Source organism: Streptomyces sp. NPDC089919, from assembly GCF_040684615.1.
Taxonomy (GTDB): Bacteria; Actinomycetota; Actinomycetes; order Streptomycetales; family Streptomycetaceae; genus Streptomyces.
Genome location: NZ_JBFBGK010000081.1, coordinates 1 through 41,903 on the forward strand (window position 1 = coordinate 1; position 41,903 = coordinate 41,903).

General features: G+C 72.4%; 32 protein-coding genes and 1 riboswitch. Of the genes, 18 read left to right on the forward strand and 14 right to left on the reverse strand.

Annotated elements, in window-relative coordinates; genetic code table 11:
• From AB0O40_RS27165 to AB0O40_RS27185, 5 genes are all read right to left on the reverse strand, one after another.
• A partial coding sequence (locus AB0O40_RS27165) for a CDP-glycerol glycerophosphotransferase family protein (protein ID WP_365047003.1) occupies window positions 1–3,210 on the reverse strand: 3,210 nt, incomplete at its 3' end.
• 144 nt (window positions 3,211–3,354) lie between these two features.
• Complete coding sequence (locus AB0O40_RS27170) at window positions 3,355–5,616, reverse strand: bifunctional glycosyltransferase family 2 protein/CDP-glycerol:glycerophosphate glycerophosphotransferase (protein ID WP_365047006.1); 2,262 nt, start codon at window positions 5,614–5,616, stop codon at window positions 3,355–3,357.
• A gap of 147 nt (window positions 5,617–5,763) precedes the next feature.
• On the reverse strand, window positions 5,764–6,675 hold the full coding sequence (locus tag AB0O40_RS27175) for a carbohydrate ABC transporter permease (protein WP_365047009.1): 912 nt from the start codon (window positions 6,673–6,675) through the stop codon (window positions 5,764–5,766).
• Window positions 6,672–7,982: a sugar ABC transporter permease gene (locus AB0O40_RS27180; RefSeq protein ID WP_365047012.1), complete on the reverse strand. Its 1,311-nt coding sequence runs from the start codon at window positions 7,980–7,982 to the stop codon at window positions 6,672–6,674. Before AB0O40_RS27180 ends, AB0O40_RS27175 begins: the two co-directional genes overlap by 4 nt.
• Window positions 7,982–9,400 carry an ABC transporter substrate-binding protein gene (locus AB0O40_RS27185; RefSeq protein ID WP_365047015.1) on the reverse strand — a complete coding sequence of 473 codons (1,419 nt, stop codon included), beginning with the start codon at window positions 9,398–9,400 and terminating at the stop codon, window positions 7,982–7,984. Before AB0O40_RS27185 ends, AB0O40_RS27180 begins: the two co-directional genes overlap by 1 nt.
• A 596-nt stretch (window positions 9,401–9,996) precedes the next feature.
• On the opposite strand from AB0O40_RS27185, the gene AB0O40_RS27190 reads away from it, so the two are divergent.
• Complete coding sequence (locus tag AB0O40_RS27190; protein WP_365047018.1) at window positions 9,997–13,131, forward strand: efflux RND transporter permease subunit; 3,135 nt, start codon at window positions 9,997–9,999, stop codon at window positions 13,129–13,131.
• A 73-nt stretch (window positions 13,132–13,204) separates the two neighbouring features.
• On the opposite strand, the gene AB0O40_RS27195 is transcribed toward AB0O40_RS27190, so the two are convergent.
• The 3 genes from AB0O40_RS27195 to nadA form a co-directional block, all read right to left on the reverse strand.
• Window positions 13,205–15,493 carry a hypothetical protein gene (locus AB0O40_RS27195; protein ID WP_365047021.1) on the reverse strand — a complete coding sequence of 763 codons (2,289 nt, stop codon included), beginning with the start codon at window positions 15,491–15,493 and terminating at the stop codon, window positions 13,205–13,207.
• A complete protein-coding gene (locus AB0O40_RS27200) occupies window positions 15,480–15,866 on the reverse strand; it encodes a hypothetical protein (RefSeq protein ID WP_365047022.1) in 387 nt (128 codons plus the stop codon). The genes AB0O40_RS27195 and AB0O40_RS27200 overlap by 14 nt, the downstream gene beginning before the upstream one ends.
• A 105-nt stretch (window positions 15,867–15,971) precedes the next feature.
• Window positions 15,972–17,159, reverse strand: a complete 1,188-nt coding sequence (gene nadA / locus AB0O40_RS27205) for a quinolinate synthase NadA (protein ID WP_365047025.1) — start codon at window positions 17,157–17,159, stop codon at window positions 15,972–15,974.
• 301 nt (window positions 17,160–17,460) lie between these two features.
• Between nadA and AB0O40_RS27210 the strand changes: the two genes are divergently transcribed.
• Entirely contained in the window at window positions 17,461–17,817 is a 357-nt protein-coding gene (locus AB0O40_RS27210) for an iron-sulfur cluster assembly accessory protein (protein WP_365047028.1), read from the forward strand.
• Window positions 17,818–17,914: 97 nt separating this feature from the next.
• On the opposite strand, the gene AB0O40_RS27215 is transcribed toward AB0O40_RS27210, so the two are convergent.
• Both AB0O40_RS27215 and AB0O40_RS27220 read right to left on the reverse strand, forming a co-directional pair.
• Window positions 17,915–19,426, reverse strand: coding sequence for a hypothetical protein (locus tag AB0O40_RS27215; RefSeq protein ID WP_365047031.1), 1,512 nt, complete (start codon window positions 19,424–19,426; stop codon window positions 17,915–17,917).
• Window positions 19,427–19,506: 80 nt separating this feature from the next.
• Window positions 19,507–19,716, reverse strand: a complete 210-nt coding sequence (locus AB0O40_RS27220; RefSeq protein WP_365047034.1) for a hypothetical protein — start codon at window positions 19,714–19,716, stop codon at window positions 19,507–19,509.
• A 179-nt stretch (window positions 19,717–19,895) separates the two neighbouring features.
• On the opposite strand from AB0O40_RS27220, the gene AB0O40_RS27225 reads away from it, so the two are divergent.
• The gene (locus AB0O40_RS27225; RefSeq protein WP_365047037.1) at window positions 19,896–20,870 is read left to right on the forward strand and encodes a carbohydrate kinase family protein; all 975 of its coding nucleotides are present in this window, start codon (window positions 19,896–19,898) and stop codon (window positions 20,868–20,870) included.
• A 48-nt stretch (window positions 20,871–20,918) separates the two neighbouring features.
• On the opposite strand, the gene AB0O40_RS27230 is transcribed toward AB0O40_RS27225, so the two are convergent.
• Window positions 20,919–22,298, reverse strand: coding sequence for an aminotransferase class V-fold PLP-dependent enzyme (locus AB0O40_RS27230; RefSeq protein WP_365047040.1), 1,380 nt, complete (start codon window positions 22,296–22,298; stop codon window positions 20,919–20,921).
• 310 nt (window positions 22,299–22,608) lie between these two features.
• On the opposite strand from AB0O40_RS27230, the gene coxB reads away from it, so the two are divergent.
• The 4 genes from coxB (at window position 22,609) to AB0O40_RS27250 (ending at window position 27,079) form a co-directional block, all read left to right on the forward strand.
• The gene (gene coxB, locus AB0O40_RS27235) at window positions 22,609–23,583 is read left to right on the forward strand and encodes a cytochrome c oxidase subunit II (RefSeq protein ID WP_365047043.1); all 975 of its coding nucleotides are present in this window, start codon (window positions 22,609–22,611) and stop codon (window positions 23,581–23,583) included.
• Window positions 23,580–25,313, forward strand: a complete 1,734-nt coding sequence (gene ctaD / locus AB0O40_RS27240; RefSeq protein WP_365047045.1) for a cytochrome c oxidase subunit I — start codon at window positions 23,580–23,582, stop codon at window positions 25,311–25,313. The genes coxB and ctaD overlap by 4 nt, the downstream gene beginning before the upstream one ends.
• Window positions 25,310–25,708 carry a cytochrome c oxidase subunit 4 gene (locus tag AB0O40_RS27245; protein WP_365047048.1) on the forward strand — a complete coding sequence of 133 codons (399 nt, stop codon included), beginning with the start codon at window positions 25,310–25,312 and terminating at the stop codon, window positions 25,706–25,708. The genes ctaD and AB0O40_RS27245 overlap by 4 nt, the downstream gene beginning before the upstream one ends.
• Before the next feature lie 120 nt (window positions 25,709–25,828).
• On the forward strand, window positions 25,829–27,079 hold the full coding sequence (locus AB0O40_RS27250) for an Ig-like domain-containing protein (RefSeq protein WP_365047051.1): 1,251 nt from the start codon (window positions 25,829–25,831) through the stop codon (window positions 27,077–27,079).
• 134 nt (window positions 27,080–27,213) lie between these two features.
• On the opposite strand, the gene AB0O40_RS27255 is transcribed toward AB0O40_RS27250, so the two are convergent.
• Window positions 27,214–27,615 (reverse strand): hypothetical protein, encoded by a 402-nt coding sequence (locus AB0O40_RS27255; RefSeq protein WP_365047054.1) that lies wholly within the window; start codon window positions 27,613–27,615, stop codon window positions 27,214–27,216.
• A gap of 174 nt (window positions 27,616–27,789) precedes the next feature.
• On the opposite strand from AB0O40_RS27255, the gene AB0O40_RS27260 reads away from it, so the two are divergent.
• From AB0O40_RS27260 to AB0O40_RS27285, 6 genes are all read left to right on the forward strand, one after another.
• Window positions 27,790–28,410, forward strand: coding sequence for a heme-copper oxidase subunit III (locus AB0O40_RS27260; protein ID WP_365047057.1), 621 nt, complete (start codon window positions 27,790–27,792; stop codon window positions 28,408–28,410).
• A 65-nt stretch (window positions 28,411–28,475) separates the two neighbouring features.
• Window positions 28,476–29,285 (forward strand): c-type cytochrome, encoded by an 810-nt coding sequence (locus AB0O40_RS27265; protein ID WP_365047060.1) that lies wholly within the window; start codon window positions 28,476–28,478, stop codon window positions 29,283–29,285.
• The gene (locus AB0O40_RS27270; RefSeq protein WP_365047062.1) at window positions 29,282–30,334 is read left to right on the forward strand and encodes a Rieske 2Fe-2S domain-containing protein; all 1,053 of its coding nucleotides are present in this window, start codon (window positions 29,282–29,284) and stop codon (window positions 30,332–30,334) included. Before AB0O40_RS27265 ends, AB0O40_RS27270 begins: the two co-directional genes overlap by 4 nt.
• Window positions 30,331–31,956 carry a cytochrome bc complex cytochrome b subunit gene (locus AB0O40_RS27275; RefSeq protein ID WP_365047065.1) on the forward strand — a complete coding sequence of 542 codons (1,626 nt, stop codon included), beginning with the start codon at window positions 30,331–30,333 and terminating at the stop codon, window positions 31,954–31,956. The genes AB0O40_RS27270 and AB0O40_RS27275 overlap by 4 nt, the downstream gene beginning before the upstream one ends.
• 146 nt (window positions 31,957–32,102) lie before the next feature.
• A complete protein-coding gene (gene trpD / locus AB0O40_RS27280; RefSeq protein WP_365047067.1) occupies window positions 32,103–33,167 on the forward strand; it encodes an anthranilate phosphoribosyltransferase in 1,065 nt (354 codons plus the stop codon).
• Window positions 33,168–33,256: 89 nt separating this feature from the next.
• A riboswitch (SAM riboswitch) is annotated at window positions 33,257–33,373 on the forward strand.
• A gap of 221 nt (window positions 33,374–33,594) precedes the next feature.
• On the forward strand, window positions 33,595–35,001 hold the full coding sequence (locus AB0O40_RS27285; protein ID WP_365047070.1) for an aminotransferase class V-fold PLP-dependent enzyme: 1,407 nt from the start codon (window positions 33,595–33,597) through the stop codon (window positions 34,999–35,001).
• 63 nt (window positions 35,002–35,064) lie between these two features.
• Here AB0O40_RS27285 and AB0O40_RS27290 read toward each other — a convergent pair whose 3' ends face one another.
• A complete protein-coding gene (locus AB0O40_RS27290) occupies window positions 35,065–35,346 on the reverse strand; it encodes an Lrp/AsnC ligand binding domain-containing protein (RefSeq protein ID WP_365047073.1) in 282 nt (93 codons plus the stop codon).
• Window positions 35,343–36,065, reverse strand: coding sequence for a rhomboid family intramembrane serine protease (locus tag AB0O40_RS27295; RefSeq protein ID WP_365047075.1), 723 nt, complete (start codon window positions 36,063–36,065; stop codon window positions 35,343–35,345). Before AB0O40_RS27295 ends, AB0O40_RS27290 begins: the two co-directional genes overlap by 4 nt.
• 186 nt (window positions 36,066–36,251) lie before the next feature.
• Here AB0O40_RS27295 and AB0O40_RS27300 point away from each other — a divergent pair, with 186 nt between their 5' ends.
• The 5 genes from AB0O40_RS27300 (at window position 36,252) to AB0O40_RS27320 (ending at window position 41,774) form a co-directional block, all read left to right on the forward strand.
• Window positions 36,252–36,491, forward strand: a complete 240-nt coding sequence (locus tag AB0O40_RS27300) for a hypothetical protein (protein WP_114057246.1) — start codon at window positions 36,252–36,254, stop codon at window positions 36,489–36,491.
• A gap of 45 nt (window positions 36,492–36,536) precedes the next feature.
• The gene (locus AB0O40_RS27305; RefSeq protein ID WP_365047078.1) at window positions 36,537–37,895 is read left to right on the forward strand and encodes an NYN domain-containing protein; all 1,359 of its coding nucleotides are present in this window, start codon (window positions 36,537–36,539) and stop codon (window positions 37,893–37,895) included.
• A gap of 258 nt (window positions 37,896–38,153) precedes the next feature.
• Window positions 38,154–39,209, forward strand: coding sequence for an NlpC/P60 family protein (locus AB0O40_RS27310; RefSeq protein ID WP_365047081.1), 1,056 nt, complete (start codon window positions 38,154–38,156; stop codon window positions 39,207–39,209).
• A 325-nt stretch (window positions 39,210–39,534) separates the two neighbouring features.
• On the forward strand, window positions 39,535–40,581 hold the full coding sequence (locus AB0O40_RS27315) for an NlpC/P60 family protein (RefSeq protein WP_365047084.1): 1,047 nt from the start codon (window positions 39,535–39,537) through the stop codon (window positions 40,579–40,581).
• A 44-nt stretch (window positions 40,582–40,625) separates the two neighbouring features.
• Entirely contained in the window at window positions 40,626–41,774 is a 1,149-nt protein-coding gene (locus tag AB0O40_RS27320) for a hypothetical protein (RefSeq protein WP_365047087.1), read from the forward strand.
• The last annotated feature ends 129 nt before the right edge of the window (window positions 41,775–41,903 follow it).

The window sequence follows — 41,903 nt, forward strand, 5'->3', positions numbered from 1 at the left end:
GTAGTCCTCCAGGTCGGGGGCGTGCAGCAGCACCGGCCGGCCGGTCAGCGTCATGTCGCACATCAGCGAGGAGTAGTCGGTCACCAGCAGGTCCGCGACCAGCAGCAGCGCGGCCGGGTCCGGATGCGCCGAGACGTCCCGCAGGAACGGGGTGCGCGGCAGGGCCGGACCGGTGGCCAGCGGGTGCCGCCGCACCAGCAGGACGTGGTCCCGGCCCAGCTCCCGCTCGGCCAGCTCCAGGTCCAGGTGGCGGCCCGGATCGAAGCCGAACCGGCCCTCCGCGTGCGCCAGATGGTCCCGGAACGTCGGCGCGTACAGCACCGTCCGCACCCCGGCCGGCAGGTCCAGGGCCCGCCGCAGCTCGTCCGCGGCCTTCTCCCGGTCGGGCGCCAGCAGCAGGTCGTTGTGGGGCGAGCCGGCCTCCAGCACCTCGCCCGTGTGCCCCAGCGCCCGGCGCAGCAGCCCGGTGGCGAACCGGCCCGGCGAGACCAGCACCGACCACTGCCGGGCCAGCCGCGGCAGCGACTCCAGCCGGCGGTGGTCGGCGTACAGGCCGCCGGTCAGGTCGGCGCCCACCCGCTTGACCGGGGTGCCCTGCCAGATCCGCACCACCGTCTGGTCGGTCCGCCGCTCGAACCAGTCCGGCAGGTCCGCGGCCGTCACGATCCGGCGGGCCCGGGCCAGCGCCTCGTACCAGGCGCCGCTGTGCAGTTCCACCGGCGTGGTCGCGGGCGGCGGAGCCAGCCGCTGGTCGTGGGTGACCCACAGGTGCTCGGTGTCGGTGCCCCGGCGCAGCAGCTCCGCGTGGACCGCCCGGGCCGCCGGCGACTCCCCGTACAGCACCGCCTCCCGCAGCGGCCGGGCCCGGTGCGCCGGGTAGTGCGCGCTCTGCAGCATCCGCTGCCGGTACGGGCCCCGCTCGGCGCGCGGCAGCAGCGAGCCCGCGGTCAGGTGCAGCCGGTCGCCGTGCCGCCGGCCGACGGTGAACTCCCGCCCGGCCGCCGTGAAGTGCAGCGGCAGCTCCTGGGCGGTGGCGGCCAGCATCCGCAGCGGGTGCTCGCTGCCGTTCGCCTCCCGCAGGTACGCCGACCAGTCGCCCTCCCGCAGCGCCCCGCCCGGGGACAGCTCCGCGGTGAAGCGGCCGCGCTGCGGTGCCAGCGGGACCAGCAGCTCCTCCTGGAGGTCCGGGTGGCGCAGCACCAGCTCCGCGGACTCGGCGCAGCCGCCCGAGCAGCTGCCCGCCAGCCGCAGCAGGCCGTCCTGCGGATCCCACTCCACCGAGGACAGCAGCGGCCGCTCGGTCACCTCCAGGGTGAGCCGCCCGTACGCGTCGGCCAGGACGCACAGCGGGTAGCCGCCCGGCGTCAGCCCGGGGGAGGCCGCCAGCTCGGCCGGCGAGCCGTCCGCCAGCTCCAGCTCCGCCGACCACGCCCCGCCCTCCGCGGCCGGGAAGCCGGCGCCCGGCAGGCCCGGCGCCGGGGGCCCGGCCAGCAGGGTGGGGTCGAGCAGCACCGAGAAGTCCCGGCCGTCCACCGCGACCGGGCAGGTGAAGCCCGCGCCGCCGGCCCGCCACAGCCGGAGCCGGGCCGGCGGCCGCGGGCCGAAGAGCGTGCCGGTCAGCTCCAGGGTCCCGTCGGCCAGCAGGGCGTGCCCGGTGACCAGCGCCGCGTACGAGCGCACCCGCAGCACCGCCCGGCCCTCGGCGAAGTCCAGCGTCAGCCGGGTGCCCAGCCCCGGGTCGTGCACCAGCGGCTGCGCCCGGCCCGGGTCCAGCGCCCGGACGGCCGCCCGGCGCAGGCCGCTGACCACCCCGATCTGCCAGTCCCCGGGCCGCAGCCCCGCCGGGTCCACGGTCATCTCGAAGCCGGAGCCGTCGTAGCAGTGCCGGCTCTGCCCGGAGGTCTCGGTCGCCTCCTCGGCGACCGTGGAGCGGGTGGGCACCAGCCGCAGCCGCCGCCCCGAGCGCAGCACCCCGGTGCGCAGCGGCAGCCGGGGCGCCGCCGCGTCGAGGTTGCGGATGTACGCGTAGCCGGTGAGCCGCAGCAGCCCCTGCGGCAGCCAGGCCGCGGACAGCAGCCGGGCCACCACCGGCAGGTCCGCGCCGCCCAGCCGGGTCGCCGGGGCCGGCAGCGGCACTCCGGGGAAGACCGCGTGCCGGGCGCCGGGGGTGCGGCGCACGTCGAAGTCCGCGCCGTCCGCGAGGAGTTCCAGCAGCTCCGGCACCCGGCCCTCGCGCACCAGCTGGTACTGGGCGCGCAGCCGCACCGGCAGCCCGTCGGTGATGGCCGGGCCGGCCCGGTCCAGGAAGGCGGCGGTGCCGGCCAGCAGGGTGTCGCGGTACTCGGGACCGGCCCCCGGCAGCTCCTTGAGGAAGGGCACGAAGTCGTCGCCCAGGCAGGACGCGTCGTAGGTGCGCCGGTGGCCGGCCGAGCCGGTCCGGGCCTTCGCCGGGGACCGCGGGGCGCTCCCGCCGCCCGGTCCCAGCCGGGCCAGGAACTCGCTGATCTCCTCGCAGGCGGTGATCCGGTCCCGCACCCCCGCGGGATCCGCCCCCCGCCGGGTCAGCGAACCCTCCCGCACCCGCCAGTAGTAGACGTGCTCCTGGAGCACGTCCACCGAGTCCGCGAGGAAGTGCGCGGGGATGGTCACCGGCGCGTCCTCGTACAACCTCCCCTCGGGGAAGGCCAGTTGGTGGTGGTCCCAGAAGGAGCGCCGGAAGACCTTGTTCCAGGCCGCCCGGTCGGTCAGCAGCTCCCACCGGCGGGTGATGTGGGTGGACTCCAGATCGCCGCCGCGCAGCCAGCGGAACTGCCGGCTCTGCTCCCGCTCGCGGCCCCGCAGCCGCCACACGTTGCCGGTGGCGAAGTCCGAGCCGGTCCGGTCCAGGCTGGCCAGCATCCGCTCGTAGGCGTCCGGCGCCACCAGGTCGTCGCTGTCCACGAAGGTCAGGTACGGCACCCCGGGCGTGGTGTGCCGCACCCCGGTGTTGCGGGCCGCCGCCGGGCCCGCCTGCGGCTGGGCCACGTACCGGAACCGCGGGTCGCGCTCCGCGAAGTCGGCCGCGATCCGGCCGCTGCCGTCCGTGGACCCGTCGTCCACCAGCACGACCTCCAGCGCGGGGACGGTCTGGGCGGCCACCGACCGCAGGCAGTCCGGCAGGTACGGCGCCACGTCGTGGACCGGGATGACAACGCTGAGACGGGGCTTCACGAAAGGCGCCTTCCGGGACGAAGGTTACGGGTGGTGCCCCAGCTCAACCCGTCCGGGCGCCCGGGGTCACCACCACTGCGCCGAACGAGTCGGCGCCCACCCGTCCGGGCGCGGCCGTCCGGTCCCCCGCGCCGCTCCGGGACCTCAGTCGAGCGAGAGCCGGTCGAAGCTGCGGGGCCCGCGGCGCTGGGAGGGCGTGCTCGCCGAGGCCGCCGGCGCGGCCGGCGCCGGCCGCCGGTCCTCCAGCGGCACGAAGGCCGGCAGCCCCGCCGACTGGCCCAGGAAGACCCGCCGCACCACCCGCTCCGCCGCCTGCCCGTCGTCGTACGTGCAGAACCGCTGCCGGAAGGCCGAGCGCAGCTGCGCCGAGCGGGAGCCCTGCCAGTGGCCGGTGACGAAGATGTCCACCAGCTCGTCCTCGGTCCGGGCGATCGCGCCGGGCGGCGCGGACCGCAGGTCGAAGTAGGTGCCCCGGGCCGCCTCGTACGCCTCCCAGTCGTCGGCGTGCAGCACGATCGGCCGGTCCAGGCAGGCGTAGTCGAACATCAGCGAGGAGTAGTCCGTCACCAGCGCGTCCGAGGCCAGGCACAGCTCCTCCACCGACGGGTGGTCCGAGACGTCGATCAGCCGCGGGTGCGGATCGGTGCCCAGCGGACCCTCGTACAGGTGGTGCGCCCGGGACAGCACCGTGAAGCGGGGGCCCAGGTCCCGCAGCACCTTCTCGAAGTCCAGGTGCTCGGGGCGGCTGCGCCGGTAGTCGCGGTGGGTGGGCGCGTACAGGATCGCGGTGGTCCCGGCCGGGATGCCCAGCCGCTCGCGGATCTCCAGCACCTCGGCCGCCCCGGCCCGCTGGAAGACGTCGTTGCGCGGGTAGCCGTACTCGAGCGTGGTGTAGCCCGAGGGCAGCGCCTTCTCCCACACCAGCGTGGAGTGCCGGTTCCCGGAGAGCAGGTAGTCCCACTGGTCCGCGCCGCGCAGCAGCCCCGCGAAGTCCGTGGTGGGGCTGGCCGCCGGGCGGTCCAGGAGGTCCAGGCCGACCCGCTTGAGCGGGGTGCCGTGCTGGGTCTGCACCAGCACCTGGCCGGGCCGCTTGACCAGCCCCCGGTCGAAGTTGACGTTGCTGACCAGGTACGTGGCCCGGGCCAGCGCGCTCCAGTGGGCGGCCGAGCCGGGGCGCAGCCGCGCGGTGCCGGCCGGCAGGGTGGCGTCGTGCTCGGGGCCGCAGATCCACGCGGTCCGCATCCGGGGCGCCAGCTCCCGCAGCTTCTCCTCGATCGCGGCCGGGTTGCAGGCGTAACCGCCGTGCCAGTACGCCGAGAAGACCGCGAGCTCCGGGCGCAGCGGCAGCCGTCGCTGGAGCCGGTAGTGGAGCAGCAGCAGCCCCTCCCGCAGCCCGCGCCACATACCCCGGGTGCGCGCCGCCGACCGCAGGTGGGCGGCGCGCAGCAGCCGCAGCGCCCGGTACGAGCGGCGGGTGCCCAGCCGCATCAGGGCGTGCCGGACCCGCGCCCCGGGCGCGACGGGGGCGCCCGGCGCGCGGTGCCGGCGCATCGAGGCCCGGGCCAGCTTGAAGAACTCCGCCCGCGCGGCCCGCGGCAGCCGGCCCGGCGCGGCCAGGATCCTGGCGTAGTGCTCGGCCATCTTGCGGTAGAGGGCGGGCCGCCAGCGGTCCAGCTCGGGCCGCTGGGCCACGAAGCCGAAGAGCCGGTCGTACTGGCCGAAGACGTCCAGGTGCCGACGGGTGGATGTGGACAGCAGCGAGCCGGTCCGGCGCTGGCGGTAGTGCACGCAGACCCGGTCCAGGACCGCCACCGACTCGGCCGTCAGCAGTGCGGGCATGCTGTAGGGCGTGTCCTCATAGAGCCCGGGCGGGAAGAGCAGACCGCTGCGCTCGACGAACTCGCGGCGGTAGGCCTTGTTCCAGGCCACCGGCAACAAGCCCAGCAGGGCCGGCCGGTCGGCGAGCCGGAAGCTGGCCGGCCCCTCCTCGGAGAGCCGGCGGGCGAGCTGGTTGCGGACCACCTCGCCGGTCCAGTAGGTGCGGGCGTAGTCGTAGACCAGCACGTCGGGGGAGCCGGTGGCCTTGAGGCGGTCGGCGACGGCCTGGAGCGCGCCGGGCGTCAGGGTGTCGTCGCCGTCGAGGAAGACCAGGTAGTCGCCGGTGGCCCGGGCGGTGCCCGCGTTGCGGGCCGGGCCCAGACCGGCGTTGTGGGGCAGGTGGACGGCCGTGACGCGCGGGTCGCGGGCCGCGCACTCGTCGATGATCGAGCCGCAGGCGTCGGGGGAGCAGTCGTCGACGGCGATCAGCTCGAAGTCGGTGTACGACTGGGTCAGGACGGAGTCCAGACTCTCCTGGAGGTACGCCTGGACCTTGTACGCGGGCACGATGACGCTGAACCGGGGCACGGCACATCCAGGGGTCGGCGCGGGCATATTGCCCAGGAACCGCTGGTCGGGTGATCGGGTTACGCACGGTGTGGCAACCGGGTTATTCATTGGATTACTTGATCGCCACCGGGGCGCCAGCCCGCGCGGGCGCCCCGCCCCGGCGGGCTACTTGACCGCCCCGGCCATCACGCCCGAGACGAACTGCCTCTGGAAGGCGAAGAAGACCACCAGCGGGACCACCATCGACAGGAACGCACCCGGCGCCAGCACGTCGATGTTGTTGCCGAACTGCCGGACCTGCTGCTGCAGGGCGACCGTGATCGGCGGGTGCGCGGAGTCCGCGAAGACCAGCGCCACCAGCATGTCGTTCCACACCCACAGGAACTGGAAGATGCCGAGCGAGGCGATCGCCGGCCCGCCCAGCGGCAGCACCACCCGGGCGAACAGCCGCAGTTCGCCCGCGCCGTCCAGCCGGGCCGCCTCCAGCAGCTCGCGCGGGATCTCCGCGAAGAAGTTGCGCAGCAGGAACACCGCGAAGGGCAGCCCGAAGGCCGTGTGGAAGAGCACCACCCCGGCCGTGGTCTCGAACAGCCCGACCTTCCCGAAGAGTTCGGAGACCGGGATCAGCGCCACCTGCACCGGTACCACCAGCAGCGCCACCACCACCAGGAACAGGCCGTCCCGCCCCGGGAAGTCCAGCCAGGCGAAGGCGTACCCGGCGAACGCCCCGAGCACCAGCACCAGCAGGGTCGCCGGGACGGTGATCAGGACCGTCGAGACCAGCGAGCCGGTGATGGTGTCGTCGGAGAGCAGCGAGGAGTAGTTCTCCGCGGTCAGCCGGGAGGGCGCGGTGAACACCTGCCACCAGCCGTGCGTGTCCAGGTCCCGGGAGGAGAGCAGCGAGGACAGCAGCAGCCCGGCGGTGGGCAGCAGCCAGACCGCGCCGGCCACCACCAGGAACACCCGCACCGCGCCGCCCGCGGCCCGCCCGGCCAGCGCCGCGACCGGGCCGGGCCGGCGCGCGGGGACGGCGGTCGCCGTCGTCGGGCGTTCCACGGGGACTCCGGTCGCCGTCATCGGGCGGCCTCCTTCCGCATCCGGCGGATGTTGAACCACATCACGGGCATCACCAGCACCAGCAGCAGCACCGCGATCGCCGAGCCCACGCCCTGGTCGGCGTCGGTGCCGAAGGAGGTCCGGTACAGCTGGAGGGCCAGGACGTTCGCGTCGTCCTGCACCGCGCCCGGGGCGATCACGAAGACCAGGTCGAAGATCTTCATCACGTTGATCACCAGGGTCACCAGGACCACCGCGAGCACCGGCGCCAGCAGCGGGACCGTGATCCGCCGGAACACCTGCCACTCGTTGGCACCGTCCACCCGGGCCGCCTCCAGCAGCTCCCGGGGCACCGCCGCCAGCCCCGCCCCGATCAGCACCATCGCGAAGCCGGCCCACATCCACACGTACGCCCCGATCACCGCCGGGGTCACCAGCGACGGCCCCAGCCAGTCCACCCCGGCGTACGGCTCGCGGAAGTTCCCGGCCGGCAGCCGCAGCAGCGCGCCGTCCGCGCTCGCCGGCAGCGAGAAGCCGCCGTCCGGCCGGGCCCGGGCCGAGGCCACCACCTCCCCGTCCTTGACCGCCTCGATCCGCATCCCCGCGTACCCGGGCTCGCGCGCGTCCACCGCGCCCCGCCGGCCGCCGCCGCCCCGGGCGAAGTCCTGCCAGGCGGTGCCGGTCACCCGGCCCGGCTCCCCGACCGCCGCCCGGGCCGGCGCACTGTCCGCCGGCAGCTGCTCGGGCCGTACCCCGACCAGCGGCAGCAGCACCGGCACCCCCGCCCGGACCGGCGCCCGGGTCACGAAGCCGCCGCCGGGCGCCGGGACCAGCACCGCGCCGTCCCGGGGCCGGGCCCGCGGGAAGGCGGAGGACTCGGCGAAGGTGTCGTGCACCCCCACCCAGACGGCGTTCGCCACGCCCCGGTCCGGGTCCTGGTCGTAGACCAGCCGGAAGATGATCCCGGCCGCCAGCATCGAGATCGCCATCGGCATGAACACCAGCAGCTTGAAGGCCGTGCCCCAGCGGACCCGCTCGGTGAGCACCGCGAAGACCAGGCCCAGCGAGGTCGCCACCGCCGGTGCCAGCACCACCCACACCGCGGTGTTCCGCAGTGCGGTGCGGATGGCGTCGTCCGTGAACAGCTCGCGGTAGTTGGCCAGCCCCGCGAACCGGTCCCCCGACCGGTCGAAGAAGCTCCGGTAGAGGGAGTAGCCCACCGGGTGCACGACCAGCGCGCCCAGCAGCACCAGCGCGGGCAGCAGGAACGCCGCCGCGACGGCCCGCCCCCGGCGCCGGGCGCGGGCGTTGGCGCCGGACGCGGACATCAGTGCCCTCCCCCAGCTAACGCTGGGCGGTGCCCCCAGGCCTTCGTCGCGTCCGACTCCAGCCGCTCCTGCGTCCCGACCACGTCCTTCGGGCGCATCAGGAAGTCCTGGAGGGCCTTCCACTCGCCGGCGCCCGGGGTGCCGCCGAAGGCCGCCGGGGCCTGGTCCGACATGTCGAAGCGGAAGTCGTCACCGGCCCCGATCAGCGCCTTGGCGATGTCCCGCTGCACCTCGTCCGGGTACGCGCCCGGGCTCACCGCGCGGTTCGGGGAGATGAACCCGCCCAGCCCGGCCCAGACCGTGGCCGCGTCCGGCGAGGCCAGGAAGGTCAGCAGCGCCTGGGCGCCCTTGGACGGCTTCAGCGCCACGGCCACGTCACCGCCCGAGATCACCGGGGGCTTGTCGCCCACCGCCGGGAACCGGAAGACCTTCGCGGTGGTACCGATCTTCGCGCCGGTCTCGGCGATGTTCGCGGCGACGAAGTCGCCCTCGTAGACCATCGCCGCCGCCGGCCGCTCGCCGGTGAAGGTCTGCGTCACGGACTTGGGGAACTCGGTGGCCAGCGCCCCGCTCTGACCGCCGGCCAGGAAGTCCTTGCGGCCGAAGACCTCGGCGAGGGTGGACAGGGCCTGCGCCACGCTGGCGTCGGTCCACTTGATCTCGTGCCGGGCCAGCCGGTCGTACTTCTCGGGGCCCGCCTGCGAGAGGTAGATGTTCTCGAACCAGTCCGTCAGCGTCCAGCCGTCCGCCCCGCCGACCGAGAAGGGCGCGGTGCCGGAGGCCGACAGGTCCTCGGCGGTCTTCATCAGCTCGGTCCAGGTCCCGGGCGTGCCGGGCACCCCGGCGTCCTCGAAGGCCGCGGAGTTGTACCAGATCAGGGACTTGTTGGCGGCCTTGAAATAGACGCCGTAGGGCGTGCCGTCGACCGTGCCGAGGTCCTTCCAGCCCTTGGAGTAGTTCTTCTCCAACTGGGCCTTGGCCTCGGGGCCCAGGGGCTGCGCCCACTTCTGCTTGACCGCCTGCACCAGCGCCCCGACCTGGGGGAGCAGCGCCACGTCCGGCGGCTGGCCGCCGGCGATCTTCGTACCGAGGAAGGTGACGATGGGGTCCTGCGCCGGGACGAAGCCGACCTTGGCGCCGGTCCGCTTCTCGAACTCCTTCAGGACCTTGGTGAAGTTGGCTTGTTCGGGGCCGGTCCAGACGGCCGCCACCGACAGTTGCTCGCCGTCGAGCCGGGGTAAGGCCACGCTCGGCGCCGCGCCGGACGGCGAACCGCTGGGCCCCTTCCCGGACTTGTCCCCGTCCGACCCGCCGCAGGCGGCGAGCGTGAGCGCCAGCCCCAACGCGCCGACCGTCACCGCGGTCCGCCCACGGCCACCGCGGCCCGCCCGCCGGTGGTGGTGAAGGGTTCCGTACATACGCCTGCCCCCGTCTCCCGGTGTCGTGATCCCGACCCCACAGGTCTACGCCGGGGCCGTCCTAGCCGCAATAGGGCGTACGGGGGCGGGAGTTGGTGGAGGGGGCCCCGGTGTGCGGGGCTGCGGGGGGCCGTCCGTGGCGTGTGGGTCCCCGCGCCGCTTGACGGGGGTGGCCTGCAGGCCCTGCGGCAGGCCCACCCCTGGGACGAGCGGCTTCGCCGTGGCCCTCCGGGCCATCCCAGGCCCGGGCCTGCCTCCGGCCCAGCCTGCCACCCCCGTCAAGCGGCGCTCCCCACACATCCCGACCGCCCGCGGGCACGCGTACAGGCGGCGCTCCCCGCACATCCCGACCACCCGCGGCGGGGCGGGGGCGGGGACGGAGTGGGAGGAAGCGGGCGGGGCGTACGGCGGTGTACTCCAGGCGCGGTATGCGGCAGGTAAAGGAGGCGACCTGGGGGCGAGGATCCGGCCGCCCCGCATGGACCAGGGTGGAGCGTCGGCGCTCCCGTGCGCACCGGCGGCGCACCGCGCCCCCGGCAGACCGCGGGCCGCCCGACCGCCTGCCCCGCTCCGCCACGGAAGAGAGACCTCCACCCATGTCCTGGCTGTCCCGTTTCAGCCTGGCGCAACGGGCCCTGATCGGACTCGTCTCGATCATCGCGCTCGCCTTCGGCGCCATCGCCATCCCGCAGCTCAAGCAGCAGTTGCTGCCCTCCATAGAACTGCCCATGGTCTCGGTCCTCGCGCCCTACCAGGGCGCCTCGCCCGACGTGGTGGAGAAGCAGGTCGTCGAACCGCTCGAGGACACCATCAAGGCCGTCGACGGCATCACCGGTGTCACCTCCACCGCCAGCGAGGGCAACGCCCTGATCATGGCGACCTTCGACTTCGGCGACAGCGGCACCAAGCAGCTGGTCGCCGACGTCCAGCAGGCCGTCAACCGGGCCCGCGCCCGGCTGCCCCAGGACGTCGACCCGCAGGTGGTCGCCGGCTCCACCGACGACATCCCGACCGTCGTGCTCGCCGTCACCTCCGGCAAGGACCAGCAGGCACTGGCCGACCAGCTCGACCGCACCGTGGTCCCGGTCCTCGACGACATCGACGGCGTGGGCACCGTCACCGTCTCCGGCGTCCAGGACCTCCAGGTCACCGTCACCCCCGACGACGCCAAGCTGGCCGCGGCAGGCCTCGACGGCCAGGCCCTCACCCAGGCCCTCCAGGCGGGCGGGGCCAGTCTGCCCGCCGGCGCCTTCGACGAGCAGGGCCAGAACCGCACCGTCCGGGTGGGCGGCGGCTACACCTCGCTCCAGCAGGTGGCCGACCTGCGGCTGTCCGCCGGCCCCGGCAAGCCCGTGGTCCGGCTCGGCGACGTGGCCGCCGTCAAGCAGGAGGAGTCCACCCCGGTCTCCCTGACCCGCACCAACGGCAAGCCCAGCCTCGCCGTCGTCGTCACCATGGACAAGGACGGCAGCGCCGTCGCCATCTCCGACGCCGTCAAGGACAAGCTCCCCGCCCTCCGCGCCGACCTCGGCGCCGGCGCCGAGCTGACCGTGGTCAGCGACCAGGGCCCGGCCGTCGCCAAGTCCATCTCCAGCCTCACCACCGAAGGCATGCTCGGCCTCGCCTTCGCCGTGATCGTGATCCTGGTCTTCCTGGCCTCGCTGCGCTCCACCCTGGTCACCGCGGTCTCCATCCCGCTCTCCGTGGTCCTCGCGCTGATCGTGCTCTGGACCCAGGACCTCTCGCTCAACATGCTCACCCTGGGCGCGCTGACCATCGCCATCGGCCGGGTCGTCGACGACTCGATCGTGGTCCTGGAGAACATCAAGCGACACCTCGGCTACGGCGAGGAACGCGAGAGCGCCATCCTCACCGCGGTCCGCGAGGTGGCCGGCGCGGTCACCGCCTCCACCCTCACCACCGTCGCCGTCTTCCTGCCGATCGGCCTGGTCGGCGGCATGGTCGGAGAGCTCTTCGGCTCCTTCTCGCTCACCGTCACCGCCGCCCTGCTCGCCTCGCTGCTGGTCTCCCTGACCGTCGTACCGGTCCTGTCGTACTGGTTCCTGCGCGCGCCGAAGGGCATCGACCCGGCGGACGCCGAGAGCGCGGCGGCGGCCCGCCGGGCCGCCGAGGAGAAGGAGGCCAAGGGCCTCCTCCAGCGCGCCTACGTGCCCGTCCTGCGCTTCGCCACCCGGCGCCGGCTCACCAGCGTGGCGCTCGCCGTCGTGGTGCTGGTCGGCACCTTCGGCATGGCCCCGCTCCTGAAGACCAACTTCTTCGACCAGGGCGAGCAGGAGGTCATGTCCGTCAAGCAGGAGCTGCCCGCGGGCACCTCCCTCGGCGCCTCCGACGCGGCGGCCCGCAAGGTCGAGCAGGTGCTCGGCTCGGTCGAGGGCGTGAAGGACTACCAGGTCACCGTCGGCTCCGCCGGCTTCCTGGCCGCCTTCGGCGGCGGCACCGGCTCCAACCAGGCCTCGTACCAGATCACCCTCGACGACTCGGCCTCGTACGAGGACACCCGCGACCGGATCGAGGCCCGGCTCGCGAAGCTCGACGGCATCGGGCGCACCACCATCGCCGCCGGCGACGGCTTCGGCAACCAGAACCTCAAGGTCGTCGTCAAGGCCGGGGACGCGGCCGTCCTGCGCACGGCCGCCGAGCAGGTCCGCGGCGCGGTCGCGGGGCTGAAGGACGTGGCGGACGTGGAGAGCGACCTCTCCCAGTCCGTCCCCCGGATCGCCGTCACCGCCACGCCCAGGGCCGCGGCCCTGGGCCTGAACCAGGCCGCCCTCGGCCAGCTCGTCGCCCAGTCGGTGCGGGGCAACACCGTCGCCAAGGCCGTGCTGGACGACACCGAGCGGGACGTGGTCATCCGCTCCGCCCACCCGGCGGCCACCATGGCCCAGCTGAAGGCGCTGCCGGTCGGCCCCGTGAAGCTCGCCGACATCGCCACCGTCGAACTGGTCCCCGGCCCGGTCTCGATGACCCGGATCGACGGGGCCCGCGCGGCCACCGTCACCGCCCGCCCGGTCGGCGACAACACGGGCGCGGTCAGCTCCGCGCTCCAGAGCAAGCTGAAGTCCCTCAAGCTGCCCGAGGGCGCCACCGCCTCGGTCGGCGGCGTCTCCGAGGACCAGGACGAGGCCTTCGCCAAGCTGGGCCTGGCCATGCTGGCGGCCATCGCGATCGTCTTCATGCTGCTGGTGGCGACCTTCCGGTCGCTGGTCCAGCCGCTGATCCTGCTGGTGTCCATCCCGTTCGCCGCCACCGGAGCGATCGGCCTGCTGGTCGTCACGGGCACCCCCATGGGCGTCCCGGCCATGATCGGCATGCTGATGCTCATCGGCATCGTGGTCACCAACGCGATCGTGCTGATCGACCTGGTCAACCAGTACCGGGCCCAGGGCCTGGGCGTGGTCGAGGCCGTGGTCGAGGGCGGCCGGCACCGGCTGCGGCCGATCCTGATGACCGCGCTGGCCACGGTCTTCGCCCTGCTGCCGATGGCCCTCGGGGTCACCGGCGAGGGCGGCTTCATCTCCCAGCCGCTGGCCGTGGTGGTCATCGGCGGCCTGCTCAGCTCCACGCTGCTGACGCTGCTGCTGGTCCCGACGCTGTACGCGATGGTGGAACTCCGCAAGGAGCGCCGCCGCGACCGCCGCGCCGCCAAGCGCACCGCCCGCCTGACGGTCGTCCCCCACCCCGCGGACCAGGACACCCCGGCCGGCGTCTGACGCCCGGCACCCACAAGGGCCCCGCCCCGCGCCCCCGCCCCGGGGGAGCGGGCCGGGGCCCTCCGTGCACCGGCTACACCAGCCTCAGGAACTCCTCGGCCGCCTCCTGCACGGCGGCCAGCAACTCCCGCGGCACGGCGACCGGGTCGGCCACCGCGGACTGTTCCGCCGGCCGCCAGTCGTCGCCGACGGCGTCGTAGACCTGCCCGGGCCACAGCTGCCCGCTGCGGGCCCCCGTACCGGGATCGGCACCGGAGTTGTCCGCGATGGCCGCCAGCGGCGCCATCAGGGCGTGCCCCAGGGCCTCGGTGACGTCCGTGGCCTCCCGCTCCCGGCTGCCGGGGAAGGCGAGCATCCGGCCGCCCAGCACCGACAGGGCGGTGGCCGCGCCCGGTACCACCCCGTCCTTCAGGGCGCTCCGGCCGATCCACAGGCCGTGCCGGGCCCGTTCCGGCGCCGTCTCGTCCGGACCGCCGAGCTGGAGGACGGCGTACCTGCCCTCCAGCCGCGCCAGCCGCCGGTCGAGCCGGTCGTACTCCTGGAGCAGCGCCGCCTCCTGCCGTTCCCGGCGCAGGTCCTCACCCAGCTTCAGGACCGCCTCCGCCCCGCCGTGGCCGCCGCTGAAGTAGGCCCGGCCCTCGTCGATGAGCACCGACGCGGCCGCACCGGGCACCGCCTCGACCATCGAGAACATGGTGTCCATCCCAGTGGACAGCCGCGCCCCGGTCACGACGGCGAGGTCGTGCAGGTACTGCGACCGCAGGTGCGGGTCGGCGCCGGCGACCTCGAAGGCCAGCCCGCCGGATTTGCTCAGCCGGCCGAGGACCCTCGCCTCGAACCCGGTGGCGACCACCATCGCCCTTCCGGCCCCCCCGACCCTGACCAGGACCGACAGCAGATCGTCCGGCTTGTCCATCATTCCGTCGCAGACCAAGAGCCGGACCGCGCCGAGCTCCCGGGCGGGCCCCGCCGGTCCGTGGGGGACGACCAGCCGCCCCTCCAGCGGGTAGTGCCGCGGATGGTGCACCACGTCGCCGTCGCCGGCCCGTCCGGTCCGCTCGATCTCCACCGTGCCGCTCCGGCCCACCAGGTGCAGGGCCTCTTCGATGCGGACCGCGAGCCGTCGGTCGCCGGTCCCGGACGCGACGGCCGTGACGACCTCCCTGTCCCCGGTCACCTGCCGGGTCTCGCGGCGCAGTTCCTCGTCCGCCCACGCGAACGCCCCCGGCAGCTGCCGGATCAGCCGCGCCGGGTGGCTGCCCCGCTCCAGGGCCTGGATCAGCCGCTCGGCCAGGGTGGCGAAGACCAGCACGGCGGAGGCCCGGCCGTCCCGGACCTGCTCCCGCATCCGGTGCGCCAGAGCGGCCGCCAGCCCGTGGCCCAGGGCCGGGTAGCCCTCGGCCGGGGCCAGCCGGTCGATGATCTCGTCGGCGTCCCGACTGCTGAAGGCCCCGGGGACGACGTAAGGCCGTCCGTTGGGACCCATGGTCCGGCGCAGGGCCGCCGAGACCGGGGTGAGTCCCGTGTGCATCAGGGCGGCGGGGGAGGCCGGGTCGGCGACGGCGGGGTGGGCGGCGACGGCGGGCCGGGGCCCCGTGCCGCCGGCCGCCCGGGCTATCGCCAGCGTGCCCTTGCCACCCAGGACCCACCGCAGCGGCGTCTGCCGCGCCTCGTCCCGCACCATCGCGTCCTGGACGTGGCTGTACAGGTCCTCGACCGAGACCGAGCCGTCGCCGTCCTTGTCCGCCAGGCCGGTGGCCAGGCCGTCCACCACCGCCCGGGTGAAGACGGAGAGCCGGCCGTGCCCGGTCGGCACGGCCTCGTCGGCGTCCCCCTCCCAGGCCTGCTGGAGTTCGTCGGTGGCCGTGATGACGACCACGCCGGTGCCCGAGAAGTCCCCGGCGAACTCCTGCTTGAGGTGGACGGAGGTGTCGCCCTTGGCGCCGCCGGCCTTGAAGGCGCCGCTGTAGCAGCAGTCCAGCAGCACCAGGATCCGGCGCGCGTTGCAGTTCACCAGCTGCTTGTTGAGGAAGACCGCCGGCACGGAGCTGGAGTCCAGCAGGTCCTTGTCGGTGTTGGCCGCCGCGAAGTACAGCTGGAGCTTCGGGTCCTTGATGCCGTGGCAGGACAGGTACAGGAGGAGCTGGTCGTCGCTGCTGCGGCGCTTGAAGAACCGCTCGATCGCCTGGCCGACCACGTGCGCCGGCTGGTCGAGCACCGTCCGCACGACGTAGTCGCCGATCGACTCGTCGGCCAGCACCGCCGAGAGGGCCGCGGCGTCGCGGCCCGGTGCTTCCAGGCGGGCCAGCCGCGGGTCCTCGTACGTCGAGGTGGCGATGACCAGGGCTTCACGCACCGCCATCGGCGGGCCCCGGGGACTGGGCGAGGAAGTGGTCGACCAGCTGCTGGCGCTGGGCCTTGGTCAGGCCCGAGGCCTCGAACTCGTCGGCGCCGATGCGGATCCGGACCTTCCGGGAGCCGACCCACTGGACCCAGCCCTCGAAGGCGGCCAGGACGGCGGAGAAGACGGTCGGTCCCACCGTCACCGCCAGCTCGGTGAGCGACTGGAGGCCGTCGGACTTGCTGCCGGGCTCGGCGCGCGCGGCCGGCACCCGGACCTCCTCGACGCCCAGCTCCTCCAGCAGGGCCTGGACCTCGGCCCGGGCCTCCTCCCGCTCCCGTGCGTCGGCGTCCTTGCCGGCATCGAGCAGGACCGTGATCGACTGTGCGGACATGTGGAACTCCCCTCGTCTGGGGGGAGGTTAAACGCAAAAGGCACCCCGGAGGGTGCCCCTTGCGGCAATCTGCCCGAGCGGGTGACGAGCCGCCCGCGGCCCGCGCTACGGCAGCGCGAGCATGCGCTCCAGCGCGAGCTTGGCGAAGCTCTCGGTCTCCTTGTCGACCTGGATGCGGTTGACCAGGTTGCCCTCGGCCAGCGACTCCAGCGTCCACACCAGGTGCGGCAGGTCGATGCGGTTCATCGTCGAGCAGAAGCAGACCGTCTTGTCGAGGAAGACGACTTCCTTGTCCTCCGCGGCGAATCGATTCGCCAGCCGGCGGACCAGGTTCAGCTCGGTGCCGATGGCCCACTTGGAGCCGGCCGGGGCCGCCTCCAGCGTCTTGATGATGTACTCCGTGGAACCGACGTAGTCGGCCGCGGCGACGACCTCGTGCCGGCACTCGGGGTGCACCAGGACGTTCACGCCCGGGATCCGCTCGCGGACGTCGTTCACCGAGTCGAGCGAGAAGCGGCCGTGCACCGAGCAGTGCCCGCGCCACAGGATCATCTTGGCGTTCCGCAGCTCCTCGGCGGTCAGGCCGCCGTTGGGCTTGTGCGGGTTGTAGAGCACGCAGTCGTCCAGGGACATGCCCATGTCGCGGACGGCGGTGTTGCGGCCCAGGTGCTGGTCCGGCAGGAAGAGCACCTTCTCGCCCTGCTCGAAGGCCCAGTCCAGGGCCTTCTTCGCGTTGGAGGAGGTGCAGATGGTGCCGCCGTGCTTGCCGGTGAAGGCCTTGATGTCGGCCGAGGAGTTCATGTACGAGACCGGCACGACCTGCTCGGCGATCCCGGCCTCGGTCAGCACGTCCCAGCACTCGGCGACCTGCTCGGCGGTGGCCATGTCGGCCATCGAGCAGCCGGCGGCGAGGTCCGGGAGGACCACCTTCTGGTCGTCCGTGGTCAGGATGTCCGCGGACTCGGCCATGAAGTGCACGCCGCAGAAGACGATGTACTCGGCCTCCGGCTTGGCGGCCGCGTCCCGGGCGAGCTTGAAGGAGTCGCCGGTGACGTCGGCGAACTCGATGACCTCGTCGCGCTGGTAGTGGTGGCCGAGGATGAAGACCTTGTCCCCGAGCTTCTCCTTGGCCGCGCGGGCCCGCTCCACCAGGTCCGGGTCGGACGGCGAGGGCAGGTCGCCGGGGCACTCCACACCGCGCTCGCTCTTCGGGTCGGCCTCGCGACCGAGCAGGAGCAGGGCGAGAGGCGTGGGCTGGACGTCGAGGTCCTGCCGGGTCTGGGCGGTGGTCACGAGACACGCACCCTTTCTGTTCTGCGGAACGGGCGTTCCGCTGAGCTCACTTCTCGTCTATATGACGCTATCTATCATAACTGCTTCACGTCAGTTTGACGATGTCGGATAGTGTCGATGTGACGAATTCGCCCGGCCCCGCGCGACGGCTCCACGGGCGCGCGAGGGTGTGCGAGCATGAATATCTGAAACAAGCGTCAGGCCCGGAATGAATCCGCGGCCCCGTCGGTTCACATCGACGGCAAGAGTCCGACGTTTCCCTGCCCCGGCGGGGAGCCGCCCACTTCGGGAGTGAATGCAGATGTCCGTTCAGGACGACAAGACCACTGTGAGCGACGGCATCCTCCTGTCCGACGCCGCCGCCGACAAGGTCAGGACCCTGCTCGAGCAGGAAGGCCGCGACGACCTGGCGCTGCGCGTCGCGGTCCAGCCCGGCGGCTGCTCCGGCCTGCGCTACCAGCTCTTCTTCGACGAGCGCTCGCTCGACGGTGACGTGGTCAAGGACTTCGACGGCGTCAAGGTCGTCACCGACCGCATGAGCGCCCCGTACCTCGGCGGCGCCTCGATCGACTTCGTCGACACCATCGAGAAGCAGGGCTTCACGATCGACAACCCGAACGCCACGGGCTCCTGCGCCTGCGGCGACTCCTTCAGCTAAGCCCCGTCCCGGCTGAAGCGGGCCCCTAGTACACCGCGAGGGCGGTGGCACCGGAACCTCCCGGTGCCACCGCCCTCGCGCGTTCCCCCGAGCCGCCTCAGCGGCTGTGCGGCAGCGTCTCCCCGCTGGTCGCGTCGATCACCTTCCGGCCGCCCAGCGGCTGCTGGAGGGTGACCGTCACCGACATGTCCTGGGCGATCAGGATGCAGGCCCGGCCCGGGTCCCGCGGGGTGTCGACGATCGTCACGCGCACCGCCGCGGAACTCTCCCGCACCTCGGCGCGGTACGTGCTGCACACCCCGCCCCAGAAGTGCACGGTCAGCTTCCGGCCCGCCTCCTGGTACGAGAAGCCCGGGACGGACGGGAGCGTGCCGGCCGGCTCCTCGGAGGCGAGGGCCGGCTGGGCGACCGTGTGGCCGGCCAGGCCGTCCCGCCCGGCCACCGAGAAGAGCCAGGCCGGCACCAGCCGGCTGCCCTTGTCGTCCGAGCGCGGGGTCAGGCCCAGCACCGCCCCCTCGACCGTCTCGGTGCGGGGCTGCTTCGGCCGCGCCGACGGGTCGCAGGGGGAGGTGGCGGCCCCGGGCTGCTGCGGGTCGGCGGCCGTCGGGCCGTCCGGGCCGCTCCCGCGGCCCTCGGCGCCGGTGGCCGCGCCGTGACCGGGATCCGGGGCGCCGTCGTCGGTGACGCCGGTCCCGGCCTCGTCCGGCACCGGCACCGCGCAGTCGGCCGCCGCCCGGCCCAGGGTGCTCGCGTTCAGCCGGTTCAGCGCCTGCCCGGCACTGATCACGGACTCCTGGCCGCCCTTGACGGGGGCCTTGAGGTTCCCGGTGCCGCCGGTGACCTTGCCGTCCGCGCCCACCAGCACGGTGGTCCGCCAGCCGGATGTGGGCAGGCCCCCGATCACCGGGTCGGCGTTCACCACCCGCTGCGCGCCCTGGACCTGGCTCGTGTCCAGCTTGGCCGCGTCCTGGCCGGCCGCCTTCAGCACCGGGGCCGCCGCGGCCCTGGCCGCCGCCCCGTCGACCGGGGTGCCGGCGCCGCCCTCGGGGAGGGTGGCCGGACCGCACTGGTCGGTGCCCTTCTTGCAGTTGTCGCCGCCCCGCTGGTACGCGGTGAAGGTCCAGGCGCCCGGCGCCTGGCGGGCCACCGTCAGCCGGGGCCCCCCGGCGTCCTTGACCACGCCGGCCTGCCACTGGCCGCCGCTCAGCACCGGCTCGCCGGCCAGGCCCAGGGCGGCGGCCAGCCGGGCCACCTCCGCCTTGGTCACCTCGCCGGTGACCGCGTAGCCGGGCGCGGTGCCGGGTCCCGCGGGCAGCGTGCCCTTGGCGACGTACCGCACCCCGCCGCCGGTGGGGTCCGGCTCGCCGACGGCGATGCCCTTGGGGGGAGTGGCGTCGCCGCGGCCGACGGCCTGGGCGTCCTCGCCGAGCGCCGCCTTCGAGGCCGTCGCGGCCCCGCCGTCGGCGGCGGTGGCGGCCCAGAAGGCGCCGCCGCCACCGGCCAGCAGCACGGCGGCCGCGACCGCCAGCACGGCGGCCCGGGGCCGCCGCCGCTCCTGTGCCACCTGCGGTTCCGCAGAACCGCGTTCGTCCGTCCGCTCGCTGGTCACCGCATCGCTCCTTCGCCGGCTGTCACATCCGTGGTGCCCCTGGGACGTGGCGGGAGCGGAAGCGGTTCCCCCGGTCCTTCCTAGTCCCCGTACTGGGCGGTGCCCGCGATCATCCGGACCGACGCGGCGGGCACCCGGACGCCGTGGATCTGGGACGGTGCGGCCGGGGCCGGAGCGGGCTCGGCCGGGACGGCCCAGTGCGGCGCCATGCGGGCGCAGTCGCCCAGCAGCTGCGCCAGTTCGGACGTACCGGCTTCCCGACCGCGGCGGTTCGCGGTGTACTGCATCATGCGGCGCTCCCGAGGGTGAGGGGGTTCACCGCACCGTATGCACGGAGATCTCGGCGAAGAAAGCCCTACTATCGGGTAGTTTCGGGGGGTCGGAACTGTGCCCGGAACCGGTCGGAGGCGTGTCCGGAAGCGGGTAGCGTTGACTGTCACCCGTCACCGCCCGCAGGAGCGTCTTCGCCGTGCGTATCGCAGTCACCGGCTCCATCGCCACCGACCACCTCATGACCTTCCCCGGCCGCTTCGCCGACCAGCTGGTCGCGGACCAGCTGCACACGGTCTCCCTCTCCTTCCTCGTCGACAACCTCGACGTGCGGCGGGGCGGTGTCGGCCCGAACATCTGCTTCGGCATGGGGCAGCTCGGCGCGCGCCCGATCCTGGTCGGCGCGGCGGGGTACGACTTCGACGAGTACCGCGCCTGGCTGGACCGGCACGGGGTCGACACCCAGTCGGTGCGGATCTCCGAGGTCCTGCACACCGCGCGCTTCGTGTGCACCACCGACTCCGACCACAACCAGATCGGCTCCTTCTACACCGGCGCCATGAGCGAGGCCCGGCTGATCGAGCTGAAGGCGGTCGCGGACCGGGTCGGCGGGCTGGACCTGGTGCTGATCGGCGCGGACGACCCGGAGGCGATGCTGCGCCACACCGAGGAGTGCCGGACCCGGGAGATCCCCTTCGCGGCCGACTTCTCGCAGCAGATCGCGCGGATGGACGGCGAGAACATCCGCACCCTGATGGAGGGCGCGACCTTCCTCTTCTCGAACGAGTACGAGAAGGGCCTGATCGAGTCGAAGTCCGGCTGGACCGACGAGGAGATCCTGGCCAAGGTCGGCACCCGGGTCACGACCCTGGGCTCCCGGGGCGTGCGGATCGACCGGGTCGGCCACGAGCCGATCGTCGTGCCGTGCCCGCCGGAGGAGCGCAAGGTCGAGCCGACGGGCGTCGGCGACGCCTTCCGGGCCGGCTTCCTGACCGGTCTCTCCTGGGGCGTCAGCCTGGAGCGGGCCGCGCAGCTGGGCTGCATGCTGGCGACCCTGGTCATCGAGACCCTGGGCACGCAGGAGTACACCCTGGCCCGGGCCCACTTCATGGAGCGCTTCACCAAGGCCTACGGCGAGGACGCCGCCGCCGAGGTCCGCTCCCACCTGGCCTGATCCCCGGACCGCGCCCGGCCCCCTCCGACGGGAGGGGACCGGGCCCGGTCAGTGCAGGCGGCGCACGCCGTAGGCGGAGCCCGCGTCGGCGGGGGACTCGCCCAGGTACGCGTGGCCGCGCAGGGCGCACCAGGCCGGGATGTCCAGCCGGGCGACCTCGTCGTCCGACAGGACGGTGACCGTCCCCCCGACCGACACCCGCGCGACCGCCGCGGCCAGCGCGATCACCGGCTGCGGGCACCGCTCGCCCAGCGCGTCGACCACCAGCGCGTCCCCCTCCACCGGCACCGGCGCCCCGCTCGGCGCCCCCAGCCGCTCCCGCACCCCCGCCACCGCGCCCGGCAGCACCTCCAGGAAGCGGTTCACGGACTCCGCCGTGGTCCCGGCCGGCAGCGAGATACGGACGTTCCCCTCCGACAGCACCCCCATCGCCTTGAGGACATGGCTCGGCGTCAGGGTGGAGCTGGTGCAGGAGGAGCCGGAGGAGACCGAGAAGCCGGCCCGGTCCAGCTCGTGCAGCAGGCTCTCGCCGTCCACGTACAGGCAGGAGAAGGTGACCAGGTGCGGCAGCCGCCGGTCGGCCGCCCCCACCACCTCCACGTCCGGCACCAGCCGGGCCACCCGGCGGCGGATCCGGTCCACCAGCACCCGCAGCCGGGCCGCCTCGGCCTCGGCCTCCGCCCGTACCGCCCGCAGCGAGGCGACCGCCGCCACCACGGCCGGGATGTTCTCGAAGCCGGCCGAGCGACCCGACTCCCGTTCGTCCACGGGGCCTTGGGGTGCGAACCGGACGCCCTTGCGGACCGCCAGCAGTCCCACCCCGGCCGGCCCGCCCCACTTGTGGGCGCTGCCGGTCAGCAGGGACCAGTCGCCCGGCACCACCCCCCAGGCCAGCGACTGGGCCGCGTCCACCAGCAGCGGCACCCCGGCCGCCCGGCAGGCCGCGGCCACCTCGGCCACCGGCTGTTCCGTGCCCACCTCGTGATTGGCCGACTGGAGACAGGCCAGCGCGGTGTCCGGCCGCAGCGCCGCCGCGTACTCCGGGGCGGCCACGGCACCCGTACGGTCCACCGGCACCTCGGAGACTTCGCCGCCCCGGTCCGCGTGTGCGGCAGCCGAGTGAAGTACAGAACTGTGTTCGACCGCCGATACGACCAGATGCCCGCCGACGCGCCGACGTCCGGAGAGGGATCCCGCCATGCCGAGGTGAACCGCGTGCGTCCCCGAAGGAGTGAACACCAACTCGTCGGGACGGCACCCGACGGCCTCCGCCGCGGCCTCCCGCGAGGCGTCCAGCAGCAGCCTGGCCCGGCGTCCTTCCCGGTAGAGCCGGGCGGGGTCGGCCCAGCCCTCGTCGAGGGCGGCTTGAAGGGCCTGGCGGGCCACCGGGTGCAGCGGGGCGGAGGAGGCGGCGTCGAAGTACGGCATGCGGCCACCGTAGATCAGGCCCCGCGGACCGGGCCCGTGCGGCCGCCACCGGCACTCCCGCGCCGGTCAGCCCCCGTCAGATACCGCCCGAACCCCGCCGATCGGGGGCAGTTGGACCGTCCCCCGGACGGCGGAGCCACCCCTTCGGGGGCTGTGACGGCGCGTTGGGCACCCTCCCCGCGCGACCCCAAATAGCGTCCAGTAGGGTTTGGTCCGCATAAACATCCAAACCCTGCCCGTGTCAGGGCCGGCGACCGACCAGAGAGACGGCCGCAGGCCGCGCGGGCCGAGACTCTCGGGAAGGCGCTACGTGAGTCCCTACGGCTCCGACCGCTCGCCGCGGCGCCCGATGCGGCGGAAGCTGCTGCAGGCGCTGACTGCGGGAACGGTTCTGGCGACCGCCACTGGTTGCTCGTATACCTGGAAAGACTTCCCCCGCCTCGGAATGCCCACCCCGGTCACCGAGGAGGCGCCGCGCATCCTCTCCCTGTGGCAGGGCTCCTGGGCGGCCGCCCTCGCCACGGGCGTCCTGGTCTGGGGCCTGATCCTGTGGAGCGTCATCTTCCACCGGCGCAGCCGCACCAAGGTGGAGGTCCCCGCGCAGACCCGGTACAACATGCCCATCGAGGCGCTGTACACCGTGGTCCCGCTCATCATCGTCTCGGTGCTGTTCTACTTCACCGCCCGTGACGAGTCGAAGCTCCTCACCCTCTCCGAGAAGCCGAAGCACACGATCAACGTGGTCGGCTTCCAGTGGAGCTGGGGCTTCAACTACATCGAGGACGTCGACGGGGACGCTTCGACCCCGAAGGCAGGCGAGATCCCCAAGGAGCTCGCCTCCATCCCGGACAGGTTCACCAAGGACTTCCCCGCGGGCGCCGAGGGCGTCTACACCAAGGGCGTCCCGGCCGACCGGAACCCGCAGACCGGCAACCCGGGTCCGACCCTGTGGCTGCCCAAGGGCGAGAAGGTCCGCTTCATCCTCTCGTCGAACGACGTCATCCACTCCTTCTGGGTGGTTCCCTTCCTGTTCAAGCAGGACGTCATTCCGGGCCACACCAATGTCTTCGAGGTGACCCCCTCGCGTGAGGGCACCTTCATGGGCAAGTGCGCCGAGCTCTGCGGCGTCGACCACTCCCGGATGCTCTTCAACGTCAAGGTCGTCTCCCCCGAGCGCTACCAGGCGCACCTGAAGGAGCTGGCTGAGAAGGGTCAGACCGGCTACCTCCCGGCGGGCATCAAGCAGACCGATCCGGCCCGGAACTCGGAGACGAACAAACTGTGAGCATCCTCAACGAACCTCAGGGTGCCGCCGCAGCCGACTCGTATGAGAACGAGCTGCCGGTGCGGCGCAAGCAGCCGGGCAACGTCGTCGTGAAGTGGTTGACCACCACCGACCACAAGACGATCGGCACGATGTACCTGGTCACCTCGTTCATCTTCTTCATCATCGGCGGCATCATGGCTCTGGCCATGCGCGCCGAGCTGGCCCGTCCGGGCTCGCAGATCATGTCGAACGAGCAGTTCAACCAGGCGTTCACGATGCACGGCACGATCATGCTGCTGATGTTCGCGACGCCGCTGTTCGCCGGGTTCGCGAACTGGATCATGCCGCTGCAGATCGGCGCGCCCGACGTGGCGTTCCCGCGGCTGAACATGTTCGCGTACTGGCTCTACCTCTTCGGCTCGACCATCGCGGTGGCCGGCTTCGTCACCCCGCAGGGTGCCGCCGACTTCGGCTGGTTCGCCTACTCCCCGCTGTCGGACGCGGTCCGCTCGCCGGGCGTCGGCGCCGACATGTGGATCATGGGTCTGGCCTTCTCCGGCTTCGGCACGATCCTCGGCTCGGTCAACTTCATCACCACGATCATCTGCATGCGCGCGCCCGGCATGACGATGTTCCGCATGCCGATCTTCACCTGGAACGTGCTGCTGACCGGTGTCCTGGTCCTGCTCGCCTTCCCGGTCCTGGCCGCCGCGCTCTTCGCGCTGGAGGCCGACCGCAAGTTCGGCGCCCATGTGTTCGACGCGTCGAACGGTGGAGCACTGCTCTGGCAACACCTCTTCTGGTTCTTCGGACACCCAGAGGTGTACATCATCGCCCTACCGTTCTTCGGAATCATTTCCGAAGTGATCCCGGTCTTCAGCCGCAAGCCGATGTTCGGCTACATCGGCCTGATCGCCGCGACGATCTCGATCGCCGGCCTCTCGGTGACCGTGTGGGCGCACCACATGTACGTCACCGGCGGTGTGCTGCTGCCGTTCTTCTCCTTCATGACCTTCCTGATCGCGGTCCCGACCGGTGTGAAGTTCTTCAACTGGATCGGCACCATGTGGAAGGGCTCGCTGTCCTTCGAGACCCCGATGCTCTGGGCCGTCGGCTTCCTGATCACCTTCACCTTCGGTGGTCTGACCGGCGTCATCCTGGCCTCGCCCCCGATGGACTTCCACGTCTCCGACTCGTACTTCGTCGTCGCGCACTTCCACTACGTCGTCTTCGGCACCGTGGTGTTCGCGATGTTCTCCGGCTTCCACTTCTGGTGGCCGAAGTTCACGGGCAAGATGCTGGACGAGCGCCTGGGCAAGATCACCTTCTGGACGCTGTTCGTGGGCTTCCACGGCACGTTCCTGGTGCAGCACTGGCTGGGTGCCGAGGGCATGGCGCGTCGCTACGCGGACTACCTCGACGCCGACGGCTTCACCGCGCTGAACACCATCTCCACGATCAGCTCGTTCCTGCTCGGCCTGTCGATGCTGCCGTTCATGTACAACGTGTGGAAGACGGCCAAGTACGGCAAGAAGGTCGAGGTCGACGACCCGTGGGGCTACGGCCGTTCGCTCGAGTGGGCGACGTCCTGCCCGCCGCCGCGCCACAACTTCGTCACCCTGCCGCGGATCCGCTCCGAATCCCCGGCGTTCGACCTGCACCACCCGGAGATCGCCGCGCTGGACCACCTCGAGTACCACGGCGTCGAGTCCAAGGCCGTCGCTGGTGACAAGGAGGCCGGCAAGTGAAGATCCAGGGCAAGATGTTCCTCTGGCTCTCCGCGTTCATTCTGATCATGGCCATCGTGTATGGCGTGTGGTCGAAGGAGCCGGCGGGCACCACGGCGCTGTTCCTGGCCTTCGGCCTGAGCGTCATGATCGGCTACTACCTGGCCTTCACCGCCAAGCGCGTGGACGCCATGGCCCAGGACAACCTGGAAGCCGACGTCGCGGACGAGGCCGGCGAGCTCGGCTTCTTCTCCCCGCACAGCTGGCAGCCGCTCTCGCTGGCCATCGGCGGCGCGCTCGCGTTCCTGGGCGTCGTCTTCGGCTGGTGGCTGCTGTACTTCTCCGCTCCGGTGATCCTCGTGGGTCTGTGGGGCTGGGTGTACGAGTACTACCGCGGTGAGAACGCCAACCAGTAGGCGCTGACCGCAGTTCGGCACGCACCGAGGGGCCCGGACACCTCCGAAAGGGGGAGTCCGGGCCCCTCGTTTGCAGGCACCCCGCGCGCCGTAATTGTCATATCTTCATAGCGTTGAGTCATGAGTCACACACCGCGTCTTTGGACGGTTCTCAGCTGCTCCCTGCTGGTCGCGTCCCTCGGGGCCGGGGCCACTGCCTGCGGGTCCGAGGACGACCCGCTGTCCGCCCGCCCGTACGACGCGGGCGACCAGGTCGTGTTCAACCAGAAGCCGGGTAGTCGCCCGGTGGACCCCGACCGCCCGCTGGAAGTCACCCTCAAGGGCGGCGACGGCCGGATCACCGACGTCACCGCGGTCGACACCCACGGCCGCCGGCTGGCCGGCGAGCTCTCCGCGGACGGCGACCGCTGGCACAGCACCGCCGCCCTGGCCGCCGGCGTCCGGTACACGGTCCAGGTCAGCACGGAGGACGGGGACGGCGCCCCCGGCCAGCGCACCGCCACCTTCGAGACCACCCCGGCCAAGAAGCTCGTCCGGGCCGAATTCGGCCCGGAGGCGGGCACCTACGGCGTCGGGCAGCCGGTCACGGCCGAGCTCAGCGAGCCCGTCAAGGACAAGGCCGCCCGGGCCGTCATCGAGCGGGCCCTGGTCGTCGAGTCCAGCCCCCGGGTCGACGGCGCCTGGTACTGGGTCGACGACAAGAAGCTGCACTACCGCCCGAAGGAGTACTGGCCCGCCAACGCCACCGTCTCCGTACGGAGCAACCTCGAGGGCGTCCGGGTCTCCGACCACCTCTACGGGGCCGCCGCCAAGCCGCTGCGCCTGACCATCGGCGACCGGGTCGAGGTCACCACCGACGCCGCCTCGCACCAGCTGACCTTCAAGCGCAACGGAGAAGTGGTCAACACCATCCCGGTCACCACCGGAAAGCCGGGCTTCTCCACCCGCAACGGCATCAAGGTCGTGCTCGGCAAGGAGTACTACGTCCGGATGCGCGGCACCACCGTCGGCATCGCCGAGGGCTCCTCCGACTCGTACGACCTGCCGGTGTACTACGCCACCCGCGTCACCTGGAGCGGTGAGTACGTGCACGCCGCGCCCTGGTCGGTGGGCTCCCAGGGCTACGAGAACGTCAGCCACGGCTGCACCGGCATGAGCACCAGCAACGCCGCCTGGTTCTACGAGAACATCCGCGAGGGCGACGTCGTCCAGGTCGTCAACAGCATCGGCGACGACATGGACAACTTCGGCAACGGCTACGGCGACTGGAACCTGCCGTGGAAGAAGTGGCGGGAGGGCAGCGCCCTGCTCTCCGGCACCCAGGACGGCCACACCCCGGCCGACACGGCCCGGCTGCGCCCCGAGGTGTAGCCCCGCGGGCCCCGGGGGCCCCGCCCGTCCCCGGAACGCCCCAGGGGGCCCGTACGCACGCGTACGGGCCCCCTGGGGCGTTCACAGGGCCTTTACGGGCTCCTACGAGGGCCTTCGCCCCGCTCGGAGCCGGATCAGGCGCCCACGGCCAGCCGGCCCCGCAGCAGCGCCGCCAGCGCCCCCGCGAACTCCACCGGGTCCACCGGAAGGGTGACGGCCGCGTCCGCACGGCTCCAGGTGGCCAGCCACGCGTCCTGGGGACGCCCGATCAGCAGCAGCACGGGCGGGCAGTTGAACACCTCGTCCTTGATCTGCCGGCACACGCCCATGCCGCCCGCCGGCACCGCCTCGCCGTCCAGCACGCAGACGTCGATCCCGCCGGCCTCCAGCTCGCTCAGCACCGCCGGCAGCGTCGCGCACTCGAGGAACTCCACCGGCGGCAGGTCCGAGGCCGGCCGGCGCCCGGCCGCCAGCCGCACCTGCTCCCGCGTGTTGGCGTCGTCGCTGTAGACCAGGACCCTCGCACTCGCCCGCATCGTTCCTCCACGTGTCACATGAATCACGTTGATGATGCGCGGGATGCTACTCCGTCCGACGGCCCCTCAACATCGGTTCGGACAGCCATCTGATGGGCCGTTCGGGCAGTGCACACCCCCCGGACACTCCGAACGGCACCCCCCGGGGTGAGGGCGGGATAAGCGACCGACATAATGTCGGTCGTGGCGACAGCAACGACAGTAGATACCGGGCACGCGCACCCGACGGTCAACCGGCCGAACCTCGTCAGCGTCGGAACCATCATCTGGTTGAGTTCCGAGCTGATGTTCTTCGCGGCCCTCTTCGCGATGTACTTCACCCTGCGATCGGTGACGGGCACCGAGCACTGGAAGGAAATGGCGCATGCGCTGAACCTTCCGTTCTCGGCGACGAACACCACGATCCTGGTGCTCTCCTCCCTCACGTGCCAGCTCGGCGTCTTCGCCGCCGAGCGCGGCGACGTGAAGAAGCTCCGCACCTGGTTCGTGATCACCTTCGTGATGGGTGCGATCTTCATTGGCGGCCAGGTGTTCGAGTACACCGAGCTGGTCAAGAAGGACGGCATCTCGCTGTCCTCTGACCCGTACGGCTCGGTCTTCTACCTGACCACCGGCTTCCACGGTCTGCACGTGACGGGCGGTCTCATCGCCTTCCTGCTGGTCCTGGGCCGGACGTACGCGGCCAAGAGGTTCACCCACGAACAGGCCACGTCGGCCATCGTCGTGTCCTACTACTGGCACTTCGTCGATGTTGTCTGGATCGGCCTCTTCGCCACGATCTACCTGATCAAGTAATCGGGCCCGGCCCGAAACACATCCAGCAAGCACCGACGCAGAAGATCCTGACACCGGGGTAATCCGTGAAAAAGCTCTCCGCACGACGACGCCATCCGCTGGCGGCGGTCGTCGTTCTACTCCTCGCGCTGGCGGCCACTGGGGGGCTGTACGCCGCCTTCGCGCCCGCGGGCAAGGCGCAGGCCGACGAAACTTCCCAGTCCCTCGCCATCGACGAAGGCAAGAAGCTCTACGCCGTCAACTGTGCGACCTGCCACGGAACCGGCGGCCAGGGCTCCTCTGACGGCCCGAGCCTCGTCGGCGTCGGCGCGGCCGCCGTCGACTTCCAGGTGAGCACGGGCCGCATGCCCGCCCAGCAGCCCGGCGCCCAGGTGCCGCGGAAGAAGAACATCTACACCCAGGCGCAGATCGACCAGCTCGCGGCGTACATCTCCTCCCTCGGCGCCGGCCCGGCCGTGCCGAGCGAGAAGCAGTACGACCCGGCGGGTGCCGACATCGCCAAGGGTGGCGAGCTCTTCCGCAACAACTGCGCGCAGTGCCACAACTTCACCGGTGAGGGCGGTGCGCTCACGTACGGCAAGTACGCGCCCAACCTCGAGGGCGTGGAGCCGAAGCACATCTACGAGGCCATGCTCACCGGCCCGCAGAACATGCCCTCCTTCCCGGACAGCACCATGCCGGAGAAGCAGAAGAAGGACATCATCGCGTACATCCAGACCGTCAACAGTGACAAGTCGGCGAGCCCGGGCGGCTTCAAGCTCGGTGGCCTCGGCCCCGTGTCCGAGGGTCTCTACGGCTGGGTCTTCGGCCTGGGTGCGCTGATCGCTGTCGCCGTCTGGGTCGCGGCCCACACCGCTAAGGCCAAGAAGTCATGAGTAGCCAAGACATTCCCGAAGAGAACCTGCCGACCGTGCAGGACGCGCACCACGGTGGCGTAGCGGTCGCGGACGACCCGTTCGCCGACCCGGGCCTGCCCCCTCACAGGCCGCGCATCCAGGACATCGACGAGCGGGCCGCCAAGCGGTCCGAGCGCGTCATCGCCCTGCTGTTCACGATCTCGATGCTGGCCACGATCGGCTTCATCGCCGCGTACGTGACCATCCCGGTCGACAAGATCGTGTTCATCTTCCCGTTCGGGCACGTGAGCGGACTGAACTTCGCTCTCGGCCTGACCCTGGGCACCGCCCTCTTCTGCATCGGCGCGGGCGCGGTCCACTGGGGCCGCACCCTCATGTCCGACGTGGAGGTCGCCGACGAGCGGCACCCCGTCAGCGCCGACGCGGCCAAGAAGGCCCTGGTCCTCAAGGAGTGGAACGACGGCGTCACCGAGGCGAACATCGCCCGGCGCCCGCTGCTCCGCAACACCCTGATCGGCGCCGTCTCGCTGGTGCCGCTCGCGGGCGTCATCCTGCTGCGCGACATGGGCACGCTGCCGGAGAAGAAGCTCCGCACCACCATGTGGTCCAAGGGCAAGCTCATCATCAACCAGAACACGATGGAGCCGCTGCGTCCCGAGGACATCGCGGTGGGCTCGCTGACCTTCGCCAAGCCCGAGGGCCTCGAAGAGGACCAGCACGGGTACATGGAGGAGATCGCCAAGGCCGCCCTGATGATCGTCCGCATCAAGCCGGAGGACATCAAGGACAAGCAGGAACTCGAGTGGTCCCACGACGGCATCGTCGCCTACTCGAAGATCTGCACCCACGTCGGCTGCCCGATCAGCCTGTACGAGCAGCAGACGCACCACGTGCTCTGCCCGTGCCACCAGTCCACCTTCGACCTCTCCGACGGCGCCCGCGTCATCTTCGGCCCGGCCGGTCACGCCCTCCCGCAGCTGCGGATCGGCGTGAATGACGAAGGCTTCCTCGAGGCGCTCGGCGACTTCGAAGAGCCCGTCGGTCCTGCTTTCTGGGAGCGCGGATGAGCACTGCCACTGACACTGAGCGCAAGGCGCCCGCCGGCGAGCGGATGGCCGACTGGGCGGATGGCCGTCTTGGCATCTACGCGATGGCCAAGACGAACATGCGCAAGATCTTCCCGGACCACTGGTCCTTCATGCTGGGTGAGATCTGCCTCTACAGCTTCATCGTCATCATCCTCACCGGGTGCTACCTGACGATGTTCTTCCACCCGAGCATGAACGAGGTCGTGTACCACGGCTCGTACGTGCCGCTCCAGGGTGTGCGGATGTCGGAGGCGTTCAAGTCGACGCTCGACATCAGCTTCGACGTCCGCGGCGGTCTGCTGATCCGGCAGATCCACCACTGGGCGGCGCTGGTGTTCCTCGCCGGCATGCTGGTGCACATGATGCGCGTGTTCTTCACGGGCGCGTACCGCAAGCCGCGTGAGATCAACTACCTGTTCGGCTGGACCATGCTGGTCGTCGGTATGTTCACCGGCTTCACCGGCTACTCCCTGCCGGACGACCTGCTCTCGGGCACCGGTGTCCGCTTCATGGAGGGCGCGATCCTGTCCGTGCCGCTGGTCGGCACGTACCTGTCGTTCTTCCTCTACGGCGGCGAGTTCCCCGGCGACGACTTCGTCGCGCGGTTCTACTCCTTCCACATCCTGCTGCTGCCGGGCATCCTGCTCGCGCTGGTGACCGTGCACCTGGTGTACGTCTTCTACCACAAGCACACGCAGTTCGCGGGTCCCGGAAAGACCGAGAACAACGTGGTCGGCACCCCGCTGCTGCCCGTGTACGCGGCCAAGGCCGGCGGCTTCTTCTTCCTGGTCTTCGGCGTCATCGCGGCCACCGCGGCGATCGCCTCGATCAACCCGATCTGGGCCATCGGTCCGTACACCCCGGACCACGTGTCCACCGGTGCACAGCCCGACTGGTACATGGGCATGCCGGAAGGCCTGATCCGTGCCATGCCGGGCTGGGAGATCAACCTGTGGGGCCACACGCTCGTCCTGGGCGTGTTCATCCCGCTGGTGCTCTTCCCGCTCGTCCTGGCGGCCATCGCGGTCTACCCGTTCATCGAGTCCTGGGCGACCGGTGACAAGAGCGAGCACCACCTGCTGGACCGCCCGCGCAACGCCCCGACCCGTACGGCGTTCGGTGTCGCGTGGATCGTCTGGTACCTCGTGCTGCTCGTCGGTGGCGGCAACGACATGTTCGCCCAGTTCTTCCACCTGTCGATCAACTCGATCACCTGGTTCGTCCGGATCGGCTTCTTCGTCGCCCCGGTCATCGCCTTCGTGATCACCAAGCGGATCTGCCTCGGCCTCCAGCGCCGGGACCGGGACAAGGTGCTGCACGGTCGCGAGACCGGCATCATCAAGCGCCTGCCGCACGGTGAGTTCATCGAGGTCCACGAGCCGCTGTCGCCGGGCAAGCTGCACACCCTCACCTCGCACCACCAGTACGAGCCGGCCGAGCTCGGCCCGAAGGTGGACGAGAACGGCGTGGAGCGCAAGATCACCCGGAGCGAGAAGCTGCGGGTCAGCCTCAGCAAGGGCATGTACGGCGAGGACAACCAGATTCCGAAGCCCACGGTGGAGGAGTTCAAGGAGATCCAGAGCGGCCACGGCCACCACTGATCGCCCCACTGGTTGTGCTTGATCACAAACAGTAGTCGCCACGGCAAGAGCCCCGTCCAGCGTGTGGACGGGGCTCTTCGCCGTCCGTGGGGCTCGATAGGCTGAGGGTGACTTCCCCTCACCTCTGTGGAACCCAGGAGCGGACCATGAACGTTGCGACCCCGGCAGGCGGCGACAGCGTGGCGGCCCGTTCCTGGCCGTCCGTCCTCGACGCCCTGCTGACCGGCCGGGACCTCACCGCGGACGACACCGCCTGGGCCATGGACCGGATCATGCGGGGCGAGGCCTCCGACGCCCAGATCGCCGGCTTCGCGGTCGCGCTGCGGGCCAAGGGCGAGACCGTCGAGGAGTACACCGGCCTGGTCCGCACGATGTACGAGCACGCCAACCTGATCGAGGTCCCCGGCCGCACCGTCGACATCGTCGGCACCGGCGGCGACGGCGCCAAGACCGTCAACATCTCGACCATGTCGGCCATCGTGATGGCCGGCGCCGGGGCCAAGGTCGTCAAGCACGGCAACCGGGCCGCCTCCTCCGCCAGCGGCTCCTCCGACGTCCTGGAGAAGCTGGGCGTCAACCTCGCCCTCACCCCGCAGCGGGTGGCGCAGGTCGCCGAGGAGGCCGGCATCACCTTCTGCGCCGCCGTGGTCTTCCACCCGGCGCTGCGCTACGCCGCCCCGGCCCGCCGGGACCTGGGCATCCGTACCTCCTTCAACGCCCTGGGCCCGCTCACCAACCCGGCCCGGGTGACCGCCCAGGCGGTGGGCGTGGCGGACCCCCGGATGGCCCCCATCATGGCCGGGGTGCTCGCCGAGCGCGGCACCTCCGCCCTGGTCTTCCGCGGCGACGACGGCCTGGACGAGCTGACCACCACCGGCACCTCCCGGATCTGGTGGGTGCGCGGCGGCGAGGTCACAGAACTCCCCTTCGACCCGCGGGACGTGGGCATCGAGACGGTGGACATCTCCGCGCTGCGCGGCGGGGACCCGTCCTACAACGCCGACGTGGCCCGCCGGCTGCTGGCCGGCGAGCAGGGTCCGGTCCGCGACTCGGTCCTGCTGAACGCGGGCGCGGCCCTGGTGGCCCTGGACCCCGGCACCGGCTCCCTGGAGGAGCAGCTGCGGGCCGCGATGGACCGGGCGGCCGAGTCCATCGACTCGGGCTCCGCCCGGGCGGCCCTGGACCGCTGGGTGGCCGCCAGCAACGCTTGAGGCGCAGCCGCGCACTACGCCGACCGGCCCCCGTCCGCATCGCGGACGGGGGCTTGTGCCTTCCCGATCATGTGGCAGGATGCTGCGCAGGTCACGAGTGACAGCGTTTTGGCCCCGGCTTGCTGTCCGGCAACCCTCCGTCCGTGGCGGGGTGCCCCGGGTGATGACCAGGCCGTAGGCAGCGAGGTCTACGGCAAGCGCGGACCCCTCGAACACCAGGGGTCCTGGTCTACTCGAGGAGTCTTTTCCGTGAGCAAGCGAATGCGATAGGCGCCCAGCGCCCTTCTTCACCCCCTGCGCCCCGGCCGTCGTCACGCCCGCGCGTCGAGGGAACTTCAAGGCACCTTCCGTACCGTCACGCCCCATCGGCGTACCCATGTACGGGCCACCGAAGCCATTCCGCCCTTACTGCCCCGGAGATACCGCCATGTCCGCGTACCCGAATGCCGCCGCCACCACCTCCTCCGTCGACGCCACCGCCGCCGCCCCCGAGGCCGACGCCTGCTGTGCCGGCCCGCTGCCCGTGCTCGGCCGGGACGTCACCGTCCCGCTGGTCACCGGCGGCGAAGTCACCTACGCGGCCCTGGACTACGGGGCCAGTGCCCCCGCGCTCCAGCGGGTCTGGGACGACGTGGCGGCCTACGCGCCCTACTACGGCAGCGTGCACCGCGGCGCCGGGTACCTCTCGCAGCTCTCCACCGACCTCTTCGAGCAGAGCCGGGTCACGGTGGCGGAGTTCCTCGACTGCCGGTCATCCGATCAGGTGATCTTCACCCGCTCCACCACGGACTCCCTGAACCTGCTCGCCCGGGCCCTGCCGGCCGACTGCCAGGTCTTCGTCTTCGAGACCGAGCACCACGCCTCGCTGCTGCCCTGGCAGGGCGCGCAGGTCACCTACCTGAACGCGCCCCGCACCCCGGCGCAGGCCGTGGCGACCCTGGAGCGCGCCCTGGCCGACCGGGAGCCCTACGGCCCGGCGCTGGTCTGCGTCACCGGCGCCTCGAACGTCACCGGCGAGCTGTGGCCGGTCAAGGACCTGGCCGCGGCGGCCCACGCGCACGGCGCCCGGATCGTGGTGGACGCCGCCCAGCTGGCCCCGCACCACCCGGTCTCGGTGCAGGAACTCGACGTGGACTGGATCGCCTTCAGCGGCCACAAGCTGTACGCGCCCTTCGGCTCGGGCGTGCTGGCCGGCCGGGCCGACTGGCTCCAGGCCGCCGAGCCGTACCTGGCCGGCGGCGGCGCCTCGCGCAAGGTGGCCCGCCGCGAGGACGGGGGAGTGGACGTCGACTGGCACACCACCGCCGCCCGCCACGAGGCCGGTTCGCCGAACGTGATCGGCGCCTACTCGATCGCCTCCGCCTGCCGGGCGCTGACCGAGGCCGGCTTCGACACCCTGGTCGAGCGCGAGCAGCAGCTGATCCGGCGGGTCCGGGCGGGCCTGGCGGAGGTCCCCGAGGTCCGGGTGCTCTCGCTGTTCGGCGACGACGCGCCCCGGGTGGCCGTCATCTCCTTCGTGGTGGAGGGCTGGAACAGCTCCCACTTCGCCGCCGCCCTGTCGGCCGAGTACGGCATCGGGGTCCGCGACGGCCTCTTCTGCGCGCACCCGCTGGTGCGCACCCTGCTGGGCAGCGAGCCCCAGGAGCCGGGCGAGTGCGGGGCACCGGAGGCGGCCCCCGGCGAGCGCTCGCTCAACGCCATCCGGGTCAGCTTCGGCGCGGGCACCCCGGACGAGCACGTGGACCGCTTCGTCGGCGCGGTCAGGGAACTGGTCGCGGACGGCGCCAAGTGGCAGTACCGCACCGAAGAGGGCCGCTGCGTCCCGGCGGTGTGAGTGCCACCCGCGGTGCCGGGCACGGGGGGCCCGGCACCGCGCACCCGTGCCGGCGCGCCTGCGTCAGGCGTCCAGGCCGATGGCGAAGGCGGCTTCGAGGTCGTGCTGGGAGTAGGTGCGGAAGGCGACGTGGGTGTCGGTGGCCTCGACGCCCGGGATCTTGCTGATCCGGCCGGGGATGATGTCCGCCAGGTCCTCGTGCCGGGCCACCCGCACCATGGCGATCAGGTCGTAGGTGCCGGTGACGGAGTAGACCTCGCTGACGCTCTCCAGGGCCGCGATGGACTCCGCGATCTCGGGGATGCGGTCCACGCTGGTCTTGATCAGGACAAGAGCGGTGATCACGGCTGGCTGTCTCCCTCGGTGGCCGTGGCTGGTCCGTTCACTCTAGTCGTACGCCGGTAGCGGCCCCAGGCGTAGAGGAAGCCCAGGGAGAAGCCGACCAGGTGGGCCAGGTACGCCACCGACGGGTTGTCGCCGGCGCGGTGCTGGGCGAGCCACTGGACCGCGAACCAGAAGACCAGGACCACCCAGGCAGGGAAGCGCAGCGGCAGGAAGAAGAGGAAGGGCAGCAGGCTGGTCACCCGGGCGCGGGGGAAGAGGCACAGGTAGGCGCCGAGCACCCCCGAGATCGCGCCGGAGGCGCCGATCAGCGTCTGGTCGGAGGAGACGTTGGCCGCCGCGTACGCCGCGAGCGCCAGGTAGCCGCAGACCAGGTAGAAGAGGACGTACTCCAGCCGCCCCATCCGCTCTTCGAGCAGACCGCCGAAGACGTGCAGGAAGAGCATGTTGCCGAGCAGGTGCAGCCAGCTGCCGTGCAGGAAGAGCGCGGTCAGCGGGGTCAGCGCGGCCCGGGCGGAGCCGCCGAAGAGCTCGTCCGGCACCACCCCCCAGCGCCGCAGGTAGGCGCTCTGGGCGACCATCAGCCGGTCGCCGGTGCCGTACCAGGGGTCGAAGCCGGACAGCGGACCGAGCAGGAAGAGCAGGCAGCACAGGGCGATCAGGGTCCGGGTGACCACCGGCCCGCGGGCGGCGCTCCGCAGGACCTCCCACCGTACGATCATGGACAGAGCATGTCGTACGGGGACGGACCGGCACAGCTCGCCCCGCCGCGTCTCGCATGCAGGACACGCCCGGGCCGGGGGACCGCGACAGGCCGTAGGGTAACGAGCGGTACCGCTGCCGGGCGGCGTGGTAAGAGCCACCGCGGCCCGGCGGACCCGACGCCACCGAAGGAGAGAGACCGCCCGATGACGGTTCCCCTGCCGACCGCCACGACCCGCTGGCGCTGCACCCTGTGCGGCAACCTCACCCGGTTCGACGTGACCCGCTCGTCCAAGGTGGTCGAGTACGTCCACCTGGACCTTGCCGGGGAGCCCAAGGTCGAGGAGCGCGAGGTGGTGAGTGAGACCATCGAGTCGGTCCGCTGCCGCTGGTGCAACGCCGTGGACCAGATCGAACTCGTGGACAGGCCGGGCGCCGACTCCTGAGGGGTCGGGTCCGACATGACGGTTGACGGTAGGGGTGACGGATCTGTGGAGCCTGCAAGCGACGCTGAGCCGGCCGGTGCGGCCGGCGGCGACGCCGAAGCGCTCGACCGGCCTCTGCCGGACGGCGTGCGGCGCCGGGTGGTCGCGTTCGTCTCGGACGCCTTCGGCGGCCTGACGGTCGCGGACCTCCCGGCGCAGCTGCGCCAGTACGCCCGCTTCACCCCGACCCGGCGGGCCAAGTTCGCGGGCAACGCGATGGCCGCCGCGCTGGAGGGCGACCCGCTCTTCCGCGGCCGGATCGGCGAGCGGCTGAAGGAGACGCAGCCCGAACTGGCCGCGGCCCTGGAGTCCGGGGCCCCGCCGGCCGCCGCCGATCCGCTCGACGTGGCGGCGGTGGCGTACGTCCTGCGGCCCGCGGGCTGGGTGAAGCTGGTGGCCGCGGCGGGCGAGGAGGCCCAGCGGGCCGACGCCGAGCGGGCCGGCGAGGAGACCCAGCGCGAACTGGAGCGGCTGCGCGCCGAACTGGCCGACCTGCGGGAGGCCCAGCGCACCGGCGGCGAGCAGCTGCGGCAGGACCTGGACGCCGCCCGCAAGGAAGCCGAATCGCTTCAGCGTAAGCTGCGTAGCGCCCTCAACGACGTCAAGCGGGGCGAGGCGGCGCTGCGCAAGCACACGGCCGAGACCGACGGCATCCGCGCCGAGGCCGCCGCCCAGGTCGCCGCCGCGGAGAGCGAGGGCCGGCGGCTGAAGTCCCGGCTCTCGGAGGTCGAGGCGGCCCTGGAGGCGAGCCGGCGCTCGGCGCGCGAGGGCCGCAGTGTCGAGGACATGCGGCTGCGGCTGCTGCTGGACACCGTGCTCGAGTCGGCGCAGGGGCTGCGCCGCGAGCTGGCGCTGCCGCCCGTCTCGGTGCGGCCGGCCGACACCGTGGACGCGGTGGAGCCGGGCCGGATGACGCCCAAGGACATCGCGGCCCGGGCGCTGTCGGAGACCGACCCGGCGCTGCTGGACCAGCTGTTGGCGCTGCCGCAGGCCCATCTGGTGGTGGACGGCTACAACGTCACCAAGACCGGCTATCCGACGATGCCGCTGGAGAAGCAGCGGCTGCGGCTGCTGGGCGGGCTGTCGCTGCTGGCCGCGCAGACCGGCGCCGAGATGACCTGTGTCTTCGACGGGGCCGAGCTGGCCGCGCCGGTGCTGCTGGCGCCGCCGCGCGGGGTGCGGGTGCTGTTCTCCAAGCCGGGTGTCACCGCTGACGAGTTGATCCGTCAGCTGGTGCGGGCCGAGCCGCCCGGCCGGCCGGTGGTGGTGGTCTCCACCGACCGCGAGGTGGCCGACGGGGTGGCCAAGGCGGGGGCCCGGCCCGTTGCGTCCGCATTGCTCCTGAAGCGGCTTTCACGCGTCTAGCAACTCATGCGAGCTATGCCCGATTTGGTGCTGCAGTGACGGAACAGACCGTCAAATGCCCGGCACGGAGCGTGCGCTGTAGGTAAAGAAGCAGGTCGGTGACCGAGATTTTTCTCATCAGGATTTGAACTGATCACAGAAAGGTCACTAGGGTCGGGCTTCAAACCTTCGTGCGGTTGATCACCCATTCGGGGTGGCGGGCGGAGGACCGCCGAGACTGCGTTGTTCGGCGGCTCGAGGAAGAAGGAGCTCGCCCCCGTGGCGTCCCACCGTCGACCCAAGCAGCCGACCCGCGCTCGTGTGACCGTGCTCACCGCAACCGCCGCCGCCGCTGTCGCCCTCGCGTCCCAGTCCGCCCAGGCGGCCCCCGCCAAGCCGAGCAAGGACGAGGTCAAGTCCCAGGTCGACGCGCTGTACGACCAGGCGGAGCAGGCCACCGAGAAGCTCAACAAGGCCGGCGAGCAGCAGGCGAAGCTCCAGAAGGAGATCGGCGCGATCCAGGACAAGGTCGCCCGGGGCCAGCAGGAGCTCAACGACATGCGGGACCAGCTGGGTTCGATGGCCAGCGCCCAGTACCGCTCCGGCGGTGTCGACAGCTCCGTCCAGCTGCTGCTCTCCGCCGACCCGGACGAATACCTCGACCAGGCCGCGGTGCTCGACCAGTTGAGCGCCAAGCAGGTCGAGTCGGTCCACAAGATCCAGGCCAAGCAGCGCAGCCTCGCCCAGGAGCGCCAGGAGGCGGCCGGCAAGCTGAAGGACCTCGCGGACACCCGCAAGGAGCTGGCCCAGAAGAAGGCCGAGGTCCAGGGCAAGCTCGGCGAGGCGCAGAAGCTGCTCAACACCCTGACCGCCGCCGAGCGGCAGCGGCTCCAGGAAGAGGACGAGAAGCGCGCCAGCCGCGGTGGCGGTGACCGCGGCGGCCTCGGCGGCGGCGACACCGGCAAGGTCGGCAACCTCAAGGGCTCCGGCCGGGCCTACGACGCCCTCGTGGCCGCCCGGACCAAGCTCGGTTCGGCCTACATACCCGCGGCCACCGGCCCCAACGCCTTCGACTGCTCGGGCCTGACGCAGTGGGCCTACCGCCAGGCCGGCGTCGGCATCAGCCGCACCACCTTCACGCAGATCAACGACGGCACCCGCATCGGCCGCAGCCAGCTGCAGCTCGGCGACCTGGTGTTCTTCTACGGCGACCTGCACCACGTCGGCCTCTACGCCGGCAACGGCACCGTGCTGCACGCCTCCAACCCGCGCGGCGGCGTCAAGTACGAGTCGATCGACAACATGCCGTTCCAGTTCGGCGTCCGCGTCTCCTGACGCGCCCGCAACCTTCCGAACGCGCCGCCCTCCGGGGCGGCGCGTTCGTGTTTCCGGACCCCCGCGAAGCCGTCCCCGCCGCCAGCCCTGGCCCGTCGGCGACCCGCCGACACCCGCCCATCCGGGGGAATTGCCGCGACCGAAGCTGACCCCGCGCCCCGTCGGTGACCTGTGTTCTCCGGCGGGGCGTCACTGTCCGTGGCTGCGGGGGTCGTTGGCCGGGGTGTGCCCGCGCGGCTACTGTCGGCCACCGCGGAGCCCGGAACGCATCCGTCCACGGGGGGCGGGGACGGGCCCGCGCGAGCGGAAGGGAGTGCGGCTTCCAGTGGCGTCCCATCGTCGGCCCGCCCCGTCGGGCCTGGAGCGCGGTACCCGGGCCACCGTCCTGACCGCCGCCGCGGCCACCGCCGCCACCGCGGCGGCAGCCCTGTCGGCCGCCCCCGCGAGCGCGGCTCCGGAGGAACCGGCCGGCGGCGCCCGGGCCCGGGTGGACCGGCTCTTCGAAGAGGCCGAACAGGCCACCGAACGCTTCAACAAGGCCGGCGAGCGCGCCTCCCGGCTGCGCGCCGAGGTCGGCCAGGCCCAGGACGCCATCGCCCGCGGCCAGGACCGCATCAACACCATGCGCGGGGTGCTCGGCGCGTACGCAGGGGCCCAGTACCGCTCCGGGGGAGTGGACCCGACCGTCGCCCTGATGCTCTCCGAGGACCCCGACGGGTACCTGGAGAAGGCCGCCGCGCTCGACCGGCTGACCGGCCGCCAGACCGCCCGGCTCGACGAACTGCGCGAGGCCCAGCGCAAGCTCGGCCAGCAGCGCCGGGAGGCCTCCCGCAAGCTCTCCGAACTGGAGGCGCTGCGCTCGGACGTGGCCCGGCAGAAGCGGTCGGTGACCGCCAAGCTGGCCGCCGCCCGCCGGATCCTCAACGCGATGCCCTCCGACGAGCGCGCCGACTTCGAGCGCTCCTCCCGCTCCCTGCACCGCCCCGAAGGGCTGCCGGACCTCTCCGGGCCGGTGGGCGCCTCCTCGGGCCGCGCCGCGGCGGCCGTGATGGCCGCCCGGGCCGCGGTGGGCCGCCCCTATGTGTGGGGCGCCACCGGGCCCTCCGCCTTCGACTGCTCGGGGCTGATGGTCTGGTCGTACCGGCAGGCCGGCGTCGCGCTGCCGCGGACCTCGCAGGCGCAGCGGTTCGCCGGGCGGCAGGTGCCGCTCTCCGAGGCCCGCCCCGGGGACCTGGTCACCTACCGCTCGGACGCCAGCCACGTCGGGATGTACGTCGGCAACGGGCAGGTCGTCCATGCTCCGTACCCCGGCGCCCCGGTCCGCTACGACCCGGTCGGGATGATGCCGGTCTCGGCGGTCACCCGGCCCTGACGCGCCGGGCCCGCTTCCGGCCCGTACGGTCGTACGATCACCGGGTGAAGGGACGTACGCCGCTGCGGGCGGTGCTGGCACTGCTGCTCCTGGTGCTGGTCGGGGGCTGTGCGGCGCCGGCGCGGGTGAGCGCCGGCGAGGGGCCCCCGCGCGCGGCGCTGGCGCGCTGGGCCGGGGCCCTGCTGGCCCACGACGAGGCCGGCTACCTGGCCCTGGACCGGCGCCCGGGCGCCCGGGCCGCGTACGCGAACACCGCCGCGGTGCCGCTGGCCTCCTGGGAGTACGCCGTGCTCTCGGTGCGCCGGGAGGGCCGGGTGGCGTTCGTCGCCGCCGAACTGCGCTACCGGATCGCCGGCTACGACACCGAGCCGGTGGTCTCGGCCCGGGAGGTCGAACTCGGCGAGTCCGACGGGCACTGGTACGTCACCGGCGACCGGCCCGGAGCCGGGGCGCACCCGCAGCTGTGGGACCAGGGGAAGGTGACCGCGGTCCGGGGCACCGCCTCGCTGGTCCTGGGCGTCGGGCAGGACCCGGCCACCCTCCAGGGCGTCGCCGCGACGGCCGACCGGGCGGTGCCGGCGGTGGCGGCGGTCTGGCCGCGCAGCTGGGACCGCCGGGTGCTGATGCTGGTACCGGCCTCGCTGGAGGCCATGGCGGGGCTGCTCGGCTCGCCGGCCGCCTCGTACGCGGGGATCGCGGCGGTGACCACCACGCCGGGGGACCGGGTCACGGTCAACCCGGACGCCTACCGGAAGCTGGACGACCTCGGCCGCCGGGTGGTGCTCACCCACGAGACCGTGCACGTGGCCACCCGGGCCGCGACCACCGGCCAGACGCCGCTGTGGCTCTCGGAGGGTTTCGCGGACTACGTGGCCTACCGGAGCGTGGACCGCACGCCCCGGCAGGCGGCGCCGGCGCTCGCGCGGGCGGTCCGTTCGGGGGACGGGCCGTCGACGCTGCCCTCCGCGGAGGACTTCGCCTTCTCGGGGGACCCGGAGCGGCTGGCGCGGGCGTACGAGTCCTCCTGGCTGGCGGTGCGGCTGGCCGCGGAGCGGTGGGGGGTACCGGCGCTGATCTCCTTCTACGAGGCCGCCGCCGTCTCCCCGGCCTCGGCCTTCGCCGTCGTCCTCGGCACGACGGAGCCCGCCTTCACCGCCGACTGGCGGGCCTACCTCCGTGCGCAGCTGTCATGACCGCTGCCGCTGCGCGGAGCCGTCCCCTACCCGCCCCTTCCCGAAACCGGTGGGCGGCTGCCCCCGGATCCCCCGCACCACCGCTGCGCGGCGGTCGCCTCAATCGCCGGCGGGGCTGGAAATCCAGCC

What these genes read in the sequence shown, in the direction of transcription:
- AB0O40_RS27175 (WP_365047009.1), bottom strand. Translation starts at nt 6,675, where the DNA reads ATGACGGCGACCGGAGTCCCCGTGGAACGCCCGACGACGGCGACCGCC.
- AB0O40_RS27180 (WP_365047012.1), bottom strand. Translation starts at nt 7,982, where the DNA reads ATGTCCGCGTCCGGCGCCAACGCCCGCGCCCGGCGCCGGGGGCGGGCC.
- AB0O40_RS27185 (WP_365047015.1), bottom strand. Translation starts at nt 9,400, where the DNA reads ATGTACGGAACCCTTCACCACCACCGGCGGGCGGGCCGCGGTGGCCGT.
- AB0O40_RS27190 (WP_365047018.1), top strand. Translation starts at nt 9,997, where the DNA reads ATGTCCTGGCTGTCCCGTTTCAGCCTGGCGCAACGGGCCCTGATCGGA.
- AB0O40_RS27195 (WP_365047021.1), bottom strand. Translation starts at nt 15,493, where the DNA reads ATGGCGGTGCGTGAAGCCCTGGTCATCGCCACCTCGACGTACGAGGAC.
- AB0O40_RS27200 (WP_365047022.1), bottom strand. Translation starts at nt 15,866, where the DNA reads ATGTCCGCACAGTCGATCACGGTCCTGCTCGATGCCGGCAAGGACGCC.
- AB0O40_RS27210 (WP_365047028.1), top strand. Translation starts at nt 17,461, where the DNA reads ATGTCCGTTCAGGACGACAAGACCACTGTGAGCGACGGCATCCTCCTG.
- AB0O40_RS27220 (WP_365047034.1), bottom strand. Translation starts at nt 19,716, where the DNA reads ATGATGCAGTACACCGCGAACCGCCGCGGTCGGGAAGCCGGTACGTCC.
- AB0O40_RS27230 (WP_365047040.1), bottom strand. Translation starts at nt 22,298, where the DNA reads ATGCCGTACTTCGACGCCGCCTCCTCCGCCCCGCTGCACCCGGTGGCC.
- AB0O40_RS27250 (WP_365047051.1), top strand. Translation starts at nt 25,829, where the DNA reads ATGAGTCACACACCGCGTCTTTGGACGGTTCTCAGCTGCTCCCTGCTG.
- AB0O40_RS27255 (WP_365047054.1), bottom strand. Translation starts at nt 27,615, where the DNA reads ATGCGGGCGAGTGCGAGGGTCCTGGTCTACAGCGACGACGCCAACACG.
- AB0O40_RS27260 (WP_365047057.1), top strand. Translation starts at nt 27,790, where the DNA reads ATGTCGGTCGTGGCGACAGCAACGACAGTAGATACCGGGCACGCGCAC.
- AB0O40_RS27270 (WP_365047062.1), top strand. Translation starts at nt 29,282, where the DNA reads ATGAGTAGCCAAGACATTCCCGAAGAGAACCTGCCGACCGTGCAGGAC.
- AB0O40_RS27275 (WP_365047065.1), top strand. Translation starts at nt 30,331, where the DNA reads ATGAGCACTGCCACTGACACTGAGCGCAAGGCGCCCGCCGGCGAGCGG.
- trpD (WP_365047067.1), top strand. Translation starts at nt 32,103, where the DNA reads ATGAACGTTGCGACCCCGGCAGGCGGCGACAGCGTGGCGGCCCGTTCC.
- AB0O40_RS27285 (WP_365047070.1), top strand. Translation starts at nt 33,595, where the DNA reads ATGTCCGCGTACCCGAATGCCGCCGCCACCACCTCCTCCGTCGACGCC.
- AB0O40_RS27295 (WP_365047075.1), bottom strand. Translation starts at nt 36,065, where the DNA reads ATGATCGTACGGTGGGAGGTCCTGCGGAGCGCCGCCCGCGGGCCGGTG.
- AB0O40_RS27300 (WP_114057246.1), top strand. Translation starts at nt 36,252, where the DNA reads ATGACGGTTCCCCTGCCGACCGCCACGACCCGCTGGCGCTGCACCCTG.